54 protein-coding genes and 2 pseudogenes (2 of these 56 cut by a window edge) are annotated in these 56,381 nt (G+C 68.2%); 33 read left to right on the forward strand and 23 right to left on the reverse strand.

Annotated elements, in window-relative coordinates:
* Positions 1-467 carry the start of a PHP domain-containing protein gene (locus tag JW364_RS09580; RefSeq protein ID WP_137810927.1) on the reverse strand. Its footprint begins 580 nt before the window's first position, so only the first 467 of its 1,047 coding nucleotides appear in the window; its start codon is at positions 465-467; its stop codon lies off the left edge, out of view.
* A gap of 91 nt (positions 468-558) precedes the next feature.
* Positions 559-903, reverse strand: a complete 345-nt coding sequence (locus JW364_RS09585) for an Lsr2 family protein (protein WP_058252466.1) — start codon at positions 901-903, stop codon at positions 559-561.
* A gap of 1,088 nt (positions 904-1,991) precedes the next feature.
* On the opposite strand from JW364_RS09585, the gene JW364_RS09590 reads away from it, so the two are divergent.
* The 6 genes from JW364_RS09590 to JW364_RS09615 all read left to right on the forward strand — a co-directional run bounded on the left by JW364_RS09590 (position 1,992) and on the right by JW364_RS09615 (position 7,533).
* Positions 1,992-2,849, forward strand: coding sequence for a rhodanese-related sulfurtransferase (locus JW364_RS09590; protein ID WP_065631073.1), 858 nt, complete (start codon positions 1,992-1,994; stop codon positions 2,847-2,849).
* Complete coding sequence (locus JW364_RS09595; protein WP_065631072.1) at positions 2,849-3,907, forward strand: GTP-binding protein; 1,059 nt, start codon at positions 2,849-2,851, stop codon at positions 3,905-3,907. Before JW364_RS09590 ends, JW364_RS09595 begins: the two co-directional genes overlap by 1 nt.
* A gap of 197 nt (positions 3,908-4,104) precedes the next feature.
* Positions 4,105-5,127 carry an N-acetylmuramoyl-L-alanine amidase gene (locus tag JW364_RS09600; RefSeq protein ID WP_137810933.1) on the forward strand — a complete coding sequence of 341 codons (1,023 nt, stop codon included), beginning with the start codon at positions 4,105-4,107 and terminating at the stop codon, positions 5,125-5,127.
* Positions 5,128-5,210: 83 nt separating this feature from the next.
* The gene (locus JW364_RS09605; protein ID WP_137810926.1) at positions 5,211-6,134 is read left to right on the forward strand and encodes an SDR family oxidoreductase; all 924 of its coding nucleotides are present in this window, start codon (positions 5,211-5,213) and stop codon (positions 6,132-6,134) included.
* Positions 6,131-6,928 carry a fructosamine kinase family protein gene (locus tag JW364_RS09610; RefSeq protein WP_137810925.1) on the forward strand — a complete coding sequence of 266 codons (798 nt, stop codon included), beginning with the start codon at positions 6,131-6,133 and terminating at the stop codon, positions 6,926-6,928. The genes JW364_RS09605 and JW364_RS09610 overlap by 4 nt, the downstream gene beginning before the upstream one ends.
* A gap of 20 nt (positions 6,929-6,948) precedes the next feature.
* Complete coding sequence (locus tag JW364_RS09615) at positions 6,949-7,533, forward strand: nucleosidase (RefSeq protein ID WP_137810924.1); 585 nt, start codon at positions 6,949-6,951, stop codon at positions 7,531-7,533.
* 3 nt (positions 7,534-7,536) lie between these two features.
* Here the strand turns inward: JW364_RS09615 and JW364_RS09620 are convergent, their stop codons facing one another.
* The 4 genes from JW364_RS09620 to JW364_RS09635 form a co-directional block, all read right to left on the reverse strand.
* A complete protein-coding gene (locus tag JW364_RS09620; protein WP_137810923.1) occupies positions 7,537-8,436 on the reverse strand; it encodes a DUF6542 domain-containing protein in 900 nt (299 codons plus the stop codon).
* 4 nt (positions 8,437-8,440) lie between these two features.
* Positions 8,441-9,694, reverse strand: a complete 1,254-nt coding sequence (locus JW364_RS09625) for a DNA recombination protein RmuC (protein WP_065631090.1) — start codon at positions 9,692-9,694, stop codon at positions 8,441-8,443.
* Between the two features lie 57 nt (positions 9,695-9,751).
* A complete protein-coding gene (locus tag JW364_RS09630) occupies positions 9,752-10,378 on the reverse strand; it encodes a methylated-DNA--[protein]-cysteine S-methyltransferase (protein WP_065631066.1) in 627 nt (208 codons plus the stop codon).
* 83 nt (positions 10,379-10,461) lie between these two features.
* The gene (locus JW364_RS09635) at positions 10,462-12,015 is read right to left on the reverse strand and encodes a DNA-3-methyladenine glycosylase 2 family protein (protein ID WP_205333531.1); all 1,554 of its coding nucleotides are present in this window, start codon (positions 12,013-12,015) and stop codon (positions 10,462-10,464) included.
* Between the two features lie 118 nt (positions 12,016-12,133).
* Here JW364_RS09635 and JW364_RS09640 point away from each other — a divergent pair, with 118 nt between their 5' ends.
* The 5 genes from JW364_RS09640 to JW364_RS09660 all read left to right on the forward strand — a co-directional run bounded on the left by JW364_RS09640 (position 12,134) and on the right by JW364_RS09660 (position 16,069).
* Positions 12,134-12,472 (forward strand): hypothetical protein, encoded by a 339-nt coding sequence (locus tag JW364_RS09640; protein ID WP_226513736.1) that lies wholly within the window; start codon positions 12,134-12,136, stop codon positions 12,470-12,472.
* A gap of 84 nt (positions 12,473-12,556) precedes the next feature.
* The gene (locus JW364_RS09645) at positions 12,557-13,855 is read left to right on the forward strand and encodes an AI-2E family transporter (protein WP_065631088.1); all 1,299 of its coding nucleotides are present in this window, start codon (positions 12,557-12,559) and stop codon (positions 13,853-13,855) included.
* Between the two features lie 57 nt (positions 13,856-13,912).
* Positions 13,913-14,992, forward strand: a complete 1,080-nt coding sequence (gene ychF / locus JW364_RS09650; RefSeq protein WP_137810921.1) for a redox-regulated ATPase YchF — start codon at positions 13,913-13,915, stop codon at positions 14,990-14,992.
* 7 nt (positions 14,993-14,999) lie between these two features.
* Entirely contained in the window at positions 15,000-15,491 is a 492-nt protein-coding gene (locus tag JW364_RS09655) for a peptide-methionine (S)-S-oxide reductase (protein WP_137810920.1), read from the forward strand.
* A gap of 140 nt (positions 15,492-15,631) precedes the next feature.
* The gene (locus JW364_RS09660; RefSeq protein ID WP_137810919.1) at positions 15,632-16,069 is read left to right on the forward strand and encodes a VOC family protein; all 438 of its coding nucleotides are present in this window, start codon (positions 15,632-15,634) and stop codon (positions 16,067-16,069) included.
* A 16-nt stretch (positions 16,070-16,085) separates the two neighbouring features.
* Here JW364_RS09660 and JW364_RS09665 read toward each other — a convergent pair whose 3' ends face one another.
* Positions 16,086-17,444, reverse strand: coding sequence for a S1C family serine protease (locus JW364_RS09665; RefSeq protein WP_065631061.1), 1,359 nt, complete (start codon positions 17,442-17,444; stop codon positions 16,086-16,088).
* A 134-nt stretch (positions 17,445-17,578) separates the two neighbouring features.
* Between JW364_RS09665 and JW364_RS09670 the strand changes: the two genes are divergently transcribed.
* The 3 genes and pseudogenes from JW364_RS09670 to JW364_RS09680 all read left to right on the forward strand — a co-directional run bounded on the left by JW364_RS09670 (position 17,579) and on the right by JW364_RS09680 (position 20,153).
* Positions 17,579-18,220 carry a GNAT family N-acetyltransferase gene (locus JW364_RS09670; protein ID WP_249356560.1) on the forward strand — a complete coding sequence of 214 codons (642 nt, stop codon included), beginning with the start codon at positions 17,579-17,581 and terminating at the stop codon, positions 18,218-18,220.
* A 23-nt stretch (positions 18,221-18,243) separates the two neighbouring features.
* Positions 18,244-18,794 (forward strand): annotated as a pseudogene (locus JW364_RS09675) (putative immunity protein).
* 375 nt (positions 18,795-19,169) lie between these two features.
* Positions 19,170-20,153: pseudogene (locus tag JW364_RS09680) on the forward strand (arabinofuranosidase).
* Positions 20,154-20,357: 204 nt separating this feature from the next.
* On the opposite strand, the gene JW364_RS09685 reads toward JW364_RS09680, so the two are convergent.
* Together JW364_RS09685 and JW364_RS09690 are read right to left on the reverse strand one after the other, a co-directional pair.
* Positions 20,358-21,329, reverse strand: coding sequence for an isopenicillin N synthase family oxygenase (locus JW364_RS09685; protein WP_068970053.1), 972 nt, complete (start codon positions 21,327-21,329; stop codon positions 20,358-20,360).
* Complete coding sequence (locus JW364_RS09690; protein WP_058252482.1) at positions 21,326-21,826, reverse strand: nucleoside deaminase; 501 nt, start codon at positions 21,824-21,826, stop codon at positions 21,326-21,328. Before JW364_RS09690 ends, JW364_RS09685 begins: the two co-directional genes overlap by 4 nt.
* Before the next feature lie 88 nt (positions 21,827-21,914).
* Between JW364_RS09690 and JW364_RS09695 the strand changes: the two genes are divergently transcribed.
* Positions 21,915-23,507, forward strand: a complete 1,593-nt coding sequence (locus JW364_RS09695) for a PucR family transcriptional regulator (RefSeq protein ID WP_068970054.1) — start codon at positions 21,915-21,917, stop codon at positions 23,505-23,507.
* Here the strand turns inward: JW364_RS09695 and cynS are convergent.
* Positions 23,495-23,947: a cyanase gene (cynS, locus tag JW364_RS09700; protein ID WP_068970055.1), complete on the reverse strand. Its 453-nt coding sequence runs from the start codon at positions 23,945-23,947 to the stop codon at positions 23,495-23,497. The genes JW364_RS09695 and cynS overlap by 13 nt on opposite strands.
* A 253-nt stretch (positions 23,948-24,200) precedes the next feature.
* Here cynS and JW364_RS09705 point away from each other — a divergent pair, with 253 nt between their 5' ends.
* Complete coding sequence (locus JW364_RS09705) at positions 24,201-25,070, forward strand: formate/nitrite transporter family protein (RefSeq protein WP_065631086.1); 870 nt, start codon at positions 24,201-24,203, stop codon at positions 25,068-25,070.
* A 65-nt stretch (positions 25,071-25,135) separates the two neighbouring features.
* On the opposite strand, the gene JW364_RS09710 is transcribed toward JW364_RS09705, so the two are convergent.
* On the reverse strand, positions 25,136-27,178 hold the full coding sequence (locus tag JW364_RS09710; RefSeq protein WP_171011556.1) for a DUF2339 domain-containing protein: 2,043 nt from the start codon (positions 27,176-27,178) through the stop codon (positions 25,136-25,138).
* A 125-nt stretch (positions 27,179-27,303) separates the two neighbouring features.
* Between JW364_RS09710 and JW364_RS09715 the strand changes: the two genes are divergently transcribed.
* Both JW364_RS09715 and JW364_RS09720 read left to right on the forward strand, forming a co-directional pair.
* Positions 27,304-27,636 (forward strand): hypothetical protein, encoded by a 333-nt coding sequence (locus JW364_RS09715; RefSeq protein WP_064571124.1) that lies wholly within the window; start codon positions 27,304-27,306, stop codon positions 27,634-27,636.
* A gap of 43 nt (positions 27,637-27,679) precedes the next feature.
* Complete coding sequence (locus tag JW364_RS09720; RefSeq protein ID WP_205333532.1) at positions 27,680-28,189, forward strand: carboxymuconolactone decarboxylase family protein; 510 nt, start codon at positions 27,680-27,682, stop codon at positions 28,187-28,189.
* A 15-nt stretch (positions 28,190-28,204) separates the two neighbouring features.
* Here JW364_RS09720 and JW364_RS09725 read toward each other — a convergent pair whose 3' ends face one another.
* Positions 28,205-29,029 carry an ABC transporter permease gene (locus JW364_RS09725; RefSeq protein ID WP_205333533.1) on the reverse strand — a complete coding sequence of 275 codons (825 nt, stop codon included), beginning with the start codon at positions 29,027-29,029 and terminating at the stop codon, positions 28,205-28,207.
* Positions 29,026-30,012 (reverse strand): ATP-binding cassette domain-containing protein, encoded by a 987-nt coding sequence (locus JW364_RS09730; protein WP_205333534.1) that lies wholly within the window; start codon positions 30,010-30,012, stop codon positions 29,026-29,028. Before JW364_RS09730 ends, JW364_RS09725 begins: the two co-directional genes overlap by 4 nt.
* A gap of 105 nt (positions 30,013-30,117) precedes the next feature.
* Here JW364_RS09730 and JW364_RS09735 point away from each other — a divergent pair, with 105 nt between their 5' ends.
* Complete coding sequence (locus JW364_RS09735) at positions 30,118-30,819, forward strand: TetR/AcrR family transcriptional regulator (RefSeq protein WP_068970913.1); 702 nt, start codon at positions 30,118-30,120, stop codon at positions 30,817-30,819.
* Positions 30,820-30,886: 67 nt separating this feature from the next.
* Entirely contained in the window at positions 30,887-32,125 is a 1,239-nt protein-coding gene (locus JW364_RS09740; RefSeq protein WP_068970922.1) for an MFS transporter, read from the forward strand.
* On the opposite strand, the gene JW364_RS09745 is transcribed toward JW364_RS09740, so the two are convergent.
* Entirely contained in the window at positions 32,106-32,714 is a 609-nt protein-coding gene (locus JW364_RS09745; protein WP_065631052.1) for a TetR/AcrR family transcriptional regulator, read from the reverse strand. The two genes, JW364_RS09740 and JW364_RS09745, sit on opposite strands and share 20 nt — an antisense overlap.
* A 116-nt stretch (positions 32,715-32,830) precedes the next feature.
* Here JW364_RS09745 and JW364_RS09750 point away from each other — a divergent pair, with 116 nt between their 5' ends.
* The 6 genes from JW364_RS09750 (at position 32,831) to urtE (ending at position 39,156) form a co-directional block, all read left to right on the forward strand.
* Complete coding sequence (locus tag JW364_RS09750; protein WP_064571129.1) at positions 32,831-33,877, forward strand: oxygenase MpaB family protein; 1,047 nt, start codon at positions 32,831-32,833, stop codon at positions 33,875-33,877.
* 277 nt (positions 33,878-34,154) lie between these two features.
* Positions 34,155-35,468, forward strand: coding sequence for an urea ABC transporter substrate-binding protein (gene urtA, locus JW364_RS09755; RefSeq protein WP_091344393.1), 1,314 nt, complete (start codon positions 34,155-34,157; stop codon positions 35,466-35,468).
* Between the two features lie 102 nt (positions 35,469-35,570).
* A complete protein-coding gene (gene urtB, locus JW364_RS09760) occupies positions 35,571-36,458 on the forward strand; it encodes an urea ABC transporter permease subunit UrtB (protein WP_058252491.1) in 888 nt (295 codons plus the stop codon).
* Positions 36,455-37,567: an urea ABC transporter permease subunit UrtC gene (gene urtC, locus JW364_RS09765; RefSeq protein ID WP_068970914.1), complete on the forward strand. Its 1,113-nt coding sequence runs from the start codon at positions 36,455-36,457 to the stop codon at positions 37,565-37,567. Before urtB ends, urtC begins: the two co-directional genes overlap by 4 nt.
* A complete protein-coding gene (urtD, locus tag JW364_RS09770; RefSeq protein ID WP_058252493.1) occupies positions 37,564-38,460 on the forward strand; it encodes an urea ABC transporter ATP-binding protein UrtD in 897 nt (298 codons plus the stop codon). Before urtC ends, urtD begins: the two co-directional genes overlap by 4 nt.
* Positions 38,461-38,463: 3 nt before the next feature.
* Positions 38,464-39,156, forward strand: a complete 693-nt coding sequence (gene urtE, locus JW364_RS09775) for an urea ABC transporter ATP-binding subunit UrtE (RefSeq protein ID WP_068970915.1) — start codon at positions 38,464-38,466, stop codon at positions 39,154-39,156.
* An 18-nt stretch (positions 39,157-39,174) separates the two neighbouring features.
* On the opposite strand, the gene JW364_RS24410 is transcribed toward urtE, so the two are convergent.
* Entirely contained in the window at positions 39,175-39,306 is a 132-nt protein-coding gene (locus JW364_RS24410) for a hypothetical protein (RefSeq protein WP_275892300.1), read from the reverse strand.
* A gap of 182 nt (positions 39,307-39,488) precedes the next feature.
* Positions 39,489-40,229 carry a guanylate cyclase gene (locus tag JW364_RS09780; protein WP_205333535.1) on the reverse strand — a complete coding sequence of 247 codons (741 nt, stop codon included), beginning with the start codon at positions 40,227-40,229 and terminating at the stop codon, positions 39,489-39,491.
* 58 nt (positions 40,230-40,287) lie between these two features.
* Here JW364_RS09780 and JW364_RS09785 point away from each other — a divergent pair, with 58 nt between their 5' ends.
* Together JW364_RS09785 and JW364_RS09790 are read left to right on the forward strand one after the other, a co-directional pair.
* Complete coding sequence (locus JW364_RS09785; protein ID WP_205333536.1) at positions 40,288-40,467, forward strand: hypothetical protein; 180 nt, start codon at positions 40,288-40,290, stop codon at positions 40,465-40,467.
* A 56-nt stretch (positions 40,468-40,523) separates the two neighbouring features.
* Complete coding sequence (locus JW364_RS09790; RefSeq protein WP_058252499.1) at positions 40,524-40,943, forward strand: hypothetical protein; 420 nt, start codon at positions 40,524-40,526, stop codon at positions 40,941-40,943.
* Positions 40,944-41,048: 105 nt separating this feature from the next.
* On the opposite strand, the gene JW364_RS09795 is transcribed toward JW364_RS09790, so the two are convergent.
* Both JW364_RS09795 and JW364_RS09800 read right to left on the reverse strand, forming a co-directional pair.
* Positions 41,049-41,384 (reverse strand): transglycosylase family protein, encoded by a 336-nt coding sequence (locus JW364_RS09795; RefSeq protein WP_058252500.1) that lies wholly within the window; start codon positions 41,382-41,384, stop codon positions 41,049-41,051.
* Between the two features lie 277 nt (positions 41,385-41,661).
* Entirely contained in the window at positions 41,662-42,969 is a 1,308-nt protein-coding gene (locus tag JW364_RS09800; RefSeq protein WP_205333537.1) for a cytochrome P450, read from the reverse strand.
* A gap of 82 nt (positions 42,970-43,051) precedes the next feature.
* Here JW364_RS09800 and JW364_RS09805 point away from each other — a divergent pair, with 82 nt between their 5' ends.
* The gene (locus JW364_RS09805; protein ID WP_205333538.1) at positions 43,052-43,729 is read left to right on the forward strand and encodes a TetR/AcrR family transcriptional regulator; all 678 of its coding nucleotides are present in this window, start codon (positions 43,052-43,054) and stop codon (positions 43,727-43,729) included.
* Positions 43,730-43,741: 12 nt separating this feature from the next.
* Here the strand turns inward: JW364_RS09805 and JW364_RS09810 are convergent, their stop codons facing one another.
* A complete protein-coding gene (locus tag JW364_RS09810) occupies positions 43,742-44,827 on the reverse strand; it encodes an NADH:flavin oxidoreductase/NADH oxidase (RefSeq protein WP_205333539.1) in 1,086 nt (361 codons plus the stop codon).
* A 59-nt stretch (positions 44,828-44,886) separates the two neighbouring features.
* Here JW364_RS09810 and JW364_RS09815 point away from each other — a divergent pair, with 59 nt between their 5' ends.
* Positions 44,887-45,675, forward strand: a complete 789-nt coding sequence (locus JW364_RS09815; protein ID WP_205333540.1) for an enoyl-CoA hydratase — start codon at positions 44,887-44,889, stop codon at positions 45,673-45,675.
* A 61-nt stretch (positions 45,676-45,736) separates the two neighbouring features.
* Here the strand turns inward: JW364_RS09815 and JW364_RS09820 are convergent, their stop codons facing one another.
* The 4 genes from JW364_RS09820 to JW364_RS09835 all read right to left on the reverse strand — a co-directional run bounded on the left by JW364_RS09820 (position 45,737) and on the right by JW364_RS09835 (position 52,016).
* On the reverse strand, positions 45,737-46,888 hold the full coding sequence (locus JW364_RS09820) for an acyl-CoA dehydrogenase family protein (protein WP_205333541.1): 1,152 nt from the start codon (positions 46,886-46,888) through the stop codon (positions 45,737-45,739).
* A 20-nt stretch (positions 46,889-46,908) separates the two neighbouring features.
* Entirely contained in the window at positions 46,909-48,141 is a 1,233-nt protein-coding gene (locus JW364_RS09825) for an acyl-CoA dehydrogenase family protein (RefSeq protein ID WP_159371200.1), read from the reverse strand.
* 90 nt (positions 48,142-48,231) lie between these two features.
* Positions 48,232-49,473, reverse strand: a complete 1,242-nt coding sequence (locus tag JW364_RS09830; RefSeq protein WP_205333542.1) for an AI-2E family transporter — start codon at positions 49,471-49,473, stop codon at positions 48,232-48,234.
* 143 nt (positions 49,474-49,616) lie between these two features.
* Positions 49,617-52,016: an acetyl-CoA acetyltransferase gene (locus JW364_RS09835; protein ID WP_374100808.1), complete on the reverse strand. Its 2,400-nt coding sequence runs from the start codon at positions 52,014-52,016 to the stop codon at positions 49,617-49,619.
* 175 nt (positions 52,017-52,191) lie between these two features.
* On the opposite strand from JW364_RS09835, the gene JW364_RS09840 reads away from it, so the two are divergent.
* The 3 genes from JW364_RS09840 to JW364_RS09850 all read left to right on the forward strand — a co-directional run.
* Positions 52,192-53,433 (forward strand): acyl-CoA dehydrogenase family protein, encoded by a 1,242-nt coding sequence (locus JW364_RS09840; protein ID WP_205333544.1) that lies wholly within the window; start codon positions 52,192-52,194, stop codon positions 53,431-53,433.
* Between the two features lie 26 nt (positions 53,434-53,459).
* Complete coding sequence (locus JW364_RS09845; RefSeq protein WP_205333545.1) at positions 53,460-54,755, forward strand: WS/DGAT domain-containing protein; 1,296 nt, start codon at positions 53,460-53,462, stop codon at positions 54,753-54,755.
* 342 nt (positions 54,756-55,097) lie between these two features.
* Positions 55,098-56,381, forward strand: the 5' portion of a protein-coding gene (locus JW364_RS09850; protein ID WP_249356495.1) for an IS1380 family transposase. 99 nt of this gene lie beyond the right edge of the window; only the first 1,284 of its 1,383 coding nucleotides appear in the window; its start codon is at positions 55,098-55,100; its stop codon lies off the right edge, out of view.

Below are 56,381 nucleotides of genomic sequence, written 5' to 3' on the forward strand. Positions count from 1 at the left end.
AGTCCGTTCGCGACCGTGAGGCGCGGCGAGTGGTCGGTGATCGCGAGCCAGTCGTGGCCGGAGGCCTCCGCAGCCGCGGCCATCTCGTCGATGGGCGCCCCGCCGTCGCTCCAGTCGGTGTGGGCGTGCAGGTCGCCGACAACGGCCTCCACGAGGCCCTCGGCGCCGTCGGGGGCGAGGGGTGGATCTTCGCCCTGCAAACGTGCGAGGTACCCCGGTAGCTCACCGTCGGCGGCCTCGGCGATGACCGCCGCGGTGGTCTTGCCGATTCCCTTGATCGCGGTGAGAGTGCCGGCGACAGCCCGTGCGTGTAGCTCGGACGGGTCGAGTCCGGCGGCCGCCTGCCCGGCGCGGCGGAAGGCCTCCACGCGGTACGTGCTCTCCCGGCGACGCTCGAGCAGCCACGAGATGCGCTCGAGTGCGCGAATCGGGTCCACCGGAGCCGACAGCGGGGTCAGGGGCCTCATCGGCGAACAGCCCTTTCAACGCCTGTTGCCCGGCACGCGAAAGGCGGCCGGGCAACAGGTCTCATGTGTGATGACGGTCAGGTCTGACCGATCAGTGTGCGGCTTCGAAGGCCTCGATGATGCTCTGCGGGATGCGACCGCGATCACTCAGTTCGTAACCTTCGCGGATGGCCCACTCGCGAATCGCCTTGGTGGTCTCCTTGTTGCGTCCGCCCCCGGTCGCAGTCGACGCCGTTGCGGTGCGCTTGGTCACGCGACCGGTCTGGCGGGAGATGTCGAGGTACTTCGACAGCGAATCGCGGAATTGCTGCGCGTGCTTCGACGAAGTGTCGAACTCGTAGTTCTTTCCATCGAGTGACCACCGGACGGTTTCGTACTGATCCAGCACCTTACCGTCGAGATCGTCGATGACCTGAACGATTTCCTTTTTCGCCATGAATTGCTTGTCCCCTCGAATTGTGTCATCCGACCAAGACGGACGTGCAAGGCCTGAAAACCTGCGTCCCCCCGTTTTGATCTATTCCAACTGTGCACAGCTTAGACCCAAACCATGAGTACTTGCTGAGAACCCCCGCCTAGACCATAAATCATTGAATAGCGTTAGGGAAGTCGAGACACGGCCGTTTGTTAACCAGTCGGATCCACGCTGGTGTCGACGGCGGGTTACGCGCAGTGGCGGTCCGGTTCGAAGTAGGTGTGCGCTAGCTCGTGGGCACTGCCCCGGTCGTCCGCCGGGACGATTCGTCCGATTCCTCCGGTGACACGCTCACCAACGCTTCGGGTGCCCGATCCGCTGCATAGATGGTTTGGTAACCGTTCGGGGTGATTGCGAATCCTGATTGAGAACGCGATTCGAGACAGAACATACCGACGGTCTCAACGAGACAAGAAAATCGCGATATCGAAATAGTGCGACCGAAGTCGACAATCGAACTGCGATACAGAACGGGATATCGATTGGCGCACGCACCGCGCTGCGGTCCATCCGGTCCCAGGACGGCGTAATCCCGAGCCCAGTCGCAGGCGCCCGACGCGGACGACGGACGTTCCGCCGAGGAATCGTCGTCCGCATCCTCATCGATCCGACAGGCGAGGGCCGACGAACCGTTGGTACCGGTCGAGCAATTCACCGCCCGATCCGGCGTCGAGAAATGGAAACCGGACGAGTCCTGCAGCGGCGAATCCTCCGTCACCGAGCCCTGGTGGAAACGCGAGTTGTCGACGCGTGGTGCCACTGCGACGACTCGCCCGATTGTCCAGTCGGGCAGATTCCGCGCCGAGTCCTCGCCGGTGGTCGATGTCGTCGACGAGGACTCGATTTCGGTCACCGTCGACAACTCGTCGGTGGGCGGAATGACGATTCGGGACGGGCCGGAGTCCGACGGCAGGGAGCATCCGGCGAGTGCGACCGAAACGGTCAGAGTCCCGATTGCCGCGGTTGCGCAGATCACGCGCAGGAATCGGCGGTCGCGGGACCGTGATGTGGATTCGGGGCGGGGTCGCCGATTTCCGTACCCTTGCACTGTGCCGACCCCCAAGATCGTCCTGTTCTACGTCTTCGTTCCGCTGCCCGATCCCGAGGCCATCCGGTTGTGGCAGCTGGCGGTGTGCGAGTCGCTCGGGGTCCGGGGCAGGATCATCGTGTCACGCCACGGGATCAACAGCACCGTCGGTGGCGACATCGCCGCGGTCAAACGCTACGTCAGGACGACCCGCGCGTACCCCGGGTTCGCGGGGGCGGACATCAAATGGTCCGACGGCACGGGCCGGGACTTCCCGCGGTTGAGCGTGCGCGTCCGGCCCGAGATCGTGACCTTCGGGGTTCCGGACGAGATCGAGGTCGACGAGAACGGGGTCGTCGGCACCGGAACCCGGCTGAGTCCGGAGCAGGTGCACGAGCTCGTGGACGCCCGCGGCGACGACGTGGTCTTCTTCGACGGGCGCAACGAGATCGAGGCCGAGGTCGGGCGATTCGCCGGCGCGGTCACGACCAAGGCGCGCACCACCCGGGACTTCGTGCCGTTGATCGAGAGCGGCGCGTTCGATCACCTCAAGGACCGGCCGATCGTCACGTACTGCACGGGCGGCGTGCGCTGCGAGGTCCTCAGCACGGTGATGCGGAACCGCGGGTTCGCCGAGGTCTACCAGCTCGACGGTGGCATCGTGCGTTACGGCGAGCGGTACGGCGACGACGGGCTCTGGCAGGGTTCGCTCTACGTCTTCGACGACCGCATGGGCGTGGAGTTCTCCGACCACGCGGAGGTGCTCGGCCGCTGCGTCGAATGCCGTCGTCCGACGAGCAATGTCGCCAATCACCCCGATCGGGACGGCCGCGACCTCGCCGTGATCTGTGCGGACTGTCTGGAACCCGGCCGCCGGTGATGAGCGCTGCGAAGACCCCCGATCGCCGCGGTCCGGTTCCGGTCGTCGTGGTGGCCGGGTATCTGGGTTCGGGAAAGACGACACTGCTCAATCATCTGTTGCGGTCTGCCGGGCGCACCGGCACCCGTCTGGGCGTGCTGGTCAACGACTTCGGCAAGGTGAACATCGACGCGCTGCTCGTCTCGGCGCAGGCGGACGGCACGGTGAGCCTCGGGAACGGGTGCATGTGCTGCACCGTCGACGCCGACGGCCTCGCGAACGCGCTCACCTCGCTGGTTCGTCCGAGCGCTGGGATCGACGCCATCGTGATCGAGGCGAGCGGGATCGCCGAACCCAAAGCGCTCATCCGGATGGTGACGTCGGTGGCGGACGCCCGACTCCGCTACGGCGGACTGGTCTATGTGGTCGACGCCGCGCACGTCGAGGAGGTGCGCGGTACGCATCCGGAGCTGGACTCGCACGTCGCGATCGCCGACCTCGTGCTCGTCAACAAGGTCGACCTGATCCCGGATGAGTCCCGGCGCGTCGTCGAAGAGCTTGTCGCACAACTCAATGCGACCGCACCGCGGGTGGCGACCCGGAATGCCGCGATCGATCCGGCGCTCCTGTTCGATGTCGTTCAGCGCGACGTCGCGCAGGCTCGGTCCGGCCAGATGGCTTTCGACGAGTTGCTGCTCGACGACGCGGGTCACGCTGACCACGAGCATCTGCACGCTGAATACGAGTCGGTGTCGTTCTCCAGTGACCGGCCGATGGATCCGCGGCGCCTGGCGCGATTTCTCGAACGTCCGCCCAATGGGTGTTTCCGGATCAAGGGAATCGTCCATTTCGACGTACCGAGGCATCGGCAGCGGTTCGTCGTGCACGGAGTCGGCGGCTTCGTGCGCGTGATGCGCGAATCCTGGGAAGGGCGGCGTCCGGCCACCGAACTCGTCGCGATCGGGCGCGGTCTCGACGAGGCGGCCGTGCGCGCCGAGCTGGAGGCCGCCGTCGCCCGACCGGAGGACGCTGCGGACGAGAACGGCATCCTCGGAATCCTGCGGCACCTGACGGACTGACCCGCGACACGCTCGACACGCCGATCGGAGAGGTCACAGCTCCCTAACGAAATGCCGTTCTCCCAGGACGACCATTTCGGAATCCCGCATTCGTTTGTTTCACTGTTATGTCTGTGACCAGTGTGACCAGTGGTACTCAACGGGAGGGAGTGAGGCAAGTGACCAGCGCCTCGGCGCGTCGCGGCCTCGACAGCGCAATGTTCCGAAAGACGACAGCCCAACGCCTTGCCACGATCGGCTTCGCCATGGTGGCCGCCACGTCGATGGCGGTCGCCTCGAACGTGGTCGCGGCACCCGCCGAAGCGGCCCCCGCCCGCGGGACGGCACTGGCGGGGAAGACGATCTTCCTCGACCCCGGTCACCAGGCCTCGGCCGCCGGTCACGACCTCAGGGCACAGGTGCCGGACGGGCGCGGTGGCAAGAAGGACTGCCAGACCAGCGGTGCGTCCGGTGTGAACGGCGCCAAGGAGCACACGGTCAACTGGCAGATCGGGCAACTCGTGAAGGCCGGCCTCGAGAGCCAGGGGGCTCGTGTGGTCCTGAGCAGGCCGGACGACACCGGGTGGGGCGGTTGTGTGGACGAACGCGCCGCCGCGGCCAGTCGCTCCGGAGCCGCGGTCGCGGTCAGCCTGCATGCCGACTCGACGGCGCGGGGAGCCGACGAGTCCAAGAAGGGCTTCCACATGATCGTGCCGTCGCTGCCGGTCCCGGATGCCACCGTCGACCGCGTGCAGTCCGGCGAGGGACGCAAGGCCTCGACCACGATGCGCGACGCCTTCGTCAAGGCCGGGTTCCCCTCGGCGAACTACGCCGGCGTCCGCGACGGGATCCAGACCCGTCCCGACATCGCCGCGGTGAACCTGACCAAGGTCCCGGCGGTGTTCATCGAGATGGGCAACCTCGCCAACCCCGGTGAGGCCAAGGCGCTTGCCGGCCGGGACGGTCAGGTCAAGTACGCCATGGCGATCACCGACGGAATCCTGAACTACGTCAACGGGAACGCCGCGACCGGAGCGGGCCCGGCGCCGTCGGTGCCGACGGACGACGCCAGCGGACTGTCCTCGGTCATCCCCTTCGTCGAGCAGCTCCTCGCCACCGAGGACCCCGAAGCCGTGGCGCGGCTGCTGATGACCCAGGGCCAGGACGTGTCCGCACAAGTGCTCAAGGCGATGCTGACCATCGTCTACGCGCTCTTCGACGGGAAACTGCCGATCGGCTGACGTCGCCGGCGCGCGGCCCGATCCGGCGTGGGCGATCCGTCGATTGGCTGAGGTCCGCCGCGGCGGACGGCTAACCTCGCGTCATGGGTCTCAAAGAGCTGCTGTTCATGGACACCCCGGTGCCGTCGCTGCGTGGCCGCAAGGTCCTCATCACCGGCGCGGCGAGCGGAATCGGCAGGGCCACCGCCCAGGCCGCCGCCGCCCGGGGCGCCGAACTGGTGCTCACCGACCTGCACGCGGATCAGCTCGACGAGGTCGTCGCGGCCATCACCGCGGCCGACGGAACGGTCCTCTACCACGTGGCCGGGGACGTCTCGGACTTCGACTGGGTGGCCGGGTTCGCCCGCCAGGTGGACGCCGAGGTCGGCGTCATGGACGTGGTGATGAACATCGCCGGGATCTCGGCGTGGGGAACGGTGGAGGATCTCGAACACCGGCACTGGCGGAAGCTGGTCGACGTCAACCTGATGGGGCCGATCCACATCATCGAAAGCTTTGTGCCGCAGATGATCCGACGGGGGCGCGGTGGACACATCGTGAACGTCTCCTCGGCCGCCGGACTGCTGGCGCTGCCCTGGCACGCCGCATACAGCGCCAGCAAGTTCGGGCTGCGGGGCGTGTCGGAGGTTCTTCGATTCGATCTGCGGCGTCACGGGATCGGGGTGTCCCTGGTATGCCCCGGCGGGGTGGACACGCCACTGGTCGACTCCGTGGAGATCGTCGGCATCGACCGCGAGAACCCGCGGGTCAAGGCCGCCATCAACGGATTTCACAAGGTCGCGGTGTCGCCCGACGTGGCGGCGGCGGCGATCCTGACCGGGATTCGCAAGAACCGCTTCATGGTCTACACCTCGTTCGACATCCGGTTCGGGTACTGGTGGGCGCGAAAGTTCGCACTGCCGTATGAGATCGCGATGCGAGTCGCCAACGATCGTTTCGACCGGCTCGCGCGAGTGAGTGCGAAGAGTCTCGAGGCGACGGCGACCGACGAGCATTCCTCCCGGTGAGTCCCGCCTTCACCAAGACGCTGCGCCAGAGCGGCCCGCGGGGCGGTCATCCTGACTTCTTCGCGGCCGAAGCCGCCGGGTTGCGCTGGCTGTCGGCGTCGGGAGCGCCTGTCGTACAGGTGATCTCGGTGAGCGAAGACGCCATCGAACTCGAACGTCTCGAACGCGGTCGGCCATCGCCCGGAGCGGCACGGGAGTTCGGGGTCGCGCTCGCTCGGATGCACGACGGGGGCGCCCCGCAGTTCGGTTCCCCGCCTGCTGACGCGGACGGAACACCGTTCTCCGGTCAGCTGTTCATCGGTCGCCGAGAGTTGAGCTCGGTCGAATACCGGTCGTGGGGTGAGTTCTATGTCCGGGAACGGGTGGAACCGTATCTGGCCCCGGCACGCGCGGCCGGGAACCTCACGACCGAGGACGAGGACGCGGTCCGCGACGCATGTGCCCTGATCGCGGACGGCGTGTTCGACGACGACGAGGGGCCGGCACGCATCCACGGCGACCTCTGGAACGGGAATGTGATGTGGACTCCGCGGGGCGTGGTGATGATCGACCCGGCTGCGCACGGCGGTCATCGGGAGACCGATCTGGCGATGCTCGCATTGTTCGGGTGCCCGCACCTCGATGCGGTCCTCGACGGCTATCGAGACGCGCACCCGCTCGTCCCCGGCTGGCAGGAGCGCGTCGACGTCCACCAACTGCATCCGCTCGCCGTGCACGCGGCCGGCCACGGACCCGGATACGGCTCGTCGCTGGGCCGCGCGGCGCGGGCGTCCGCCGCGCTCGCCCGCGGCTGACACACGCCATAATCGTCGGCGTGACTCACAACGCGCTGCCCCGACCCGGTGTCCTCGTCGTCTCGGCGACGCGGGCCGAGGCCAGACATGTGCCGCCCGGGATGCGGGTGCTCGTGACGGGCATCGGCAAGGTGCGCGCGACGATGGCGCTGAGCCGGGAACTCGCCGGCGGGGCGCCGGTCTCCGAGGTCATCAACATCGGTACCGCGGGGGCCCTGCGCGACGGTGTGAGCGGCGACGCCGAGTTGGGTCTGTTCCTCCCGTCGGCCGTGCTCGAGCACGACATCAGCAGCACCGAACTACGGGCGATGGGTTACGAGATGACCGACCGCTGGGAGCTACCCGGCGGCGACGGAACGGTGTTGGCGTCCGGGGACACCTTCGTCGCGGATCCGGTTCGTCGGCGCGAACTCGCCCAGCATGCCCACCTCGTCGACATGGAGGGATGCGCGGTCGCCCACGTGAGTGCTGAGTTCGGCGTGCCCTGCCGCCTGATCAAGGCGGTCACCGACAACGCGGACGAGGGTGCGATGGAGTGGCCCGCGCTCGTGGACGCCGCAGCGCGTCGGCTGGGGCGTTGGCTGGAACGCAACGTCGCGAGCTGAGGCTCAGGACCGCGTGTCGGCGACTCCGGCCGGGGGGATGTCGGTTGCCGACTCGTACGTCGGGATGTCCGGGCGTCGCGGCGCGGGCGTGGCGTCCGACGGCGTGAGGTCGGGGGCCGCGAGGTCGGCGACCGTCGGTCGCCGTGCGCCCGTTGCGGTACGAGAACCCTTCGTCGCCGAGCGGGACGTCGCGGACGGCCGGTCCGGAGCGCCGGTCGAACGCGGTTTCGCCCGCGATCCCGGCGCGGCCTTGGTCGAGGAGGACTGCGCTGCCGATCGGTTCTTCTCGGGAGACGCCGACGGGGGCTCGGTGGCGGTTCCGGACGAACCGGCTCCCTTGGCGCGACGATGCGTTGCCGCGCGGCCCGAGGGCCGGTCGGCGTCGCCGCTCCCGGCCGCGGACCTGCTCGGGGGCGTCCGGCCCGCCTTGTCGCGACTCGGGGCCCGGCGTTTCGCCGGCTCGGCGGCCTCGCGGGTCAGGAACCATCGGGCGAGCACGATCCCCAGGGTCACGAGGAACGTCGTCAACATCCAGGGGAAGTCCGCCGCGATGGGGAGCAGGACATTGAAGACGAGGCTCTTCAGCCCCGACGACGCCTGCTCGGAATTGAGGCCGTACAGCGTGACGATGCTGACGAAGAAGGCGATGAGCGGGGGCTGCGCGGCGGCGGTGAACAGGGCACGACGACGCACCGCCAGCGCGGCGATCACACATCCGACGAGGTAGCAGAACTTGTAGATCGACCCCAGCGAATCGTTGCTGCCGGCGTCGATGGCCGCACCGAGGCCCGTGATCCCGGTGGCCAGGAGAACGGCGCCCCACCACGGCACACCGCGGACCGCGGGCAGTACCGACTGCTGGTCCAGTGGTACCGCGGTTTGGAGACGTTGCGGGGAAGGCACATGGTCACGGTACCGGGTCCTCGACAGAAATCGTTTCACCCCCGGACCGGGGCGTCGATGCCGCCTCCGGCGCCGTCCCAGGCCGGGCGGTCGGCCCCGCCGGGCGGCAGGTGTCGTGGATCACCGGTGGTCGTGGGGCGTCCGGGACATCGCCCAGCGCGTCGAGCTCGGCCAGCCGGCGTGCGGTGACGCCGAGGCGACTGTCCACCGAACCGATCGTCGAGTTGTAGGCGTCGACCGTGCGCTGCAGCGACGTGCCGAGGGTGCCGAGGTGAGTGAGCACCCCGGTGAGCCGCTGATGGAGCTGCAGACCGAGATCATGGATGACCGCGGCGTCGCGAGCCATCGCATCGTGACGCCATCCCAGTGCGACGGTCCGTAGCAATGCGATGAGGGTGGTCGGGGTGGCGATGACGACGTTGCGTGCGAAGCCGAACTCGAGGAGATCGGGGTCGGTGCGGGCGGCGGCTTCCAGGACGACGTCGCCGGGCACGAACAGCACCACCATCTCCGGTGTGTTGTCGAAGGCGGACCAGTAGGACTTCGCAGACAGTCGTGCGATGTGCGCGCGCAGGGCGCGAGCATGTTCGCGGATGAGTTTGTCGCGAACGGACGTGTCGGTGGCCTCGGCCGCCCGCAGGTAGGCGTCGAGGGGCACCTTGGCGTCCACGACGATGTCGCGGCCGCCGGCGAGGTGGACGACGAGGTCCGGCCGCAGCGTCGTGGCACCCCGGCCGTTTCCCGAACCGTTCGGATCGGAGGGGTCGGTGACCGACACCTGGGTGCTGAAGTCGCAGTGCTTGGTCATGCCGGCGAGCTCGACCACGCGCTCGAGCTGGACCTCACCCCATCGGCCGCGGGCGTGGGGGCTGTGCAACGCGTTGGCGAGCTGGCGGGTCTGGTCGTTGAGCGCGATCGACGCCGAGTGGATCCCGCGCACCTGCTCGGTCAGTCCGGCGTACGCGCCGATCCGGTTGTTCTCGACCCGGCGCAGTTCGTCGGCGAGCTGGGCGAGGTTGGCGCGCAACGGCTCGACGATGTGCGCAACCGAACTGCCGATCGCCGACGACTGCCGGCGTGCCGCGTCCTCGGTGGCCCACGACAACGAGGACGCGACGTCGTCGCGGGCGGCGCGCAGCATCTCCACCTCGGCGCGAGCCGCCGCCACGGTCGCGGCACTGCGAGCGGCGTGCGCCCACCAGCCCAGGGCGATCCCCAGGGCGAGGCCGACGACGAACGAGAGGGCGGCAGCAGTCATGTCGTCGATGGTGTCGGACACCCCCGACAAGTTCGGCCGGACCGCGGGCGACGGGCACTATCGGTCGTCGGAACCGCTCCGCTCGTCCGGGCCGCTCCGCGCGCCGGCCTCGAAGTCGAGCAGCCACTGCTTGGTGGGCAGGCCGTAGCGGAAACCGCCGAGGCTTCCGTCGCTGCGCTTCACCCGGTGGCAGGGCACGAACAGGGCAGCCGCGTTGCGCGCGCAGGCGGCTGCCGCGGCCCGGACCGCCGCCGGCTGACCGGCCAGTTCGGCGAAGCGGGTGTAGGTGACGGGGTTCCCGGCCTCGACCAGGCGCAGGGCGTCCCAGGCCGGACCGAGGAAGGTCCCGCCGGAACGTTGGACGACCGGAATCCGCGACGGCGCGGCGAGATCGCCGTCGTAGTACGCCGACACGGCGTCGGTGATGGTGCCGAGCGCGGCGGACGGCTGGATCGATTCCGGTCGTAGCGCGCGGTGGACGAGCGCCGTCAGGTAGGCGGGATCGTCGGTCCACCCCGACGCCAGGACCCGGTGGTCGGGATCGGCGACGACGGTGAACGCCCCGTTGGGAGTGGTGACGGTGGCGTAGCCGCCGACTGTCGTTGTGTGGCCGATGGATTGGGCACTCCCCGGTTCAGGGGTGTCGGGCCCGGAGGTGGCGGGGGTGGTGGCCGGTGCGGACATTGTCGCTCCTTGCGGATCGCTGGGATGTGATCGGAGAAGGGATCGCTACGAGATGCCGGTCATCGGAGTCTGCTCACCGCTCGTCACACGGCCTGTCCGGCGGCGTCGAGTCGGTGTCGCCACAGGTGCATGGTCGCGTACGAGCGCCACGGCGCCCAGTGCCGCGTGTCCCGCAGATCGATCCCGAGGTCGGCGGCAGCCCGGACGACCACGAGGTCGTTCGTGAGCAGGACGTCGGGATCGCCGGTGACTCGCATCGTGACGATGTCGGCGGTCCAGGGGCCGATGCCGGGCAACTCGAGAAGCTGGGCACGAAGATCAGACGCATCGACCCCCACATGCGGTTCCACCCGACCTTCGGCGAGTGCCGCCGCGACGTCGATCACGGCATCGATCCGCCGCCGCGGGCCGCGGAGGACCTCGTGTCCACGGGCGGCGATGACACCCGGCGTCGGGAAGGACTTCGACGCCGGACCGTCGACTGTCGTCGCCGTCTCGGACGGGGTGGCGAAGGCGTCGCCGACCGGTTCGCCGAGGGCCTCGACGAGCCGGTTCACCTGGTTGCGCGCGGCGGCGAGACTCACCTGCTGACCGAGCATGGTCCGGATGATCGTCTCGGCCGGGTCGAGGCTGCCGGGCGCACGGAGGCCCGGCGCCTGGCGCAGCAGCCGCTGCATCGTGGCGTCGGCGGCCAGTGCGTCCTCGGCCGCGGTGATGTCGGCGTCGAGGTCGAGCAGACGCCGGATCCGGTTGACCGCGACCCCCACGTCACGCATGTCCAGTCCGTGAAGGGCGACGACGGCGTGGTCGTCCTGCGGCTCCACCTCCGCCGACGCCGTTCGGTGGGGTAGGGCGAGGACCCGGCGGTAACGCCAGCCGTGCGGACTGTCCGGGGCGTCGACGACGGATTCGACCCCGGCCACGGCGTGCGCGTCCAGGAACCAGCGCATCCATGGCCAGCGATAGGGCGCGCGGAACGGCAGGCGCAGGGTGACGCTTCCCGGGGCGGAATCGGTGCCGATCGCATCCTTCCTGCGGCTGTGCAGGCGTCGAAGCTCGGTGGGGGTGAGTCCGAAAACGGCGCGGACGGTGTCGTTGAACTGGCGCACGCTGGCGAATCCGGCGGCGAACGCGACGTCGGTCATCGGCATCGTCGTGCACTGGATGAGCACGCGGGCGTTGGTGGCGCGAATTGCTCGGGCGAGCGCGAGCGGCCCGGCTCCGAGATGCCGGGTCAGCACGCGGGTGAGGTGCCGGGGTGAATACCTCAGACGCGCCGCGAGTCCGTCGACCCCTTCGCGCTCGACGACGCCGTCGGCGATGAGCCGCATCGCGCGAGCCGCCATGTCGGCGTTGATGTTCCACAGCGGGGACCCCGGAACGGCGTCGGGTGCGCAGCGTCGGCAAGCACGGAAACCCTGCTGCTGGGCGGCCGCCGCGGTGAGGACGAACGCCACGTTGGCGGGCCGGGGGGTCTGTGCCGGACACGACGGACGGCAGTAGATGCCGGTGGTGCGGACCGTCACGAAGAACTGACCGTCGACGCGGGCGTCGCGGGCCTGCACTGCGCGATAACACCGGTCGAAGTCCGGCGCGAAACCCCCGGTGTCGGGTTCTGTTGCGGTGCCTGTGCTCACCCGTCCACTGTGTCATCCGTCGACGTCCCGGTCTGGCGGGAATCGGACATCGCGACGGCATCCCACTGAGCGGACGAAAAGTGTGATCTGGGTTACATGTCTGTGGCAGCATGGCGCCATGACCACCCGGTTCGATGGCCGCCGCAGAAGTCGGCACGACGACCAGTCCCTGTCCGGACTCCCCGCGTGGGGGCTGGAGATGATGATGGGCCTCTACGGCCCGGAGACGATCAGGCGTGCCTGCGCCGAGGAAACCGAGCTCGGCATCACGGCGCGGACCGAGCGGGTCGCCCCGGCCGCCGGATGCGCTCCGTCGTCGGCCGAGCCCCCGCCGCGATCGGACGCCGGGCCAGCCGGGCGCGACGACACCCCGGTCGTCTTCAACCAGGTCGACGCTGAACTCGAGGCCATCAACTCGCTGGTTCGCTACCTCGGACGGAAATTCCGCCGCCGCTGATCATGTCGTCGGACGGACCACATGTTCGTACGACCGTCGCCGCGTCGATGTCGCATTGTCATGCCGATGTGTGAGGATCCTCGGGTGACCGACAGCTCGGACGATCAGCGCGCGGACGACTCGTCCGCCGACGCAAGACCAGACACCACCAAGGTCGGTGCCGACGCCGTCCTCGGCGGCGATGCGGTGCTCGGCGGCGGTGAGAAGACGTATCCGACCCGGCTCCAGGTGATGATGACCGGCCTGCGGTCGTGCGCGACGGTCGGCGCGCAGATCGTGTTGGTGGCCGCCGCGCTGTGGGTGCTGTTCTGGTTGCTCGGCAAGTTCTGGGTGATCCTGTTGCCGGTCCTCCTGGCCATCATCGCGTGCACGATCCTGTGGCCGCCGGTGCGGTGGATGCGCAACAAGGGCGTGCCGGCCGCCGCGGCGTCGTTCCTGATGATGCTCATCGGACTGGGTGTGTTCGCCGGTGTGATCGGGCTGATCGTCCCGTCGGTCGTCGACCAGGCGCCCGAACTGGCGAGCCGTGCGACCGATGGTGTGGAGCGTCTGCAGGACTGGGTGCAGGGTCCGCCGCTGAACGTCGACGACCAGCAGCTCGACAACATGGTCAGCACCATCACCGACCGACTGCAGTCGAGCGCGTCGACCATCGCGGCCGGTGTGTTCAGCGGCGTCGGAACGGCGACGTCGCTGCTGATCACGATGTTCACCTCGCTCGTGCTCGTGTTCTTCTTCCTCAAGGACGGTCCGAAGTTCGTGCCGTGGCTCGACCGCACCGTCGGCAAGCCCTCGGGCAACCACCTCGGTGAGGTGCTGACCCGCATGTGGAACAGCCTCGGCGGCTTCATCCGCACACAGGCGATCGTGAGTTTCGTCGACGCCGCGCTGATCGGTCTCGGTCTGTTCATCCTGGGCGTCCCGTTGGCGTCTGTGCTGGTGGTCATCACCTTCCTCGGCGGATTCATCCCGATCGTGGGTGCCTTCGTCGCCGGCGCGCTCGCGGTGTTGATCGCACTCGTGTCCAACGGTCTGACCACGGCCCTGATCGTGCTGGGCATCATCCTCGCGGTGCAGCAACTCGAGGGGAACGTGCTCCAGCCGTGGTTGCAGTCGAAGTCGATGGATCTGCACGCGGTGATCGTGCTGCTGTCGGTGACCTTGGGCGGCACGTTGTTCGGCATCACCGGCGCGTTCCTCGCGGTTCCCGCCGTGGCCTCGCTCGCCGTGGTGCTCCGCTACCTGAACGAGCAGATCGCCGAGCGGGCCGGCGAGTCGTTGCCACCCGCGAACACACCGGTCACGACCCAGGTCGGTGTTCCGAACGATGACCCGCCGAAGGATCCCCCGAACCCGGTGAAGGGGTTGCTCGACCGGGACTGACTCCTCGGACCGACGCCCCGCCGGGCGTCGCGCTGCCTGCCGATAGACTGGGCGCCCGTGAGTCTCACCCTGGGAATCGTCGGTCTGCCCAACGTCGGTAAGTCGACCCTGTTCAATGCCCTGACCCGTAACGACGTCCTCGCGGCGAACTACCCGTTCGCGACGATCGAGCCGAACGTCGGCGTGGTCGAACTGCCGGACAGCCGCCTGGGCCGCCTCGCAGAGATCTTCGGCAGCGAGCGGATCCTGCCCGCCACCGTGTCCTTCGTCGACATCGCCGGCATCGTGAAGGGTGCGTCGGAAGGTGAGGGCATGGGCAACCAGTTCCTCGCCAACATCCGCGAAGCCGACGCCATCTGCCAGGTGGTCCGGGTCTTCGACGACGGTGACGTCATCCACGTCGACGGTCGCGTCGATCCCTTCGCCGACATCGAGGTCATCGAGACTGAGCTGATCCTGGCCGACATGCAGACGCTCGAGAAGGCCATCCCGCGTCTGGAGAAAGACGCGCGCAAGAACAAGGACCTGGCCGAGACCCTCGCTGCCGCCAAAAAGGCGCAGGAGATCCTCGACACCGGCAAAACACTGTTCTCGCAGAAGGATTCGTTCGACCTGGCGTCGGTGCGCGAGCTGCACCTGATGACCGCGAAGCCGTTCCTCTATGTCTTCAACTCCGACGAGGGTGTGCTCACCGACGACGCCCGTAAGGCGGAGCTGCGCGCCGCCGTCGCACCCGCCGACGCTGTGTTCCTCGACGCCAAGGTCGAGAGCGAACTCCTCGAACTCGACGAGGAGGACGCCCAGGAGCTGCTCGACTCGATCGGGCAGGACGAGCCGGGCCTGACCTCGTTGGCGCGCGCCGGTTTTCACACCTTGGGCCTGCAGACCTACCTCACGGCCGGCCCCAAGGAATCCCGTGCCTGGACCATCCACCAGGGCGACACCGCGCCCAAGGCGGCCGGTGTCATCCACACCGACTTCGAAAAGGGCTTCATCAAGGCCGAGATCGTCTCGTTCGACGACCTCGACGCCGCCGGCTCGATGGCCGCGGCCAAGTCCGCCGGCAAGGTGCGCATGGAGGGCAAGGACTACGTCATGAAAGACGGTGACGTCGTCGAGTTCCGGTTCAACGTCTAGACAAGCGATGACGTCCGTGCCGCCGAACGAGGAGCTCTACCTCGCGGGCGGTTGCCTGTGGGGTGTGCAGGCATTCGTCGCGACGCTGCCGGGTGTGACCTTCACCGAGGCCGGCCGGGCCAACGGCACGAGCCATACCCTCGACGGTGAGTACGACGGCTACGCCGAATGCGTGCGGACCCGGTTCGATCCGGCTGTCGTGAGCGTCGACCAGTTGGTCTCGCACCTCTTCGAGATCATCGATCCGTACAGCGTGAACCGACAGGGGCCCGACGTCGGCGAGAAGTACCGCACCGGTGTGTATTCCGACCGGCCGGAGCACCTCGAACATGCGCGAGCCTTCATCGGTGCGCGGGCCGACGCGGATCGCATCGCCGTCGAGGTGCTTCCGCTGTTGAACTATGTGCGCAGTGCCGACGAGCACCAGGATCGGCTCGCACGGTATCCGGAGAGCGCGTGCCACCTCCCGCATGAGCTCTTGACGAAGTACCGCGACTGACGGTTCAGCAGTAGGTATCCCTCAGCGATACCTACTGCTGAACCCTCCGCGCCGAGTGCCCGACCATCCACGGCCGGCCGGCCGTGCACGGTCTCGCGACACGCTCATGGCCGTCGCCCATCGTTGCTAGCGTGACCTCCATGCCCATCACACTCGAGAACGTCGCCATCGCCGTGCGTGACCTCGACGCCGCGATCGCCTTCTTCACCGACCTCGGTCTCGACGTCATCGGCCGGGACACGGTCCGCGGGGAGTGGGCCGACACGGCGGTCGGGCTCGACGGCAACCACGTGGAGATGGCGATGCTGCAGACCCCCGACGGTCACGGGCGGCTCGAACTCTTCGAGTACATCCATCCCGAGGCCATCGAGACGCCACCCACGCAGCCCAACGACATCGGGATGCACCGGGTGGCGTTCTCGGTCGACGACATCGACGAGGCCCTCGAGGTGGCGGCACGGCACGGGTGTCATCCCGTGCGCGGCGTCGCCACCTACGAGGACGTGTACAAACTGACCTACGTGCGCGGGCCGAGCGACATCCTCGTCATGTTCGCCCAACGACTCTCGCCGGGCTGATCCGGCGCAGCTCGGGTCACGGGTTCTGACCGAAGGGGTTGCCGCCGAACGGCAACGGGGAACCGCCCGATCCGCTGCCGGATTCCGGCACCGTCGTCTCCTGCTCGTCGACGGCACTGCCCAGCTTCACCTGGACCGTCCGGGCACCCGAACCGGAACCGATGGTCACCGGCACGGTCTCACCCGGCTCGTGGGTGAGGATCTGCGCCATCAGGTCGGCGTAGTCGGAGACGGTGGTGTCCCCGACCTTGGTGATGACGTCGCCCTGCCGGATACCCGCATCTGCCGCGGGCCCGCCACGCTGCACCGACGAGACGGTCGCGCCCTCGGTCCGGTCGCCCGCCGACAGTGAACCCGACACTCCCATCACGGGTTTGGTTGCCTGACCGTCCTGCAACAGTTGGTTGGCGATGCGCTTGGCGGTGTTGATCGGGATCGCGAAACCCAACCCGAAGGACTGCGGCCCACCGGACGCGGCCTGGCCGGTGTCCACCGCCGAATTGACCGCGATCACCTGCCCCTGCAGATTCACCAGTGGCCCACCGGAATTGCCGGGGTTGATGGGGGTGTCGGTCTGCAGACCGTTGTACACGGTGAGCGACGAACCACTGGTGTCGCCGGCGGTCACCGTCCGCGACAGCGCGCTGACGATGCCGGACGTCACCGTGTTGGTCAGGCTGTCCGGGCTGCCGACGGCGACCACCTGCTGGCCGACCTTCAGCGCATCCGAATCACCGAGTGCCGCCGGGGTCAATCCCGACGCACCCTCGAGCTTGATGACCGCGAGATCGTACGACGGGGCGTTCCCGGTGACGGTGGCGTTGTGCTGATGCCCGTCGCCGGTGGTGACGACGATCGTGCTGCCGGAGCCGGCCCCGGCGACGACGTGGTGGTTCGTCAGGACGTAACCGTCGGGGGAGAGGACGATACCGCTGCCCACCGCCGTGCCGTTCGCGGTCTGGACCTTGATGTCGGCCGTCGACTTCGACGCCACGCTCGCGGCATACGTCACCGAACCGGGTTGCGCGTCGGCGGCGTTGGCCGCGGCGGCCGGTTGCGAGTTGAGGATCGGTACCGACGCGGCGTCGTGCCCGAGCAGCGAACTGCCTCCCATGCCGACGGCGCCGCCGAGCAGTCCCGCGAGGAGCGCGGTGACGATGATCGGCTTCGTCACGCCGGCCCGCTGCCGCGCGACCGGAGGAGGCGGCGGGGGTGAGACGAATGGCGGCGGGGTGGCCTGCGGGTTCATCGCCCAGGGCCCGGGCGGCGGCACCGGTCCGCGCGGCGGCGCAAAGGGTTCGGTGATCGGGTCGTGGTCGTCGTCGGGCATGGGGGTCTGGGGCGTGTTCACGGCACCACGATGCCTGCGCCTCATGTGAACAGGGCTACGGAAATCCTGCGGATTTGCTGACAAGCTCGACGCGGACTCTCAGGTGTCTCTGACCTGTCCACTGCGGATTTCCCGCGCCACGAGATATCAGTGTCGACCGAATGTGGTTCCGCGGTAATGTGACCCGCCGACCACCCGCATCCGACTCAACCCTCGAGGACAGTGACATTTCCATCGACCACGCGATCATCGCGGATCTCGACGATGCCGCCGGCACTCTCGCCGCCGCTTTCGACGCCTATCCCTGGACTCGATGGTCCATTCCCGAGGACGGCTATCGGGAACGGTTGCACCGACTACAACGGATGTATCTGGGATACGCCTTCGACCACGGTGTCGTGCTGGTCACCACGGACCGGTGCGGCGTGATCGCCCTGCTGCCCCCGGATGTGCCGGAGCCGGATGGACAGTTTCAGGCCGAAGCGGCCGCCCTGCACGGCGATCGGCTGGCCGCGGTCGCCCGGGCCGAGACCCCTGCGCACCCGGCAGGCGCATGGAACCTGGCGACACTCGGAGTCCACCCGGACCGCCAGGGCAAGGGGCTGGGAAGCGCGCTGGTCCGCGCCGGACTCGCCGCGGTCGACGACAGGACTCCTCCTCCGGGTGCGTGCGTCGCGCTCGAGACCTCCGACGATCGCAATGTGATGATCTACGAACGTCGCGGGTTCGTCGTCACCGCAACGACTCCGGTCGACACGAGCCTCGTCGTCCATTCGATGCTCCGCGATCCGGATGGCGGCGGGTTGTCGGCGACCGTGTGAGGACACTGCTAGCGTTCCGGCCGATGGCAGACTTCGAGTTGACCGATGACGACTTGCGGGTCGTCGTGCGTTGTGCGACCGAGTGGGCCGAAGAAGTGCTGCCGGTCTTCGAGCGAACGCGGCCCGACGACCCGCGTCCCCGCGCGGCCATCGAGGCGGCCCGGGAATCGCCGCCGGCGCACGCAGATCGACGCGACAGCGGACGGCGGCCTTCGCAGCGCATCGGGCCGCGAAGGACGCGCAGTCGGAGACCGCTCGACTGGCCGCCCAAGCCGCGGGCGACGCAGCGGCGGCGGCATATCTGCATCCGATCGCGAAAGCGCACCAGGTCGGTCACATCCTGCGGGCCGCGGTGAACCGGGTATACATCGCCGAACTCGACAGCGGCGGAGACCCGACGGTGGGGAACGAGATGATCGTGGCCGTGTGCAACCGGACACCACCCGAGCTCATCGATGTGCTGTGTCGGTACCCGGAACCGGGGGTCGGCGCATCGCGGGCGGCCCGCCTGATGGCCGAACTCGACAGCCGGTTGCGGGCGTCGGGCAGACGGACGACTGGGACGCCTGACTGAGACGAGTGGCCGCTCGCGCACATCAAATCCCCTGTGCAGGAACGGTTTTTGTTGATCATTCGCCTGACAAACGACATGTCGCATGACATGGTGTTGCCTGGCCGATGTGCGCAGTCGAGCTCGTCGGCCTTCCAGTTGGCACATGTCGAAAGGTCTCCAGTGTCCTCGTCTGAACTCGGTCTCACCATGTTGTTCGCCTTCATCGGTCCGCTCCTGGCGCTCTACGCCAACGGCAGCTAGGGGTACGGCGATTCGTCGAACCCGGTGATCGTCACCGGCCGCACGGATTCGCCCTGGCGATCCGTGCGGCCGGAACCGACGACCTTCCGGGTGAAAGTTGCACATCGTGCGCCGTTCGTCGTCGATTCTGCATCGGTGACTCCTTCCAGACGAACCGTCCTCGCCGCGGCGATCGTGGTCCTGCTCGCGGTGGCCGGGCTGCTCGTCCCGACGCCGGCGAGCAGTGCCGCCGCGCCCTCGGGTTGGCGGTACACGATGGTCGCGTTCAGCAATGCGAGTGCGCGCGACATGGACGTGTACGAGTCCTCCGACGGCCTCGAGTACACCCTGGTGCGCAGGTCCGCGTACCGGCCGCCGACGGGCTATGTCCGGGATGCGAGCATCTTCCGGCACACCGACGGCTGGTATTACGTGACGTAGACGACCGCCGACGGGGCCAGCATCGGGTTCGCGCGCAGCCGCGACCGCGTCAACTGGAACTTCCTGTACAACTGGCCGGTGCCGCTGTGCTGTGCGTTCCTGCCGGGGACCGGTGTCGGCAAGGGATTCGGCTCGAGCGGGTCAGGTTCGCCCGGCTCGTCCGGGTCGGCGGGTTCGAGTGACGGTCCGTCGTTGTCGCCGTTCACGACCAAGGCTTGGGCGCCCGAATGGTTCGTGGAGGGTGGCCGGGTCAACGTGATCCTGTCGATGTCAACCGGTGGTGGTTTCGTCCCCTACGTGATGACGGCGCTCGATCCCGGGCTGCGGATGTGGAGTCCGCCCGTGCCGATGTTGAGCATCGGCGCCGACCACGTCGACACCACGGTCATCAAGGTCGGGCCGACTTATCATGCGTTCACCAAGAACGAGACGCGAAAGTTCATCGAGCATGCGGTCTCGGGCTCGCTGTTCGGGCCCTACCGGTTCGTGCCGCCGGGCAACTGGGGTCGTCTCGTCGAGGGTCCCGCCGTCGTCCAGCTACCGAACGGCGCCTGGCGGATGTACCTCGACGCCTACCGGAACGGCCGATACCTCTACTCCGACAGCACCGATGGGATGCGCACCTGGTCGCCGGTGAAACAGATCCCGGGCATCTCCGGGACGGTCCGCCACGTGGGCGTGATGCGCGAGCGCGCCTGACGGCGACGGGTCCGCACGCACCGCTTTGCAGGCGGGGTCTGGCGCTACGCGCGATTCGCGTCCCGCTCAACAGGATCGAAGGGAATATTGCCCTTCGATCCTGCTCACGGGGATGGAATTTTCCCCCGGCCGGCCGCCGGCTGAGGTGCGAGCGAAGCGAGCAGGGGGTTATGCGTTTCATTCGAATTAGTGGAGGGCCAGGTCTCAGCCGACGGTGATGGCGTCGAGGCGCTGTCGGATGAAGTCCCCGGACACCACCGGTTCGAGTCCGGCGCGGCGGCCCACGGGTGGGGCGACGGGGGAGACGAGGGCGTCGTGATCGAGTTCGTAGAAGAAGATCAGCGAGACGAGGTCTTCGGCGGGTGCGTCGGGTTGCGGTGGCAGGACGCGGTGCCGGCCCGCGGGCCAGCGCCCGGCCGACCAGTACTCGAGGATGTCCCCGATGTTGACGGTCAGGGCGTCGGGGTTCCACGGTGCGTCGGCCCACCCCGATTGCTCGCTGTAGACCTGTAATCCGCCGGCGCCGGGTTCGCGGTCGAGGATGGTGACGGTGCCGAAGTCGGTGTGCGGTCCGATGCGGAACTGGCCGGGTTCGGGGGTTCCGACGTCGTGCAGCGGCGGGTAGTGGTTGATGTTGGACGACCACGTCGGCGTCGACGCGAGGTCGCGGAACGGATTGTCCGGGCCGACGAGGCCGAGTGCGGCGGCCATCAGCGCCAGCAGGTCGTCGGACAGCCGCCGCATCTGAGACGTCCACGCCGTGAACAGTTCTCGGAGTTCGGGCGTCTCTGCCGGCCACACGTCGGGGGCGAACCAGTACCCGTCGATCTCGGGTATGCCCACCGGCGTCTGCGCACCGGAGGTGAACGACTCCTTCAGGTCCGGCGGGGTCTCGGTGCCCTCGGCGAAACCGTTGGCCTCCTTGCCGGGACCGATCCAACCGCGGCCGCCGACACCGGCGGAGTACCGGCTCTTGACGTCGGCTGGGACAGCGAAGAACCGACGGGCCGCCGCGCGAAGGGAGGTCGGCAACTCGGGATCGAGTCCGTGCCCGGTGACGAGCAGGAACCCGGCCTGCTGCAGGGATTCATCGACAGCGGCGCAGACCCGTTGCGCGGCAGCACCTCCGGCCTGCCACTCCCGAAGGTCGACGGTGAGTACCGGGCTGTCGGTCATGACATCTCCACGTTCTCGTCGGCCGGGGCGACCCCGATGTCCTCGTTCCACACCGCAGGATTGGCCGCGATGTACGACGACATCATCTCCGCGCACCGCTCGTCGTCGAGCACGATGACCTCGACACCGTGCTCACGCAACCAGTCCTCTCCGCCGTAGAACGAGGTGTTTTCGCCGATGACGACCGTGCCGATGCCGAACTGGCGGATGAGGCCGGAGCAGTACCAGCACGGCGACAGGGTCGTCACCATGATCGTCGGCCCGTAATCCCGTTGCCGCCCCGCGGCGCGGAATGCATCGGTCTCGCCGTGCGCCGACGGATCGTCGGCCTGCACGCGCCGATTGTGGCCCGCGCCGAGCAGCGTGCCGTCGGCCGCGAAGAGGGCCGCGCCGATCGGGATGCCGCCCTCGTCGAGGCTCGTCCGTGCCTCCCGGTAGGCGACGTCGAGCATCCCGGACACGTCGAGACCGGCATGGCCGGGCAGCGAGATCGTCATGCTTCGAGAGTGCCGGGTGGCTCCGACGGTGACAACTGACAGATCGTCGTACTGCGGCCGAGGCCGCCGGTGCATATTGTCTTCGTCCATGACGCTCGATCGACCCCCGACGGATACCGCCACCCCGACGCTTCGGGAGATCCTCGACGACCACCTGGCGGTCGCCGAGCCGCGGGTTCTGAGCGGCCACGAACGTCTCGACGCACCCGTGCGGTGGGTGCATTCGAGCGAGATCTACGAGATCGGGCCGCTGCTCACCGGCGGCGAGTTGCTGCTCACGACGGGGCTCGGTCTGCGCGGACTCGATGCCGGCACCCGCAAGCACTATGTGCAGGACCTGTCGCAGCGCGGGGTCGCGGCGGTCGCGATCGAAGTGGGTCGGACGTTCGAGGCGGTACCCGAGGAGATGGTGCGGGCGGGATCGGCGGTCCGGCTGCCGATCATCGAACTCCGGGCGGTGGTCCCCTTCATCGACGTGTGCCGAGCGGTCAACACCGCGATCGCCGCCCGCGAGGTCGACGAGTTACGAGTCCGCTCGACTCTCGTGGAGTCACTCCACGACGACCTGGCGGCCGGTGCCGGGGTCGCGCCCATGCTCGGCCATGTGGCCGAAACCCTGCATGCGCCTGTCGTTCTCGTGTCCACATCCGGGGCGCTGCTGTCCGCGCACGGCGTCGACGACGACTCGGCGGCGTGGCGGGTCGTCGACCGGGCCGTATCGGAGGCCACGGTCCACAGCAAGGGACGTCCGATCGCCCGGCTGATCGTGGGCGAGCGCACCGACGCCGGCCCGGTCCCGTTCGCGCAGAGTCTGTTGCGTGCGGCCGCCGGTCCGGTGGCGGTCGGCCTGACCCGGACCGGGGTCCGGGGTTCGGCCCTGGCCGCGCGGCTCGTCGAAGACCTGGTCGACGCCAGACCGATGCGACCCGCGGATCTGCGGGCACGCCTGGCCGCCGCGGGGGTGTCCGTGGGGGCGCCCACCGTGGTGGTGCCCCTTGCGGCGGAGGCCCCCGACCCGCGGATGGCCGATGCCGCGGTCGCCGGCGCCGAGCTGGATTCGGTGGCACGCAGCATCGTCGACGCCACGCTCTACGCTCTGGCCGCGGTGCCGGCCGGGGGAGGAGAGGGCGCCACCGACCCGGTCGACCGGGTGGCGTCCTCGTTGACACGGCAGGGCAACCGAATCGGACGCACCACGGTCGTCGTCGGAAACCCCTGTGTCATCGACGATGTCGGGCCCGGCGCGGATGTGGCGTCCGTCCTCTCCGCCTCATTGCGCCGATGCGGGCGGCAACTCGGGCTCGCGGCGTCCACCGCCGCGGGCCTCGGGACGGGACGACGGGTGTTCACCTCGCGCGAACTCCTCGTCGACGAGGCGATCGGTGCGCTGGATCCCGCTCTTCGGACGGAGCTGCGGTCCCTGGTGGAACCACTCGTCGCGGCCGATGGACGCTCCTCGTCGGACCTCGTCCGGACCCTGGCGGTGCACCTGGCGCACGGCTGCAGCGCGACGCGGTCGGCTGCGGCGCTCCACATCGGCAGGCAGAGCCTCTATCAGCGGCTCGAACGGATCCGGACGGTCCTCGGTTTCGACCCCACCGACCCGGCCGTCTACGCGTCGACGATGCTGGCCCTGCGTTCGGTGACCCGCGAGGTTCACCAGGTGGCTCACCAGTTGTAGTCGAGGAACTTCCCGTCGAAGGTCACGACCACGCGGTCGCCGTTCGGGTCGGGCCGGCGTCGGATGTCGATGTTGAAGTTGATGGCGCTCATGATGCCGTCGCCGAACTCCTCGTGGATGAGTGCCTTCAGCGCGGGCCCGTAGACGTCGAGCGCCTCGTAGAAGCGGTAGATGGTGGGGTCGCTCGTCGCCGCCTCGTCGGGTGTACGCGTCGGCTGTTGCCGCAGACTCTCGGCGACGCCCTCGCCGAGGCCGAGCAGTTCCACCACGGCGGTGGCCTTCGTGGCCGGGACCGGATGTTTGCCCAGCAGCGCAGCGACGGTCCAGACCAACGGGGCGTCGATATTCTCGGCAATTGTCGCCCACGTCAGTCCCTGGCGAATCCGCGCGGCGTTGATCAGCTCTGCGGCATCGGTTTTCGGCATGATCGGGGTGGTCATCGTCATCTCCATCGATAGTGTTGGACCACACCCACATTGCCCATCGGCGGGCACGATGCCAAGTCGAGTCAGCGACTTTCGGCAGTGTTCACACGATCGACACGCCCACCGCAGACCGCGGCGACACCAGAACTTCACACCGCGACCTGGACCGAGTGAGGGCGGTGTAACAGGGAGACTCGTCGATGACACCGAACGGACATGTGGCCTCGGTTCCATGGGCGCATCAACTGAGGAGTTCGAGGAGAACCACATGTCCTATGTGAAACCGTCCGAATTCGCGGTGAAGATGGTCGACGCCGGCGAGTCCAAGGCGTTCATGTCCACCCGCGACACCCTGATCAGGGCGTTCATGGCCGGCGCGATCCTGGCTCTGGCCGCGGCCTTCGCGGTGACCGTCACCGTGCAGACCGGCCAGCCGCTGCTGGGGGCGCTGTTGTTCCCGGTCGGCTTCATCCTGCTCTACCTGATGGGATTCGACCTGCTCACCGGTGTGTTCACGCTGGTGCCACTCGCACTGCTCGACAAGCGACGAGGAGTCACGGTCCGGTCGATGCTGCGCAACTGGGGTCTGGTGTTCCTCGGGAACTTCCTCGGCGCCATCCTGGTCGCGGTGATGATGGCGGTCATCCTGACCTATGGATTCAGCGTCGCACCCGACGAGGTGGGACAGCGGCTCGGCGAGATCGGCCACAGCCGTACCGTCGGTTACGCCGAGCACGGGGCCGCCGGCATGCTGACGCTGTTCATCCGCGGCGTGCTGTGCAACTGGATGGTGTCCACCGGTGTCGTCGCCGCGATGATGTCGACATCCCTGCCCGGCAAGGTGATCGGGATGTGGATGCCGATCATGCTGTTCTTCTACATGGGCTTCGAGCACTCGATCGTCAACATGTTCCTCTTCCCCTCGGGTCTCATGCTCGGCGGTGACTTCTCGATCGCCGACTACCTCGTCTGGAACGAGATCCCCACGGTGATCGGCAATCTCGTCGGCGGACTCACCTTCGTCGGTCTGACGCTGTACTTCACCCATGTACGGACCGCTCCGGATCGTCGACCCCCCGCCCACGACGCGACGACCGAGGTCGACGTGGCCGCGCCGGTCCGTACGACGACCGCCTAGCCCGACGCCGACCCGTATGACGTCGTGCCCGCATTCCGGGCACGACGTCATATTGTTCGACAGGGTCATACGGCTGTCGCCGAAGACGGCTCGGCCGGGTCGTCCTGGAGGGCGCGGGCGTACCAGGCGCCCAGGCCGAGCAGGATGAGTCCGGTCACGATGAACACGATCACGCGGAAGATCCCGTCGAGGGTGGCCAGGTCGAAGAGGAACAGTTTCGCCATCGCGGCCGCGACGAGGACTAGACCCCCGGTGACCGCGGCGGTACGTGCGGCACCGGTGCGACGCCGGGCATAGGCCAGGGCCGTCCCCGCGAGGACCATCCAGCAGGTGGTCGCCAGCACGTGACCGGCGAGGAAGCCGTCCGACCCGGCGACCAGGACGCCTGCGGTCACACTGATCGCGGTGAGTGCGTAGACGACGACCACTCCGGCGGCGATATGGGCTGCGCGCGAGACCTTCTCGTCGGTGAGGCGGGCCCACCCGGCGGCCAGGACCAGGGCGCCGGCGGCCGCGAACACACTCGCCACGACGATCCCCAGAGACGCGTCCCGTCGCATCAGGTCCGCATCGGCGAGCACATACGGCGGCGCCGCGTCGAGTAGCGCCGCGAAACCGATGGCCCACAGGACCGAGCCACCGGCGAGAAGTACCCGCGAGGTCGTCGACCATGTCCGGGCGACAAGCGCGGTCACCGTTGCCAGGCCGAGCAGGACGGTGATCGCCACCGTGCCGTCGAAGGCCACCAGAACGGCGACGAACAGCAGCAGAAGGGCGGTCGCGGACCAGATCTGCGCAACGACGTCGGGCACGCGCGGGGTGGAGCCGGTACGCGAGTCGGGAAGCCCCGATCCGATCAACACGGTTCCGATCAGCGCGCCGGCGATGCAGGTCTGCAGGATCACCGCGCCCGGCATGTTCATCACCGCTCCGGCGAACAACGCGGGGATGGTCGTCGCACTCGCCAGACCGGCCAGCGTCTCCCGGAACTGCGTGGTGGGCATCGCGATCAGGGCGCCGGCGACCCCCAGCACGACGACCACGACGACCGCGGCCGCGAAGACGGTGTCGGCGGCACCGGCCGACGTCCAGCCGGCCAGCGCGAGGACACCGACCAGGGTCAACGGAATCGTGGGCGCGGCGAGCCGCACGGCATGCAGCCAGATCCAGTCGCGACCGAGCTGGACCCACGCCGATGCCGCGGCGAGGACCACCATGAACGCGATGAGGGTGGTGTCCAGTCCGCCGGTGAGCACCGGTGCCAGAGCGATCAACGGCACGACGACGAGCAGCCCCAGGTGTTCGCTGCGCCACCGATGGGCAAGCGCGAGCCCAGCCGCGGCGACGAGTCCCGCGACTCCGAGGCCCACGACGATGGGCAACCAGTCGTAGATCTTGGTCGCGGCCAGGACGTCGAGGTAACCCGCCGCGATCCCGGTGGCCGTCAGCGCGATGGCACCGATCCGGCCGTCGGGCCGGCCGCGCGACCAGATCCCGCCGGCGACGAGCGCCGCGGCGAGGACCGCGCCACCCGCGACGCGGAATTCCGGGCGGAGCAATCCGGCCTGTGCGGCCAGGACGAGGAGCAGTGCGACACCGATGAGGGTCACGCCCACGCCGGCGGTGGCGAGGATCTTGCCGATCAATCCGCGTTCGGCGGCCGCGCCGATCCGTTCGGACATCGACGGCCCGGCCGGCCGCGGAGGCGACGCGACCGGCGGATACGGTCGCGCACTCGCCGGGCGGGGCATCGGCGGAGGACCTTGCGGGCCCGGCGGAGCGATCGGGGGTCGTTGGTGGCCGACCGGTGGCGGCGCCGTCGGCAACCAGGGCCGGGACGGGGGTGTGGGCCGAGGTCCCGCGGCCTGCGCAGGAGCTGCCGCCACCGTCGGTGGGGTGAGGCCGGCGGCGGGTGGCTGCACGGCGGATTGCGGTGCGGGGGCGACGTCGCGAGCAGGCTCGTCGGGCTCGGCGACGATACGTCGCAGCTCGGCGAATTCGGCTGACACGGTGGACATCTGGCGTGCTATCGCGTCGAACTCGGTCGAGATCCGCGCCAGGGTGGCAGTACTCGGATCGCCGCCGAATGTGCTGCTGGGAGAGTTCATGTGTCGACGATGACCGGTCGCGCCCCGGCATGGATGAGTAGTCCTACCCACCAGGGGTGGGGGATTCGTGTGACGGGTGCGCGGCGACGTGATTGCCGGACGGCCCGGCAGGGTATCGCTGGACCATGACTGATCCGCACAATGCTGCCGACCGTGGACGCGCCGACGTCGAGAAGCGCTGGCAGGACACCGGAAGCTACCGGTCCGCGGCCCTGTATGTCGTGGCCGTGGTCGCGCTCGGCGCGGTGGCCTGCGCGGTCTTCCTCGCCGTCGACCGCGCCAATATCGTCCTCGCGTCGCTCGTCCCCGGTGTGTTCCTTCTCGGCGGGATCGGTGCGCTGGTCAACGCCTACCGCACCTATCGCCGGGGCGGCACCTGGCCGATGTGGCAGGGCGCGGCGTGGTTCCTGTTCGCCCTCATGCTCGTGGCGCTGGCGTTTCCCGCGATGGCGGGCTGATGCCTGTTTCCCACTGTGACGGGCTGATGTCTACTGTGGGGCCATGCCTGCGCAACGGGTGCGAATCGACAAGACCACGCCGCAGGTCTACCGAAAGCTGATCGCGGTATCCGCGGAGGTCGCCGCGGCCGCCGAATCGATCGGGCTGAGTCGGTCCCTCGTGGAACTGGTGAACCTGCGGTGTTCGCAGCTCAACGGTTGCGCCTTCCGCATGGATCTCCATGCGCAACTGGGCCGCTCCGCGGGTCTGACGACGCAGCAGATCGACGTCATGGCCGGGTGGCGGGATGCGCCGGACCTCTACGACGACGTCGAGCAAGCGGCCCTGGAGATCGCCGAGCTCGTCACCGAACTGCCGGCGCACGACGCGGCCGACCTCGCCTACGACCGGGCGACGGACATCCTCGACACCGACCAGACCGCGGTGCTGATCTGGGCGGCGGTGACCATCAACGCGTTCAACCGGATGTCCATCGTGAGCGGGTACCGCCCCCGGCCCGGCGCCTCGCCGCAGAAGGCGGCAACACCGTTCACCGGTGGCGCGACAGGCTAGTCGGCCGTCCTCGCCTCACCGCCCTTTGCGCGCGAACACCCAGCCGGCCGCCGCGAGTGACACCAGCGCGATCGCCGCGCACCAGGCCAGGCCCGTCACCGCTGTCGACGTCAGATCGTGCACCGGTGACCCGCCGGTGCCCATGCCGACCAGCAGGGCTCGAATGGACTCGATCACCGGTGTGACCGGTTGTGCCTCGGCGAAGCCGCGCAGCCAGGCCGGCATCGTCTCGGGTGGCACGAACGCACTCGAGACATACGGCAGGAAGAGCATGACGAAGCCGAAACCGCCTGCCGCGGCGGGCGTTCGCACCGCCACGCCGATGAACGCGGCGAGGCAGGTGATGGCCAGGATGTAGGCGAGGACCATCCCGGCGGCACCGAACCATTCGAACAGCGACGCCGACGGCCGGAAACCGATGGCGACCGCGACGATCAGGACGACCGCGGTGGACACGGAGTTCTTCACCAGGCTGGCCGCGACATGGCCGAACACCATGGTCGCGCCCACGATGGGCATCGACCGAAAGCGGTCGATGACGCCGCCGCTCATGTCATTCGCCACCGCCAGTGCGGTATTGGACGCGCCGTAACCCGCGCACAGCAGGATGACTCCCGGAGTCGCGTAGGTGATGTAGTCGGTACCCACCGACATCGCGCCGCCGAAGACGTAGACGAACATGAGCATGATGGCGATCGGCAGGACGAGCGCGAGGATCAACTCGTCCGGATCGCGGCTCATCATCCGCAGCGATCGCCCGAACATCGTGGTCGCGTCGATCTGCAGGTGCCGGAGTCGCTTCGACGACGAGCCCTCGGCGAGGACAGTGGTGAGACTCATGCCGCGACCTCGTTCCCGGTGGCCGGTTCGGCGGGTTGTCCGGTCGCCGCAAGAAACACGTCGTCCAGTGTGGGAGAACGCAATTCCCAGGCATCGACGGTGGCGACGGTTCGATCGACGAGATCGAGGACCGCGCGTGTGTGGGCCACCGACCGGTCGGTGGGCACGCGGACGGTGGTCGACTGGACCGACGGCCCGAAAGCCGCCAGGTCGGAGGCGAGGGCGGTGGCGTCGGCCGCGGTCGGCACGACGAACTCGAGCGCGGCCTCGCCGACGCGGCGTTTCAGGTCGGCCGGTGTACCGGCGGTCCCGATCCGGCCGCCACTGATGAGGGCCACGCGGTCGGCGAGGCGGTCCGCCTCCTCCAGATACTGCGTGGTCAATAGGACTGCCGTCCCCTGCGCGACCACGTCGTCGATCACCTGCCAGAGCATCTGACGGCTGCGCGGGTCGAGGCCGGTCGTCGGCTCGTCGAGGAAGAGGACCACCGGCCGGTCGAGGAGTCCCGCGGCGAGATCGAGACGCCGGCGCATACCGCCGGAGTACGTCGCGACCAGTCGGTCGGCGGCGTCGGTGAGATCGAAGGCGAGCAGGAGTTCGTCGACGCGGTGATCGACGGTGCGGCGGGGATGGTGCGCGAGCCGACCCATCATCCTCAGGTTCTCGCGACCGGTGAGCTTGTCGTCGACGGCCGCGTATTGCCCGGTCAGACTGATGATCTCGCGGACCCGGCGGCGATCGGCGACGACGTCGAAGCCGCCGACGCGGGCGGTCCCTCCGTCGGGGCGGGTGAGGGTGGACAGGATGCGCACCGTGGTCGTCTTACCCGCGCCGTTGGGGCCGAGCAGGGCGACGACCTCCCCGGCGCCGACGTCGAGGTCCAGCCCGCGCAGGACGGGCACCCGGGAGTCCCCGCGGCCCAACGATTTCGTGAGGCAGACGGCCTCGACCGGCATGGGTGACGAACGGTCCGGGACGGTCATGTCGGACTCCGATCTGTTTATGTGTAAAACTGTTTACTCCAGTAACTGCGTACAGTAGACGCAGTTGTGCGCGACGGCAAGGGTCGCCGACCGAGAGGATCGCGAATGGCAGAGGGTGGGGACGAGACGCTGCAACGGCTGTGGACAGGTGGCAGGGCGGGCAGCCGTGGTCCCAAACCGGCCCTCGATCTCGACCGCATCGTCGACGCCGCGATCGCGATCGCCGACACCGACGGCCTCGACGCGGTTTCCATGGCGCGCGTGGGTGAGGCGCTCGGCTGTTCGGCCATGGCCCTGTATCGCCACGTGTCCGGCAAGGCTCAGCTGCTGAGCCTCATGGTGGACGCGGTGGCGGGTCAGCTCGCGTTGCCGCCGCGCCGAGGGGAGTGGCGCGAGGATCTGGCGGCGTGGACGCGGGCGCAGATCGACGGCATGGTCGAACGCCCCTGGTTCCTCGAACTGCCGCTGACGGTCGCGGTCCCGGGGCCGCGTCGAATGCGTTGGATGGAGGCGGGTTTCGAGATCCTGAAGGATTTCGACCTGCCCGGTGACGACAAACTCGAGATCCTCGGCCTGCTCGCCCAGTATGTGCTGTCGGCAACCCGGTTGGAGATCGAGATGCGGCGTGCGACGGGTACCGATGCGGAGTCGGACTTCGAGCAGGTGCTGACCGGTCTCGCCGATCCCGCGCAGTACCCGTACCTGTTCGCGGCGATGCAGAGCGCGGGCGGGGAGTCCGACGACCGTGAATTCGGGCTGCAGCTCATTCTCGACGGCATCGCATCGCGCGCCACCGGCTCGCCCTGACGCGTCACCGGGCACTCTGACCGGCCGCCCACCGCCGCACTCGCATCTGTGCGGCATGATGTCACCCATGTCGACTGTGCGCTCGGGCCGGCTCGCGGTCGGCACGCTGTCGCTGCTCACCGTTCTCTACTTCGCGCAGGGCCTGCCCTACGGATTCTTCAGCCAGGCGGTGCCGGTCATCCTCCGCGAGGAGGGTTACTCACTGACCCAGATCAGCGTGTACGGACTGTTGTTCGCGCCCTGGGGCCTGAAATTCCTGTGGGCGCCCTATGTCGACGCCTACGGCACCCGGCGCAGATGGCTGGTGTCCCTGCAGTTGTCGTCGGCGGTCGTCGCACTCGTCTTGGCGACGCTCGATCTGTCCGGGTCCCTGGTCTGGCTCCTGATCGGCATCGCGGTCATCAACCTGCTGTCGGCGACGCAGGACATCGCGACCGACGGGCTGGCGGTGTCGATGCTCGAGCCGCGTCAGCGCGGTCTGGGCAACGGAATCCAGGTGGGCGCGTACCGAATCGGCATGATCGCCGGCGGCGGCGGGCTCCTCTGGCTGTTCTCGTTCGCCGGTTGGCGCACCTTGTTCGTCGTGATGGCGGTGCTCCTGTTCGCGGTCACCGTCGGCGTGTGGTTTCTCGCCCGTGAGCCGAGCCGACCGACCGGCGATGCGCAGCCGACACCGTCGAAGCGGGTGTCGCCCGGGTTGTTGCTGACGGGCTGGTCGTCGCGGCTCCGACGTCCGGGCGTGATCACGTTCATCCTCGTCGTCGGCGCGTTCAAGTTCGGTAACTCGATGGCGTCGGCGCTGGTGGGCCCGTTCATGTCCGACATCGGACTCACACTGGGCCAGATCGCGCTCGTCGAAGGTGCGTTGTCGTCGGCCGGAGCGCTCGGCGGAGCCGCGCTCGGCGGGTGGCTCGCGTACACCTACGGTCGGCGGCACGCACTGCTCGTCGGCGGTGTCACCCAGACACTCAGTCTTGGAGTGTATCTGGTCGCGTCGATCGGCGTCGGCGGCTTCTGGCTGGTGGTCACGGCCAGCCTCGCCGAGCACATCCTGGGTGGCGCGGCGACCGTCGCGGTGTTCACCCTGATGATGGATGCGTGCCAGCAGGGCTACGAGGGCAGCGACTACACCTTGTTCGCGTGCGCGGTGGTCGGCGTGCAGGGCGCGGCCGGGTTCGCCGCCGGGATCGTCGGCGACCTGTTCGGGTTCCCGGCGATCTTCGCGACCGGCCTGATCCTGTCCGGCCTCGGCTGCCTGGTCATGATCCGGGCCCTCGATCGCGGTCTCATGAAACGTCTCGGGTAGGCAGGAGGGTCGCCATCGCCTCGTCGACGACGCGGTCGAGGTCGTCACCCAGGCTGCCGGCCAAGAACTGTTGCACCAGTTCGGACATCGCGCCGGTGAAGATCGCGGCCCGCACCCGGCTCGTGAGCCGGTCGGTGTCGCGGGCGTCGGCCTCGGCGAACGCGAGGTCGCGGAGCATGCCCTGGGTGGTGGCCCGCCGTTCGGCGAGAACGGGATTGGTCACCCCGGCGGTGAACAACACGCGGCCGCGCCGCGGATCCGACGACGCGTGGCCGAGGACCGCACGGATACCCGCGCGGGTGCGTGACCGGACCGAGGGGCCCGCCTCGCGCATCGCGGCCTCGACCACCACGCCGAGTTCCGCCGTCGCGGTGTCGTAGACCGCGCCGAGCAGATCGTCGGTGTCGGAGAAGCTCTCGTAGAAGTACCGGGTGTTGTAGCCGCAATACCGGCACACCGAGCGGACCGACAGCTCGGCTTCCGCGCCGACGCCTCCGAAGATGTCGAAGGCGGCCGCGATCAGGGCCGCTCTACGCTCCGCGCGCCGGTCCGCGAGCGGTACGCCCGCCCAGCGGGTCGGTGAGGACATCTGCTCACCATAGTCGGCCGCCAGCGTACCCCGCACAGATCTGGTCACGCCTGTACCCAAAGAGTTACTCTGGGTACGACCGTGACCAATGGTCGACCCGAGCGGAAGGTCTGTAGATGACTGTGTCCATGGCTCCTCTCCGACTGCCGTCGACCGACTGGATTCCGGTTCCCCTCCCGCACGAGTTCGTCGGGTCCTGGCTGAACGGCAAGTTCGACGCCCACGTCCGAGCGAAGTTCTTCCGCGGGATGGACTTCGAGAAGCCGGCCGGCGATCCGGGTTGGTTCGGCCCGGGCAGCGCGACCTGGTACGTCCATTCGCACACGCCCGCGCTCATCTTCGGTCTGCAGTGTGCGTCGTACCTGGAGCGTCTCGACCCGAGCATCTTCTGGATGGGTGTGCAGCACTCGCGGCTGGTCCGGCGCCGCGAGGACGGAACCCCGACCCTGTCCATCGATCCCGACGGCGCGATGACCAGACTCGGGCACTCGCTGGCCTTCTTCATGGGGACCGCGTACGGCTCGACCGAGTCCGCCGAGCGACTGGCGCGGACGGTACGCGCGATGCACCACACCATCAAAGGTGTCCGGCCCGACGGTGCGGCCTACGACGCCGACGATCCGGCCTGGCTTCGCTGGAACTATGCCACCGTCGTCTGGGGTATCGCCACCGCGCACGAGATCTACCACCCGCAGCCGCTGCGGGGCGCCGAACTCGACGGCTATTACCGGGAATTCGTGCGCGTCGGTCACGCGCTGGGTGGGACCGACCTGCCCACGACCAAAGCCGACACCCTCACCTGCTTGGCCGAGTACCTGCCGAAACTCGCACTGACACATGGCAATGCGATGGCCACCGGGTTGAACGTACGCAACCCGGCCCAGGGCGCCGTGGACTGGGCGATCCGTGACACGATGCCCCGCTGGGCCCAGCAGCTCATCATGTACCGCCCGCCCAATCCGGTCGAACGGCGTGCGCGCCGGAGTGCGGTGTGGGGTCTGATCAACTCCGCCCACCTGACGATGGGGGAGGCGCCGGAGTTCGCGGCCGCTCGTCGTCGCGTGGCGCACGGGACGACGGTGCCGCACACGCTTCCGCGCTATGAACTCGGATCTGACCCCGAGCGTACCCGTGCCGAAATCGAGGCCTCGTTCGCCCGTTAGCCGCTGTGGGCGCTCGTGTCAAACCGGGTCGCTCCGAAACTCCAATGAAGGCAACGGAATTCGCCGGCATCAGATCGTGACGGCGGGTCCGGAAGCGGAAACATCGATTTCATCTCACGTCACGCCGGTGTAACAAAGTCAATTTACGTTTACCTCCCATACGCCAGATCGCAAGGCTTGCGACGCGTATCTCATCGGGGGTCACGCGGTGACAGGCCGCGTGTTCGTCGTGCCCCCATCTGAGTGGACCTGAGACGTAATGAGAAAGGCTTCGCCGATGCCGTCTGTTCCGTTGCCGCCCGGCCCCCCGCCGGCGGACATCCCGCCGTCCGCCCCGACCCGGTCACGCCGTCGGCGGTACGGCATCCTGGTCCCCGCGGCGCTGTCCGCGGTGGCGCTGGTCCTGAGCGCCTGTGGCAGTTCGGCCAGCGAGGAATCGGCATCGAGCGCCGAATCGTGTGTCGACACCTCCGGGAGCACCATCAAGGTCGGCTCGCTGAACTCGCTGTCGGGCACCATGGCGATCTCCGAGGTCACCGTGCGTGACTCGATCAAGCTCGCCGTCGATCAGATCAACGACAACGGCGGAGTGCTGGGCAAACAGATTCAGCTCATCGGCGAGGACGGGGCCTCCGAGCCGACGATCTTCGCGGAGAAGGCCGAGAAGCTGATCTCGAGTGATTGCGTCGCAGCGGTGTTCGGCGGTTGGACGTCGTCGAGCCGCAAGGCCATGCTGCCGGTCTTCGAGGACAACAACTCGCTGCTGTACTACCCGGTGCAGTACGAGGGCCTGGAGTCGTCGCCGAACATCTTCTACACCGGCGCCACGACGAACCAGCAGATCGTGCCGGCCCTGGAGTACCTGAAAGAGGAGGGCGTGAAGTCGCTCTACCTCGTCGGTAGCGACTATGTCTTCCCGCAGACGGCCAACCGTGTCATCAAGGCGTACGCGGAGGCCAACGGCATCGAGATCAAGGGCGAGGACTACACCCCGCTCGGTTCGACGGACTTCTCGACGATCGTCAACAAGGTCCGTACCGCCGACGCCGACGCCGTGTTCAACACTCTCAACGGCGATTCCAACGTCGCGTTCTTCCGCGAGTACAAGAACGTCGGCCTGACCCCGCAGGCCATGCCGGTCGTCTCGGTGTCCATCGCGGAGGAAGAGGTCGGCGGTATCGGTGTGGACAACATCGAGGGCCAGCTGGTCGCGTGGGACTACTACCAGACCGTCGACAACCCGGTGAACGCCTCGTTCGTCCGTGACTACAAGGCCGCATACGGCGCCAACAAGCCGACCTCCGACCCGATGGAGGCCGCCTACGTCTCGGTCTACCTGTGGAAGAACACCGTCGAGAAGGCCCAGTCGTTCGCCGTCGCCGACGTCCAGAAGGCTGCCGGCGGAGTCACTTTCGACGCTCCGGAGGGCCTCGTCACGATCGACGGCGAGAACAACCACATCACCAAGACCGCGCGCATCGGTGAGATCCGTGGCGACGGACTGATCTACACGGTGTGGGATTCGGGTCAGCCGATCGAGCCGGACCCCTACCTGAAGTCGTACCCGTGGGCCGAGGGCCTGAGCAACTGACACCGTCGACGACCCGTCCCGCGTCCTCCGGCGACGCGGGACGGGTCGCGCACGGTCCCTCCCGGCGAACGCGGCACTCGCCGACGACGAACGGATAGACACGTGGAAACCGTTATCGGACAGCTCTTCACCGGGCTCAGTCTCGGTTCGATCCTGCTTCTCGCAGCTCTCGGCCTGTCCCTGACCTTCGGTCAGATGGGCGTGATCAACATGGCCCACGGGTCGTTCATCATGGCCGGGTCCTACACCGCGTACACGGTGCAGGAATACCTGATCTCCAATGCCGGGGTGTCCCTGCTGGTCTCGCTCGTCATCGGGTTCCTCGTCGGCGGCCTGATGGGCGTTCTCCTCGAGGTCACCCTGATCAAGCGGATGTACGACCGCCCACTGGACACACTCCTGGTGACGTTCGGTGTCGGATTGATCCTCCAGCAGCTCGCCCGCGACATCTTCGGCGCGCCGGCGGTCGACGTCGTCGCACCGTCGTGGTTGTCCGGCGGCGTCGACATCCTCGGCGCGGTCGTCCCGAAGACGCGCCTGTTCATCATGCTGCTGGCCATCGTCGCGGTCACCGCGATCGCGGTGACCATGAAGTACACGCCGATGGGTCGGCGCATCCGCGCCGTCGTCCAGCACCGGGATCTCGCCGAGACGAGCGGGATCTCCAGCCGCCGAACCGACATCACGACGTTCTTCATCGGTTCGGGACTCGCCGGCATCGCCGGGGTCGCACTGACGTTGATCGGATCCACCAGCTCGAACACCGGGATGACCTATCTGATCGACGCATTCCTGGTCGTCGTGATCGGCGGGCTGGGCCAGATCAAGGGCGCGGTCATCGCGGCCATCGCGCTCGGCGTCCTGAACTCGTTCATCGAATACAACACGACGGCGTCGGTGGCGAAGGTCGCCGTGTTCGTCATCATCGTGATCTTCCTGCAGATCCGGCCGCAGGGGCTGTTCACGGTCCAGTCGAGGAGTCTTGTGTGAAGGACTATTTCAGCAGTTCCTGGAAGGTCTGGGCGGGCTTCGGCGTCGCCGCCATCCTGTTGTTCGCGGTCGCGCCCGCCGTCCTCTCGGACTTCCGTCTCAACCTGCTCGGCAAGTTCCTCTGCTTCGGCATCGTCGCGGTGGGCATCGGCCTGGCCTGGGGTCGTGGTGGCATGCTCACCCTCGGCCAGGGTGTGTACTTCGGGCTGGGTGCGTACATCATGGCCATGCACCTGAAGATCTCCGACGCGGAATTGCGCGGCGACGACGTGCCCGACTTCATGCAGATTGCCGGGATCAGCGAACTGCCGGGGTACTGGAAGCCCTTCGCCTCACCGGTGGTGACGATCCTGGGCATCCTGCTGGTACCGACGTTGCTGGCGATCCTGCTGGGTCTCGGCGTGTTCAAACGGCGCGTCAAGGGTGCCTACTTCGCCATCCTGTCCCAGGCGCTGGCCGCCGCCTTCGCGATCCTGCTCATCGGTCAGCAGACCACCGGTGGCAGCAACGGCCTCAACCGTTTTCGCAGCTTCTTCGGGCTCGCCCTGAACGACCCGGTGAACCGGCAGCTGCTGTTCTTCATCACCGCGGCCATCCTGCTCGCCGTCGTGGCGATCACCCGTCAGCTGATGTACAGCCGGTACGGCGAACTGCTGGTCGCCGTCCGCGACCAGGAGGAGCGGGTCCGGTTCCTCGGCTACGACCCGGCCAACACCAAGGTCGTCGCCTACGCCATCGCGGCGTTGTTCGCGAGCATCGCGGGGGCCATGTTCGTTCCCATCGTCGGCATCATCTCGCCCGCCGACGTCGGGATCGTGCCGTCGATCGCCTTCCTGATCGGCGTCGCCATCGGCGGGCGCACAACGCTTCTCGGCCCGGTCCTCGGCGCCATCGCGGTGGCCTGGGCGCAGACCAGTCTGTCGGAGAGCTTCCCGTCCGGCTGGACTTATGCGCAGGGAATCCTGTTCATCGTGGTCGTCGGGTTCTTCCCGGCCGGGCTGGCCGGCCTGGGGGCACTGGTCAAGTGGCGCCGGAAGAGAGCGCCGGATTCGTCCCCGACCGGCGACATCGACGAACACACCAGCAGCAAGGTAGGAGCGTCGTCATGACCGAAGCAGAATCGACGGTCGTCGGGCACCCGCCGGTCGCCGGCGGCAACGCCGGGATGGACAGCGACTACCTCCAGGTGCGCGGTCTCAGCGTGGAGTTCGACGGTTTCAAGGCCGTCTCCGACGTGGATCTCACACTGCTGCAGGGTGATCTGCGGTTCCTGATCGGTCCGAACGGTGCCGGCAAGACCACCATCATCGACGCCATCACCGGCCTGGTGAAGTCCACCGGTTCGATCCAGAAGTCCGGTGTCGAACTGGTCGGCAAGAAGGTGCACCAGATCGCGCGGCTCGGGGTGGGCCGGACCTTCCAGACCGCGAGCGTCTTCGAGGAACTGAGTGTGCTGCAGAACCTCGATATCGCCGCGGGCGCCGGGCGTTCGGTGTGGACGATGCTGCGGCGTCGACCGACGCAGATCCCCGACTCGATCGCCGAGGCGCTCGAAACCATCGGCCTGCAGGACCTGGCCGACACACCCGCGGGCGTACTGGCCCATGGTCAGAAGCAATGGCTCGAGATCGGGATGCTGCTGGTGCAGAACGCCTCGGTGCTGCTGCTGGACGAGCCGGTCGCCGGGATGAGCCACGAAGAGCGTGAGGAGACCGGGAACCTGTTGCGCCGCATCGGCGGTGAGCGCACCGTCGTGGTCGTCGAGCACGACATGGACTTCATGAGGTCCTTCGCGACATCGGTCACCGTGCTCGCGCGGGGTCGGGTGCTCGCCGAGGGCACGGTCGCCGAGGTCCAGGCGAACCCGAAGGTCCAGGAGGTGTACCTCGGGACCGCGGCCGGCGGTGAAGAACTCGAGGAGATCGCCGCCGAGGTCGACTCCGACACGACTGCGACTTCGGCGAGCGCGGCTGCAACGCAACCGATCACGGAGAAGGGCTGAACCATGCTGAAGATCTCCGGAGTCCATGCGGGCTACGGTCGGACCGAGGTGATCCACGGGGTCGACATCGAGGTACCGACCGACGGCGTCGTCGCGGTGATGGGACACAACGGGGCCGGGAAGACGACCCTGCTCCGCGCGGCCGTCGGGTTGGTGAAGACCACCAAGGGCACCATCACGTTCGACGGCGTCGACATCACCCGGGCGCGTCCGAGCGTACGGGTCGGGCACGGTATCGCCTACGTGCCCCAGGGGCAGCAGAGTTTCGGCCATCTCACCACCGCCGAGAACCTGCAGGTGGTGGCCGACGGCCGCAAACGCGGCAAGGAGCTGGTCGCCGAGATGCTGGACATGTTCCCGGCACTCAAGGAATTGCTGGGACGACGCGCCGGCCTGTTGTCCGGCGGCCAGCGTCAGCAGCTGGCGATCGCGCGCGCGCTCATCACCGAGCCGCGGATGCTCATCCTCGACGAGCCGACCGAGGGCATCCAGCCGTCGGTCGTCGCCGAGATCGAGCAGACCATCACCACGCTGACGCAGCGCGGTGGGCTGGGCGTACTCCTCGTCGAACAGCACATCGGGTTCGCCCTCGAGGCGGCGCAGCGGTACTACGTGCTGGAGAGCGGCCGCGTGACGTCGTCGGGTGAGGGCGGTACGGCCGCCGAAAGTGCTGTGCGCGAGGCGATGACGATCTAGTACGACGCGCGGGCCACCTCAGCCGGGCGCTTGCCGACTGAGGTGCTCCCACTCGCGGTAGCCCCGGTCACGTGCGCGGTCCATCCCGAGCACGTGGTCGAACGACTGGCTGCCGACGATGAGGCGCCGAGGCGGGTCGGGGAGCGCCACGAGTTCCAGGATGACCGGCGCGGTAGTGGCCGGGACCCACGACTACACCTGCAGGTCCCGATCACTCCCGCCGGAGAGAGCGGTCTCGCCAAGCGATCCTCGAAGCGACCCGAGCCCTGGTCGTGGAGCAGTCGTACGACAAGGTCACGGTGGAGGCGATCGCGGCCCGGTCCGCGCCGGCGTCAGTCCAGCCGGACTCCGATCTCGGGGGTGAGTTCGTGCGGCGCGTGGAGGGGGAGATCGTCGCCGCTCCAGAATCGCCCGGGGTCGAACCAGTTGGAGTCCTTGGACGCGTCGAGGATGCCCATCTCCCGATAGGTGATGGCCACCACCTCGGCGCAGTAGGCGGCTTCGAGTCCGACGCCCTCGGTGTTCTGATTTTTCCGCTGCTGCCGTTCGTCGCGTCGTTGACGGACCTTGCGGTCGAGGTAGGGGATGCCCCGGACGAGGTCGGTCGAGTTGGGCACCCGGCCGCGAAACCACCGGCCGGCCAGGCGCGCGGTGGTCGGGAACGGCGTCCCGTCGAGTTCGGCGATCACCTTGAGGAGAGCGTTCTCCTGATCCGGGGAGACCTCCGGCGTGAGCTGTCGGAACCAGCACGCCTGCTTGTAGCGGATCATCCACTGCTCCGCGGCTTCTCGAGCGTCGTGTAGCTGCACGCCGCGATGATTCGATCCGGTCCACACGTCGGTCAGCCGATCGCCGAGCTCTGCGTGCCACAGCAGCGGTGGCAGATCGTCGATGCAGACCGCCATCGCGACATGGTTCACGGGAGCGTTGGTCAGGGTGCGGATGGCCCGGTCCGGTCCGGAATGGCCGCGGAAGAGCCAGATGTCGCCGGTGCGGGTGGCGTCGAGTGCGTCGGTCAACGAGATGCCGGCGTCGGCGCGGTCTCGGCCGAGGAGAATTCTGCTGGTGGGCACGAGAGCAGGCTAATGCGTCCGGAGCACGCACGACGCCCGCGCGACCTATCCTGCCCGCATGAGGAACCTGTGGAAATGGCTGGGATTGGCGGGCGCGGTCGGGGTGGCCACCGGCGGGGTGATGGTCGCGCGTGACCAGCGGCAGCGGAAGTCCTATTCGGCCGACGATGTCCGGGCACGCCTGCATCAGCGGCTCGACGAGACGGAGAACGCGGGTGGCGAAACCGCTGATTCCTGAGGACACTGGACAGCGTTGACCGGCGGCTCTTCAGGGTGGCCGGAGGAAGGAACATCATGACCGACAACAGCGGCTCCGGCGGACCGTTCAATTTCGGCCCCGAGGACTTCGACCGATTTGCGCGCGAGGCCGGTGACGGACTGCGTGACGTGTTCGGCAAGCTCTTCGAGGGGCAGGCCGGACCGGCAGCCTTCTCGATGTTCTTCGACGAGGCCGCCCGCGGCCGCACTCGAACCAAGCCCCGTGAGGAGACCACCGGTGAGGCCGGCTCGGGTGTCTGGGCGGTGTTCGTCGTCGACGACGACGGCGGTGCCCGCGTCGAGCAGGTCTACGCCACCGAACTCGAGGCCCTACGCGCCAACAAGACCAACACCGATCCGCGACGCAACGTGCGGTTCCTGCCGTACGGCATCGCGGTGAGTGCGTTGGACACGACGATCGGGGACAGCGGCGACGACGCCGCGCCCACGCCGTAGACAGCGGCAGACGCAACAAGGCCGGCGAGTCCTGGAAAGGACTCGCCGGCCTCGTCGTGTCGACGACTGCACGGCCTCACGGCACGTGCTGCGCCGGTGCCTGCGTCAGAGGTTGGCGCCGCACACCGGCCAGGCGCCGGGGCCCTGGGTGGCGAGCACGTTCTCCGCGACGCGGATCTGCTCCTCGCGGGAGGCGTCCGCCGGATTGCCGGTTCCGCCGTTGGCCTGCCAGGTGCTCATCGAGAACTGAAGGCCACCGTAGTAGCCGTTGCCGGTGTTGATGGCCCAGTTGCCGCCGCTCTCGCATTGAGCGACCGCGTCCCAGTTGCCGCCTGCTGCGTGCGCGGTGGACGCCAGCATGCCGAAGGGGGCGGCAGTCAGTGCGCCGACGATGGCGGCGCGGGCGACGAGCTTGGTCATGTGGGTCTTGGTCATTCGCATGGTCTTCGTTCCTCCTCACCACCCCGGGGTTGGCAGGGCGGTTGATCTCGGACCGTGGGCGACCATACGGGTTGGGTAACGGCTTGGTCACGTCGAGTCCGTGACCTGGGCGATTCGGATAACGCCGAGATAACGCTGTTAGCTTTACGGCGAATTCGCAGCGCATACCGCAATTCGGCGGGGGCTCGCCGTCGCCGATGTTCGGCCGCGTTCGATGACGAAGGTCACAGCGTGGATGTGGGGCTCGTCACGTCGGCCCCCGGGCGTCGAGCTGGGGTCAGCGCGGAACGACAGCGATACGACCACCGCGGGACGGGGCATACGCCACCCCGCGCGAGAACCAGCGTTCGGACTTGGCGCTGGTCGGCAGCAGTTCGAAGTCCGCCAGCAGTGTCCGCAGGGTCACGTCCATCTCCATGGTCGCGAATGCCGCCCCGATGCACCGCCGTGTGCCGCCGCCGAACGGCAGCCAGGCCGACGGAGGCTTGGTGCCCAGGAAACGGGTCGGGTCGAAGACCTCGGGCCGGGCGAACTCGCTGGTGTCGTCGTGGAGGAGTGCGATCGAGACGAGGACGTTGTATCCCTTCGGGATCCGCCACTCGCCGAGGTCGAGATGGTCGGCGACGACGTGCCGGCCGGCGAAGTCGATGACGGGTCGGCTGCGCTGGACCTCCAGGATGGTGGCGTGGCGGTAGTCGGAGCCACCGGCGTCCACCTCGGCCACCAGTTCGCGCACCACCTCGGGGTGCCGGCGCAGCCGCTCGAGCGCCCACGCAAGGGTCGTCGCCGTGGTCTCGTGTCCGGCGGCGAGCATCGTGGCCAGTTCCTCGGCGATCTCGTCGTCGGTCATCGGACTGCCGTCGTCGTAGGTGCTGCGCAGCATGATCGCAAGGATGTCGGTGCGCTCATCCAGGCGAGAATCGTTGCGCGCCTTCGTGATCAGCCCGCCGACGTAATCTCGGTAGTCGGCATTGCGTCGCGCGTACCGGTGATTGGGGTCGATCGGCCGGAGAAGGCGTGGGAGTGGGGGTACCGTCGCGGCGCGCGAACCGACGGTCACCATCGGTGGGATCATGTCGCGGAGTCGGTCCAGCTCGCTGCCCTCGGCGCCGAAAACCGCGCGGAGGATGACGTTCAGGGTGATGCGCATCATCGGTTCGATGGAGGCGAATTCGATCCCGGTGGGCCAGGACGCTGATTCGGCGCGAACCTCGTCGACCACCATCTGTTCGTACGACCGAATCGGCTTGCCGTGCAACGGCGGGGTGAGCAGTTTGCGCCGGGCGCGGTGTCTGGCGCCCTCCAGCGCGAACATCGATCCGGTGCCGAGTATGCGGCCGAGGTTGGGCTGGACGTTCTCGACCTGGTCACCGGCGGTGAACAGCTCGCGCGCCATCGCGGCATCGGAGATGACGACGGAAGGGCCGAAGACGGGCAGGTTCACGGTGAAGGCCGAGCCGTGCCGGTCGTGGAGATATCGAAAGAAGTGTCGCCGCGACACGACCGCTCCGAGCCCCTGGATGGTGGACGGGATCGACGTGGTGGGCGGCAGAACCGCCTCACCGCTCAGGGTCGGGGTGTTCACGAGTGAGGTCCTCTCGCCGCAGCGGTGGTACGTGCACGTACCACCCGACGGTACGCTCACGTACCGGTCGAGACAAGGGCCTATGCTCGAAGGCGTGACTGGATCGGGCCCGCTCGCTTCGCTCCCGGCGCCTGCGACATCGGGCCCGCTCGCTTCGCTCCCGGCGCCCTGGCTGACCTCGTCGGCGGGCGCATCGAGCCGGGACCGGCTGCTCGCGGCGATGCTCGAGTGCATCGTCGAAGCGGGTTACCGCGACACCACGGTCGCCGACATCGTGCGGGTCGCGCGGACCTCGAGGCGGTCGTTCTACCAAGAGTTCGCCGACAAGCAGTCATGCTTTTTCGCGCTGCTGACGGTGACCAACGAGTTCATGATCGCCGAGATCGCGCGGCGCGTGGATGCGGAAGCCTCCATCGAAGAGCAGGTGCGACAAGCGGTGTCGTCATATGTTGCAGCGAGCGAGCGGTATCCGGGTCTGACGCTGAGCTGGATCCGCGAGTTGCCCGCGCTCGGCAGCGCCGCCCAGGCGGTCAAGGACGAGGCCCTGGAAGCGTGGATCGAACTCTTCGTCGGCCTCACCTCGACCCCGACGATGGCCGCGGCGGGGGTGGTGCCGATGGACCGTCAGCGCGCGATCTTCCTGTGGGGTGGCTTCCGGGAGCTGACCGCCGGTGCCGTCGAGTCCGGCGCCCCGCTCGCATCGATCATCGAGCCGGCGACCGCGGCGTCCCTCGCGCTGGTGTTGCCGCGGCCGGTGTGAGGCAGACCGGGCTCAGTGCCACGAACCGCGTTGGTACTGCGGCGGATACGGCGCCTCGCGCTTGTCGATGCCCAGCTCGTGTGCGGCGCGCAGCGGCCACGACGGCTCCCGCAGCGCGACGCGTCCGAAGAAGACGGCGGTGATGTCGTCGTCGCCGGCGACCTTCTCGGCCTGATCGGGTTCGGTGATGAGGCCGACGGCGGCGGTGGGCACACCCGACTGGCGGTGGATCGACCGGGCGAGGTCGACCTGGTAGCCGGGTCCGACGGGGATGTCGGCGAGGACGTTGCCACCCGAGGAGACGTCCACGAGGTCGACACCGCGGCCGGCGAGGAGGGCGGCGAGACGGGCGGAGTCGTCCACATCCCACCCACCCTCGGTCCATTCGGTGCCGGACACCCGGATGAACAGCGGCTTCGACGACGGCCACACCGCGCGGACCGCGTCCACGACCTCGAGGGTCAGCCGGGTACGTCCCTCGAAGTCGCCACCGTAGGCGTCGGTGCGCCGGTTCGAGAACGGGGAGAGGAACTGATGCAGCAGGTAGCCGTGCGCCGCGTGGATCTCGACGACGTCGAACCCGGCGTCGTCGGCGCGACGGGCGGCCTGTGCGAACGCGTCCACGACCTCGGCGATCTGCTCGGTCGTCATGGCGGTGGGGGCGGGCAGTCCCTCGAAGGCGACGTCGGACGGGCCGAATGTCGTCCAGCCGCCGTCGTCGAGCGAAATGGCGCCGGAGCGGTCGTCGAACGGTGCGTAGGTGGAGGCCTTGCGGCCGGCGTGGGCGAGCTGGGTGCCGATGACCGAGCCCTGCGAGTGGACGAAGTCGACGATGCGTCCCCAGGCCGCGGCCTGGTCGTCGTTCCACAGACCGGCGTCGTGTGCGCTGATCCGACCTTCGGGCACCACGGCCGCCGCCTCGGTGAGGATCAGTCCGAAGCCGCCGGCAGCTCGGGAACCGAGATGCGTCAGGTGCCAGTCGGTGGGCACCCCGTCGCCGGCGAAGCAGCTGTACTGGCACATCGGGGCGAGCCAGATCCGGTTGGGGATCGCGACATCGCGGAGGGTGATCGGTTCGAAGAGCGCGGTACTGGTCACGAGGAGACACAACGATCGATCCGACGTCGTATTCCCGCGGCACTGCATAGTGTCGGGGCATGACCGAACAAATCCTGCACGAGGCGGTGTCGACGGAGATCGCCGAACCACTCGGGGTGATCACGCTGGGGGACGCGCGGCGTCGTAACCCGTTGTCCACGAGCACGATGCGCGCCATCACCGCCGCGCTTCGGGACTTCGACGACGATCCGCGCGTGCGGGTCATCGTGATCCGGGCGCTCGGACCCGCGTTCTCCGCCGGGCACGACCTCGGTGAACTCGTCGACCGGACCCTCGACGACGAGCGGGCCGTCTTCGCGACGTGCACGGAACTGATGCGGACGGTCCACGAGGTGCGCCAGCCCGTCATCGCCGAAGTCGCCGGCATGGCCTTCGCGGCGGGGTGCCAACTGGTCGCGACATGTGATCTGGCGGTGGCGGGTCGCAGCGCGCGATTCAGCACGCCGGGCGTCCGCATCGGGTTGTTCTGCTCGACTCCGATGGTCGCGCTGTCCCGCGCGATCGGACGCAAGCGCGCCATGCACATGCTGCTCACCGGCGAACCCATCGACGCCGGGACCGCCGCGGACTGGGGGCTGCTCAGCGGCGTCGTCGACGACGACGAGCTCGCGAACTCGGTGCGGGAGCTGGCTCTCCACATCGCCGGGTCGAGTGCGCGGACCGTCTCCATCGGCAAGCAGGCGTTCTACCGGCAGATCGAGCTCGACGAGTCGGCGGCGTATGACGAGATGGGTGAGACGATGGCGACCAATGCGATGACCTGCGATGCGCAGGAGGGTATGTCGGCGTTCCTGCAGAAGCGGAAGCCGGTCTGGACCGACAGCTGAGTCAGGCCCGAACGCCGAATCGCCACCTCCGGAACCGGGAGGTGGCGATTCGGCGATGCGGTCAGGCGTCGATCTGCGCGGTGGCGGTCGCGAAACGCGCGAGATGGGCGTCCGCGGTGCCGAATTCGTACTCGATCGCGGTGAGACGCTTGAAGTAGTGGCCGATTGCCAACTCCTCGGTCATCCCCATCCCGCCGTGCAACTGCACCGCGTTCTGTCCGATGAACCGGGCGGCGCGGCTGACGGTGGCCTTGGCGGCCGAGACCGCCGCCGCCCGTTCCGCCAGGGAGCCCTCGAGGGACAGGATCGCGAAATACTGTGCGGCGACCGACTGTTCGAGCTCGAGATGCATGTCGACCATGCGGTGCTGCAGCACCTGGAAGCTGCCGATCGGGACCCCGAACTGCTCGCGCTGCTTGGAGTACTCGACGGTGTCGGTGAACACCTTGCGCATCAGGCCGACGGCCTCGGAGACGACCGCGGCGGTCGCGGTGTCCCACGCCTTCTCCAGGATCTCGATGGCGTTCTCATCGGCGATGAGCGCGTCGCCGGGCAGGCGCACGTCGGTGAACGTGATGTCGGCGGCCTGGCGGTCGTCGATGGTGCGCAGCTTGTGCAGCTCGAGCCCCGTCGGCCCGCCGTCGGCGAGATCGATCAGGAACAGTGAGACGCCGGCGGGATCGTGGGGTTCGCCCGCTGTGCGGGCGCTGACGATCAGGTAGTCGGCGAGCGGCGCCGTGGTGACGACGGCCTTGGTGCCGTTGAGCACCCACTCGTCGCCGTCCCGGTCGGCGGAGGTCTCGATGCGGGAGAGGACCCCGCCCGAGCCGTCTTCGAGCGCGGCGAGTGCACTGAGCGCCTCGCCCTCGGCGATGCGACCGGCTGCCTCGAGCGCGACCGGGTTGCCGGTCGCGTGCAGCAGACCCGCACCGAGCACGACCGTGTCGACGAACGGCTCGACCACGAGGGCGTGCCCGAGCGCTTCGGTGACGACCATCAGCTCCTCGGGGCCGCCGCCGAATCCGCCGATGTCCTCCGGCAGACAGGCGCCGACGACCCCGAGGTCCTCGACGAAGGCCTTCCAGATCTTCGGCTGCCAGCCCTCGCCGACCTTCGCGGCGTCGCGGCTTACCTGGAGGTCGTACCGCGCGTCGAGGAACTTGTCGAGACCGTCGGACAGCAGTTGCTGTTCGGGTGTGAGTGTGAAGTCCATTGGTTATCTCCTGTGACCCGTCAGAGACCCAGAGCCGCTTTGGCGAGGATGTTTCGTTGAATTTCGTTGCTGCCGGCGTAGATCGAGCCCGCGCGGTCGTTGAAGTAGTGCAGCGGCGCGACGGCCTGCCACGGTTCGCCGCTGACGTAGCCGTCGGTGGGCGGGGTGTACTGGAAGATGGGTCCGCCCGGCTTGGTGGCGTGCGGCTGGAAGACCCGTCCGTGCGGTCCCGCGGCCTCCAGGCTGAGGGTCGTGATCTCCTGGCTCAGTTCGGTGCCGAGGATCTTCAGCATCGACGCGATGGAGCCGGGGTCCTTGCCCGAACTCATCGCGGCGAGCGCGCGGTACTCGAGGACCTCGAGGATCTTCGCGCGCACCTGCAGGTCGGTGAGCTTGGCCGCGAAGGCCGGATCCTCCGACAGCGGGCCGCCGTTCGGCGCCGTCACCGACGCCGCGTCCCGGCCGAGCTGCTCGGCCATGACCTGCAGCGCCGGGGCGGCCGCGCCGCCGCCACGCTCGAAGACGAGCAGGTACTTCGCGACGGTCCACCCCTCGTCGATCTTGCCGAGGACGTTCTTCTTGGGCACGCGCACGCCGTCGAAGAAGACCTGCGCCTGCACCTGCTCGCCGGACGCGAACACGAGGTTCTGCACCTCGATGCCCGGCGAGTTCATGTCGATGAGCACGAACGTGATGCCCTGCTGCTTGCGTTCCTGGCGCGAGGTCCGCACGAGGCAGAAGATCCAGTTCGCCTCGGAGGCGTGGGTGGTCCAGATCTTGGAACCGGTGACGACGAGGTCGTCGCCGTCGTCGACCGCGGCCATCGACAGCGACGCGAGGTCCGAGCCGGACTCCGGCTCGGAGTAGCCCTGGCAGAAAAAGACGCTGCCGTCGAGGATGCCCGGCAGGAAGAAGTTCTTCTGCTCGTCGGTGCCGAACGCCATGATCGCGTGCGACACCATGCGGATGCCCATCGGCGACAGCGACGGCGCGCCGGCGAGGATCGACTCACGGCTGAAGATGTAGTGCTGGGATTGCGACCAGTCGCATCCGCCGTACTGCACCGGCCACGCGGGAGCGGCCCAGCCACGCTCGTGCAGGATCGCCTGCCACTCCATCGAGGCCTCGTGGTCGGAGTAGACGCTGGTGCGCAGCGTGCCCGCCGCGCGTAGTTCGGGGGTCAGTTTCTCGTCGAGGAACGCGCGGACCTCGTCGCGAAACGCAGCGTCGTCCGGAGACCAGTTCATGTCCATGAGCGGTGCGCAACCTATCTGTAAACGGTTGTGGTCAGATTGGGGTCGAAAGGGAATCTACCCAATGATCGGCGCGGTGCGTAGCCCGCCTCACGTTTCCGGTTCCAGTGTGACGCCCGGGGCCGATCCGGGTGGCGGATCCTCACCCTTCGTGCCCGTGGTCTTCGCGGGTTCTCTCGTGTCGTCGTCGGAGGTTCCCACCTCGGCCGGGTCCGGGCTCTTCGGCTGCCCGCCCGACGACAGCAGCACGTCTGCCCAGCGGGTGGCGGGGTCGATGTCGATGAGCAAGGCCTTGGCGAGCAGGGTCAGCGGCACCGCGAGGATCGCGCCAAGCGGCCCGATCGCCCAGGCCCAGAAGAGCAGGGACAGGAAGGTCAGGGTGGTCGACAACCCGACCGCGTCGCCGACGAATTTCGGTTGGATGACCGACTGGATGATGACGTTGATCGCGCTGTAGACGACGATGACGACGATCATCTTCGTGGGCCCCCCGACGAGGAGCCCGAGCAGCGCGGGTGGGACCAGACCGATGATGAAGCCGACGTTCGGGATGTAGTTGGTGATGAACGACAGCAGGCCCCAGAGGATGGGGAGCGGGATGGACAGCAACGCGAGGGCCACGCTGTCGAGCACGGCGACGATCAGGCCGAAGACCGTCGACACCCACAGATAGCTGCGTGTCCCCTGCGAGAACGAACGGAAGGCCGATGCGATGTCGGGGCGCATCCGGTCCAGGATGTTCATCCGGTCGTCGAAGCCGACCGAGTCCGCGGCCATGAACAGCAGCAGGGCGAGGACGAGCACGAGCGCCGAGGCCACGCTGAACGTGCTGCTCAGCACGTCGGTCACGGCACCCACGACCTTGCTGGTGTCGACATGGGAGATCATGTCCTGCACCTTGTCGTGGCTGACGCCGTGGCTGGTGAGGAAGTTCTGGAAGCCGGTGACGAGGTCGTCGAACTTGTCGTCGTACTGCGGCAGGATCGATGCCAGGCGCGCGACGGAGAACACCAGCGCCGCGAACAGCCCGATGAGGATTCCGTAGACGAGGAGCACCGTCGTCACGAAGGCGGCCCACCGCGGGAAGCCCTTCTTGCGCAACCAGTTCGGGACCGGCTGGACGGCGACGGTGAGCATCAGCGCGAGAAAGACCGGCCCGACCAGCGACGCCACCGACTTGATGCCGCCGATGGCGACGACGAGGCCGGCGATCGTGAGGAGCACGATCGTGCCCCGCGGCAGTGTCCAGTCGGGGGGATCGACCCGGTACGACGGTGGTGGGGGTGTGCGTTTGGAGGACTTGGTTCCGCGTGCCTCACTGCTACCGGACATGGTGTGCCGCCTTTCTGGACACGACTGTTACGTCGAAACAGCGGCCACCCACACGCGGGAGCGCGCGGAGTGGCCGCCGTCAAGTGTTCAGCATCCGACGACCGTGCGCGCGTTTTCCGTGCGCTTTCGTCTTCGATGAGTCTCTAGTGGCCTTTCCAGTTCGGCGTCCGCTTCATCACGAACGCCATGATCCCTTCGAGGGTGTCGCCGCTGATCACGAGCGAGTCGAGCACCGAGGTGCTGGCGTGGACGGCGTCGACGGTGTCGGTGATGGCGTCGGACTGCTCCATGGTGGCGATCGACGCCCGTACCGACGTCGGAGAGGCGGCCAGGATCTCCTCGGCCACGCCGCGTGCGGTCTCGAGAACCTTTCCGGCGGGGGCGATCCGGCTCACCAGTCCGGCGGCCGCGGCTTCGGCGGCCGAGATCCGACGCCCGGTCAGGATCATGTCGCGTGCGAGCGCGGGCGGGATCATCCGCGGCAGGCGGACCAGACCACCCGCGGCGGCCGCCAAACCCACCTTCACCTCGGGCAGTCCGAACGATGCGTCCTCGTCGGCCACGACGATGTGACAGGCCATCGCGATCTCGCAGCCGCCGCCGAGCGCGAAGCCGTTGACCGCCGCGATCACCGGTTTGGGCAGGCTGCGCCGCGAGGTGAGTCCGGCGAACCCGTTCTTCGGCACCGACAGGGCGGCGGGGCCCGCGGTCGCCGCGAGATCGTTGCCCGCCGAGAATGCCTTGTCGCCCTTGCCCGTCAGGATCGCCACCCACAGGTCGGGATCGGCGAAGTAGGCCTCGAAGATCGAGTCGAGTTCGGCGTTCGCCGCGGGGTTCAACGCGTTGCGCGCATCGGGCCGGTTGATGGTCACCTCGAGCAGCCGGCCGTCGCGACGGATCTCGACGTGCTCGTAGGAGTCGCGGAACGCCGGCGCGACGACCGGATGCCGGGAGTTCATGGCCGCGGCGGTCAGGGCCACCCGATTGCCTTTGTCGAACGACCGCACGACGATCGGCGTGCCGACGGGGTCGTCGGAGGTGAGGAGGAGGTCGAAGAGTTCGTCGTCGTCGGAATCGAGATTGGCCACGAAGCGGGCGCCGAGTCCCTCCGGAACGGTCGGATCGACCAGCCGGCCGATCACCACACCGGTGCGGCGGCCGTTCTTCTGCGGGATGACCGTGTAAGTCTCGACGACCGCGGCGCCGTCGGCGTCGGCGATCGTGGGAACGGTCGGTACCGCGTCGAGCTCGGCCTGGACCGGACCGCTGGTGTCCGGGCGCCACGGTGCCGGCGTCGTCGAATAGACACCCGCGGCATGCTTGCTCAGCACACCGCCGTTGGCGACGACGAGACCGTAGTCACCCGGCGATCGCCGGACGCGGCTGACGACTTCGGCGATCGCGTGGAGCGAGTAGTTGTTGCCCGGCCCGCCGAAGAAGGGCAGGCCACCCGTCAGGGTCAGTCCGCGCGGATCGTCGGGCGACATGCCGATCCCGTCGAGGACGTTGAACACCGCGATCGGGAAGCAGCTGTAGATGTCGACCACGGAGATGTCGTCGAGCCCGATCCCGGCGACCTGCAGCGCATGCCGCACCGCCGCGGGAGCCGCAGGAGCGGAGGACAATTCGGGTCGAGCCAGGACCGGTCGTTCCACCGTCGACGAATGACCGTGCAGGAACACCCATTTCGCGGGGTCGATGCCGGCGGCCTGCGCGGCCCGCACCGACATCACGACCACGGCTGCGGCCTGGTTGACCTGATCGCGCGCCACGATGTACCGGGTGAACGGATCGGACACGATCCGGTTCTCGGGGGTGACGGTGACGAGTTCGTCGGCGGTGCGCGCCGTCGGGGCGGCCGAGTGCGGGTTGGCGGCGGCGACCTCGGTGAACGGCGCGAACAACTCACCCATCGTGGCGATGTAGGCGTCGCGGCCCAGGCCGGAGGCGTGCCGGCGGGCGTTCTCCAGCAGGGCGTACTGCGGCAACACCGACGCGAGGCCGTGCCGCATCTCGGCGACCGAGATGATGCCCTTGAGCCCGAAGCCGCGGTCCTCGAGCTGTCCACCGACCTCCTCGGCGAAGCTCGGGCGCTGGTCCTGTGACATGAGGTGGCGGACCGTCGACATCACCTCGGCGCCGAACACCACGGCCCCCTCGGAGTCGCCGGCGGCGATGGCCGCCGCGAGTTCGGTGAGCATCGTCTGCGGGGTCTGGCCGCCGGTCACGGCCTGCACGGCGCGGCGTGGGTCCACCCCGATCCGGTTGCCGACCGCGCGCGGCATGTTGTCCGGTCGGCCCAGCGGTGACGACGACAACGGGCTCGAGATCTCGAACGAGCGGATCGCGGCGATCGTGTCGATCGACCCGGCGACGTCGCCTCCGGAGTCGGCGAATGCGGCGGTCACCGCCCGGGCGGCGAGGTCGGCCTCGCCGAGCGCCTCGTATCCGGGATCGGTCAGGCGTTCCGATGCCTGGCCCACGCCGACGACGACGGGGGTGGTCGGATCGATATCAACGAGCGTTGTTGGCATACCAAACATTGACACATGGCGTGACCGGGGTCTCATCGGAGGTGGCCGACGAGCGTCGGAGCGCCAGTGTGCGGTGCACGCGCCCAGAACGTCAGCGTTGCGGTCAGCGCGGTTGCAACCGTGGTCGGCCGGTGCCGGGCCGACCAGACTGTCGCCGACCAGTCTGCGATCGAAAGGACCCCCGATGACGTCCACTGTGCCGTCCACCGAGCAAACTAACCGGCCCGCCACCGGAACGACGGACGAGCGTCTCGACGAGGTGTTCGCACCGATCTTCGCCCGGATCGCCGAAGGCGCCGTGCAGCGCGAGGACGACCGCAGGCTTGCATACGACGAGGTCTCGTGGCTACGGGAGGCGAAGTTCGGCGCGTTGCGCGTGCCGGTGGAATTCGGCGGTCATGGCGCGTCGATCCGTCAGCTGTTCCGGTTGCTCATCGAGCTGGCCGCCGCGGAGTCCAATCTCCCGCAGGCCCTGCGGGTGCACTGGTCGTTCGTCGAGGACCAGCTCGCCGCCCTCCCGGACGAGGCTGCGCAGCAGTGGTTGCGCAAGGTCGGCGAGGGGACGCTGGTCGGCAACGCGATCACCGAACCCGGCGTCGGCGCCATCGACCGGTACCAGACGCGCCTCACCCCGGATCCGGCGAGCACCGACGGCAGCGGGTTCCGGCTCGACGGCACCAAGTACTACAGCACCGGCAGCCTCTACTCCGACCACATCCTCGTCGCCGCCGACCAAGACGGTGAGCGGGTCTCGGTACTCGTCGACGCCGACGCCGACGGCGTCACCCAGCATGACGACTGGGACGGCTTCGGTCAGCGCCTGACCGCCAGCGGCACCACCGAGTTCGCGAATGTCGAGGTGCCGGCCGAGCGTGTCCTCGGCCCGGGGTACGGCGGGGAGGGGCGCACGTACGCGACGTCGTATCTGCAACTCGTGCAGCTCTCGGTGCTCGCGGGTATCGCGGCACGCGCCACCGACGACGTCGTGGAGTGGGTGCGCAACCGCACGCGCACCTTCACGCATTCGACCGCCGACCTGCCGCGCCATGATCCGTTGGTGCAGCAGGTGATCGGCCGGTTGTCGGCGGCGGCCTACACCGCGCGCACGCTGGTCCTCGACATCGCCGACGAGCTCGACGAGCTCGCGCTCGCCGGCTGGGAGGACGCCGCGCTCCTCGACCGCGTCGAATTCGATGTCGCCCGTGCCCAGGCCGCCGTCATCCCCGCCGTGCTCGACGCGACCACGCAGCTCTTCGAGGTCGGCGGCGCGTCGATCACCTCCGAGCGTCTGCGCCTGGATCGCCACTGGCGCAACGCCCGGGTGATCTCGGTGCACAACCCGCTGATCTTCAAGCTGCAGGCGGTCGGCGACCACGTGCTCAACGGCACCGACCTGCCGTACGCCTGGAGCGCCGGACAGAAGTAGCACGCCGTGCCGCTACGCTGGCGGCCATGCACCGGATGGCCGCGGCGGACGCGGTGTCGTACTGGATGTCGCAGCGCATCCCGAACGACGAGTTCCTGGTGTATTGCTTTGCCGCGCCGCGCGGTTCGATCGAGGACTGCGCGGCGCGACTCCGGCTGCGGGCGGCGCACGTCGACGATCTGTGCCTCCGGATACGAGATGTCCCGGGCACCGCCGACCGCCCGTATTGGGAATCCGTCCGGCCCGCCGACGACCAGGTCCGCGTGGACGCGTCGAGCCGCACGTGGTCGTCGTGTCTGACGGAGATCGCCGGGCTCATCGCCCAGCCGCTCGATCCCACGCGGGAGGCGTGGCGGGCGCACCTCTTCGGCCCGGTCGCCGAAGTCCCGGCAGCGACGGGTCCGGTGGTCGTCGTCGTGCTCCAGGTCTGTCACGCCCTGGGCGACGGGCGTCGGATGTCACGGATCGCGCGCGACTGGTTCACGGCTCCTGCGCCTCCACGACGACCGGTGTCCGAGGTGCGTTTACCCTTCCGCGAGTTGATGGTCGACGCCGTTACGGCGCTCGGCGGAGTGCTTCGATTCCCCGGCGAGTTCGTCACGACAGCGTGGCGAGGGGTTCGCGCGGCGCGGCTCGCCGCGGCATCCGTGCCGGGAACGGCGGGATATGCGCCGACTCGGTTGAACGTCCCGCCCGGACCGCGGCGGACCCTGCGTGTGCTGGTCGTCGAGCGTGACCAACTCAGCGGACCCGGAGTGCCGGTCACGGTCGCGGTTCTCACCGCGATCTCGGTGGCGCTCCCGGAGTATCTCGGTGACCGGGATCGACGATACGGCGTGGAGCTGACGGTCGGGCGCAGCGGAGAACGTCGAGCGCGCAACCATTTCCGCAACGCGGGGATCGATCTGCACGTCGACGTCGACGATCTGGTTGAGCGCGCACGACTCATCGGCGCCGAGATCGCCGCCGCTCGAGCAGCCGAGGCCGACCCGCTGCGGGCCGCGCAGCGTCGGGCGTCGGAGTCGACACCGGCGATCCTGACCCGATGGGGGATCCGATCCTTCGATCTCGACACCCCGCCGGCGGCAGTCACCGGCGTCACGGTGGTCTCGTCGGTGAACCGCGGGGCCGCCGATCTCGACCTGGATGGAGGCGAGATCCTCTTCACCACAGGGTTTCCCGCGCTGTCGCCGGCTCAGGGATTGACTCACGGCGTACACGGGATCGGCGACCGGGTCGCGATCTCGGTGACCACGAGCCCGGATGTCATGAACGATGTGGACCGGTACGTGGAACTGCTCGCGCGAGCGCTGGGTGGCTGACTGCGCGCCGCGGCGGCCCCTCCGCTCCACTCCCTGAGCTGAGTTGCGAGAAGCGCAGCCGCCCCCTCTGCTCCCTCATCCCAAAGAACCACGAAACCGCTGGTCTGCGATGCCCTCCCTTTGCTCCCTGAGGTGCGAGGAGCGTTAGCGACGAGCCTCGAAGGGTGGCGACGTCATCTCACCAAGACCCTTCGTGACGGCCTCCGCAAGCTCGCTCCTCAGCCTGGATATTTCAGGGGTTTGTGAGGTTTGGGGCGTGTGAATACGCGAAAGTGCCTGTCTGCCAGTGGATTATTGAATCACCACAACACAATGATCCGGGCGCAGAGAGGCACTTCGCAAGTGAAGCATAACCGCTACCCACATCTGGTTGTCGATACCGACCGCAGCGAGTCACTGACCAGCTCCACCGGCGCAGTCCTGCTCCGCGAAACCATGCGCATCGCCGGTCTCGATACCGCCCTGACCACGGCACTGCAGCCGTGGACCACCACACGCACCGTGCATGATCCGGCCAAAATGCTGATGGACCTCGCGACCGCGGTCGCTGTGGGCGGCGATTGCGTGTCGGATCTGGCGGTCGTGCGCGCCCAACCGGCCCTGTTCGGTCTCGTCGCCTCGGATCCGACGGTATCTCGCCTGATCAGCACCCTCGCCGACGACTCCACCGCAGTGGTGGCCGCCATCCGCCAGGCCCGCGCACACTGCCGAAACAACGTGTGGGCGCGACGCCGACCACTCGAAGGACAACCGGGCAGCGTCGACGGCGGCCAAGTCATCATCGATCTCGACGCCACCACCGTGACCGCGCACTCGGACAAAGAACACGCCGAAATCAACTACAAACGCCAGTACGGCCACGCCCCGATGTGCGCGTTGGTCGATCACGGCCAGTACGGCACCGGGGAACCACTCATCTGCGACCTCCGCCGCGGCGGCGCCTCACCACAAGGCGCTGACCTGCACATCTCCACGCTGACCGCCGCGCTGGCTCAGTTGCCGGCCGGTGAACGCGGCCAGGTACTCGTGCGCACCGACGCCGCGGGATGTTCTAAAAAGTTCCTGGCCCACATCACCGACGCCGGGCTGCAGTACTCGATCGGCTACATCGTCTCCGACACCATCAAAACCGCGCTCGCCCGCCTTCCCGAACAGGCCTGGCAACCCGCGGTCGACGCCAACGGTCAACCCCGGCTTGACGCCCACGTCGCCGAACTCACCACCGCGATCCCCGCCCTCGCCGACAGTGACGCACCGTGGCCGGCCGGGATGCGTGTCATCGCCCGCCGCGAATACCCCCACTCCGGCGCCCAACTCCGCCTCACCGACATCGAGGGCCGCCGCTACACCGTGTTCGCCACCAACACCCGCGGCACCGGCTGGACACTACCCACACTCGAACTGCGCCACCGTCAACGCGCCCGCGCCGAGGACCGCATCCGCAACCTCAAAGACACCGGACTGGCCAACCTCCCGTTCCAGGCGTTCGCCAAGAACCAGATCTGGCTGGAAATAGCTTGTCTGGCAACAGAACTACTCGTGTGGACCCAAACCCTGTGCTGGGACCCCCACTCACCGATCCGCCGATGGGAACCCAAACAACTACGCCTACGCATCCTCGCCGTG

This window comes from Gordonia sp. BP-119 (assembly GCF_016924115.1).
In the GTDB taxonomy this organism is placed as follows: Bacteria; Actinomycetota; Actinomycetes; order Mycobacteriales; family Mycobacteriaceae; genus Gordonia; species Gordonia hongkongensis.

What these genes read in the sequence shown, in the direction of transcription:
- JW364_RS09585 (WP_058252466.1), bottom strand. Translation starts at nt 903, where the DNA reads ATGGCGAAAAAGGAAATCGTTCAGGTCATCGACGATCTCGACGGTAAG.
- JW364_RS09595 (WP_065631072.1), top strand. Translation starts at nt 2,849, where the DNA reads ATGAGCGCTGCGAAGACCCCCGATCGCCGCGGTCCGGTTCCGGTCGTC.
- JW364_RS09600 (WP_137810933.1), top strand. Translation starts at nt 4,105, where the DNA reads ATGTTCCGAAAGACGACAGCCCAACGCCTTGCCACGATCGGCTTCGCC.
- JW364_RS09605 (WP_137810926.1), top strand. Translation starts at nt 5,211, where the DNA reads ATGGGTCTCAAAGAGCTGCTGTTCATGGACACCCCGGTGCCGTCGCTG.
- JW364_RS09625 (WP_065631090.1), bottom strand. Translation starts at nt 9,694, where the DNA reads ATGACTGCTGCCGCCCTCTCGTTCGTCGTCGGCCTCGCCCTGGGGATC.
- JW364_RS09630 (WP_065631066.1), bottom strand. Translation starts at nt 10,378, where the DNA reads ATGTCCGCACCGGCCACCACCCCCGCCACCTCCGGGCCCGACACCCCT.
- JW364_RS09640 (WP_226513736.1), top strand. Translation starts at nt 12,134, where the DNA reads ATGACCACCCGGTTCGATGGCCGCCGCAGAAGTCGGCACGACGACCAG.
- JW364_RS09655 (WP_137810920.1), top strand. Translation starts at nt 15,000, where the DNA reads ATGACGTCCGTGCCGCCGAACGAGGAGCTCTACCTCGCGGGCGGTTGC.
- JW364_RS09660 (WP_137810919.1), top strand. Translation starts at nt 15,632, where the DNA reads ATGCCCATCACACTCGAGAACGTCGCCATCGCCGTGCGTGACCTCGAC.
- JW364_RS09665 (WP_065631061.1), bottom strand. Translation starts at nt 17,444, where the DNA reads ATGAGGCGCAGGCATCGTGGTGCCGTGAACACGCCCCAGACCCCCATG.
- JW364_RS09685 (WP_068970053.1), bottom strand. Translation starts at nt 21,329, where the DNA reads ATGACCGACAGCCCGGTACTCACCGTCGACCTTCGGGAGTGGCAGGCC.
- JW364_RS09690 (WP_058252482.1), bottom strand. Translation starts at nt 21,826, where the DNA reads ATGACGATCTCGCTGCCCGGCCATGCCGGTCTCGACGTGTCCGGGATG.
- JW364_RS09695 (WP_068970054.1), top strand. Translation starts at nt 21,915, where the DNA reads ATGACGCTCGATCGACCCCCGACGGATACCGCCACCCCGACGCTTCGG.
- cynS (WP_068970055.1), bottom strand. Translation starts at nt 23,947, where the DNA reads ATGACCACCCCGATCATGCCGAAAACCGATGCCGCAGAGCTGATCAAC.
- JW364_RS09705 (WP_065631086.1), top strand. Translation starts at nt 24,201, where the DNA reads ATGTCCTATGTGAAACCGTCCGAATTCGCGGTGAAGATGGTCGACGCC.
- JW364_RS09710 (WP_171011556.1), bottom strand. Translation starts at nt 27,178, where the DNA reads ATGAACTCTCCCAGCAGCACATTCGGCGGCGATCCGAGTACTGCCACC.
- JW364_RS09715 (WP_064571124.1), top strand. Translation starts at nt 27,304, where the DNA reads ATGACTGATCCGCACAATGCTGCCGACCGTGGACGCGCCGACGTCGAG.
- JW364_RS09720 (WP_205333532.1), top strand. Translation starts at nt 27,680, where the DNA reads ATGCCTGCGCAACGGGTGCGAATCGACAAGACCACGCCGCAGGTCTAC.
- JW364_RS09725 (WP_205333533.1), bottom strand. Translation starts at nt 29,029, where the DNA reads ATGAGTCTCACCACTGTCCTCGCCGAGGGCTCGTCGTCGAAGCGACTC.
- JW364_RS09730 (WP_205333534.1), bottom strand. Translation starts at nt 30,012, where the DNA reads ATGACCGTCCCGGACCGTTCGTCACCCATGCCGGTCGAGGCCGTCTGC.
- JW364_RS09735 (WP_068970913.1), top strand. Translation starts at nt 30,118, where the DNA reads ATGGCAGAGGGTGGGGACGAGACGCTGCAACGGCTGTGGACAGGTGGC.
- JW364_RS09740 (WP_068970922.1), top strand. Translation starts at nt 30,887, where the DNA reads ATGTCGACTGTGCGCTCGGGCCGGCTCGCGGTCGGCACGCTGTCGCTG.
- JW364_RS09745 (WP_065631052.1), bottom strand. Translation starts at nt 32,714, where the DNA reads ATGTCCTCACCGACCCGCTGGGCGGGCGTACCGCTCGCGGACCGGCGC.
- JW364_RS09750 (WP_064571129.1), top strand. Translation starts at nt 32,831, where the DNA reads ATGACTGTGTCCATGGCTCCTCTCCGACTGCCGTCGACCGACTGGATT.
- urtA (WP_091344393.1), top strand. Translation starts at nt 34,155, where the DNA reads ATGCCGTCTGTTCCGTTGCCGCCCGGCCCCCCGCCGGCGGACATCCCG.
- urtD (WP_058252493.1), top strand. Translation starts at nt 37,564, where the DNA reads ATGACCGAAGCAGAATCGACGGTCGTCGGGCACCCGCCGGTCGCCGGC.
- urtE (WP_068970915.1), top strand. Translation starts at nt 38,464, where the DNA reads ATGCTGAAGATCTCCGGAGTCCATGCGGGCTACGGTCGGACCGAGGTG.
- JW364_RS09785 (WP_205333536.1), top strand. Translation starts at nt 40,288, where the DNA reads ATGAGGAACCTGTGGAAATGGCTGGGATTGGCGGGCGCGGTCGGGGTG.
- JW364_RS09790 (WP_058252499.1), top strand. Translation starts at nt 40,524, where the DNA reads ATGACCGACAACAGCGGCTCCGGCGGACCGTTCAATTTCGGCCCCGAG.
- JW364_RS09795 (WP_058252500.1), bottom strand. Translation starts at nt 41,384, where the DNA reads ATGCGAATGACCAAGACCCACATGACCAAGCTCGTCGCCCGCGCCGCC.
- JW364_RS09805 (WP_205333538.1), top strand. Translation starts at nt 43,052, where the DNA reads ATGCTCGAAGGCGTGACTGGATCGGGCCCGCTCGCTTCGCTCCCGGCG.
- JW364_RS09815 (WP_205333540.1), top strand. Translation starts at nt 44,887, where the DNA reads ATGACCGAACAAATCCTGCACGAGGCGGTGTCGACGGAGATCGCCGAA.
- JW364_RS09820 (WP_205333541.1), bottom strand. Translation starts at nt 46,888, where the DNA reads ATGGACTTCACACTCACACCCGAACAGCAACTGCTGTCCGACGGTCTC.
- JW364_RS09825 (WP_159371200.1), bottom strand. Translation starts at nt 48,141, where the DNA reads ATGGACATGAACTGGTCTCCGGACGACGCTGCGTTTCGCGACGAGGTC.
- JW364_RS09830 (WP_205333542.1), bottom strand. Translation starts at nt 49,473, where the DNA reads ATGTCCGGTAGCAGTGAGGCACGCGGAACCAAGTCCTCCAAACGCACA.
- JW364_RS09835 (WP_374100808.1), bottom strand. Translation starts at nt 52,016, where the DNA reads ATGTTTGGTATGCCAACAACGCTCGTTGATATCGATCCGACCACCCCC.
- JW364_RS09840 (WP_205333544.1), top strand. Translation starts at nt 52,192, where the DNA reads ATGACGTCCACTGTGCCGTCCACCGAGCAAACTAACCGGCCCGCCACC.
- JW364_RS09845 (WP_205333545.1), top strand. Translation starts at nt 53,460, where the DNA reads ATGCACCGGATGGCCGCGGCGGACGCGGTGTCGTACTGGATGTCGCAG.